Source organism: Rhizobium sp. 862_C5_N1_2, from assembly GCF_051811205.1.
Lineage (GTDB): Bacteria > Pseudomonadota > Alphaproteobacteria > Rhizobiales > Rhizobiaceae > Rhizobium > Rhizobium leguminosarum.
Window position 1 is genome coordinate 857394 of the sequence record NZ_JBPWPT010000002.1, and the last position, 57671, is coordinate 915064.

Sequence of the window (57671 nt, forward strand, 5' to 3'; positions counted from 1 at the left end):
CAGGCAGAAGACGGTATTCCGTGCGGGTGCCGTCGATGGCAATCGGCTCGCAGACCTGGCGGAAGAGATTGACGACGGGCGTCGCATTGAGCGCGAAGTCGCGGACCGAGATCGCACGTTCGAGCTTGGCGTCGCTTTCCCTGAGGTAGACGAAGAGCTCCAGCGTCTCCCCCCGCCAGGCATCGAGCCCTTCGACGTCGAGAAACAGAAATTTGCGCGGCAAAGCGAAAAACTCGGTCAGCAGCCGGTAGCCGGTGAAGCTCGGCGCCGGATAGGGCAGCATGGCCTCTTCAGGCTCGAAGCCGACCGGTTTGAGATTCCCCGCCGGCAGGAAGACCGGCGAACGGTCGTCCGCATGTTTGGCAAGTGCGATGCCGAGGGTGTGGTTGGCAAGCAGCTCATAGATCGCCACCGCCTGCTGCCAGGGGGACGGAATGTGCAGGCGCAGGCGGCTCATGCCGAGGCTGCCGACGGGCGTTCGGGCATCGAGACTGCGGATGGACAGCCTGAGGCAACCGGCAACGCCGGCATAGGGAGAAAGCGGCGCATTGATCGGCTGGCCGGAAAGGATAGCACCGGTGATTTCGATCGGCGCCATCTCGACATTCTGCGTGGTGCGGAAGCGGCAGGCTTCCCCTCGCACCGGCTCGGCCAGGACTTCGGTGTGGCGCGGCACGGTCTGGACCGAGGCGAGCGTATCGCTCGACCGGAACTTCACGATGCTCATCGAGGGGAGCGGCGAGAGATAATGGGGATAAAGGGTTTCGAGCAGGCCGTCGGTGAGTTCGGGAAACTCGTCGTCCAGCTTCTGGCGGACGCGGGCGGCCGAATAGGCGAAACTCTGGATCAGGCGCTCCACATGCGGGTCGTCGGCGACGTCGCCGGTCATGCGCAGGCGGCCGGCGATCTTCGGGAAGGCATCCGCAAAGCGCGCGGCGCGGCGGCGGAGTGCCAGCAATTCCTCATTGTAGCGATGAAGGAAACCTTCAGCCATGCGCCGCCTCCACGAGGAAGCGCTGGGTCGAGGGATCGATGGTCGACTCGAAGCTGATCGGCGGCATGCCTTCATGCAGGCGGAAGGTCGCCTGGATGCGCATGCGCAGCGCCCGTTCGGTCATCGTCCGGCTCTTGAGGATCGTCACCCGCACATCGGACAGCCGCGTTTCGAAAAGCGCAATCCGCCTCTCGATCGCTTGCGCCAGCTTCAGCTTGGCCTGGTCGGTCATCAGATTTGCCGAGACGATGCCGTCGACGCCGTAGCTCGCCAGGGCGTCCCTGAGTTCGGAAAGTGCCGCCGGTGGAGTCGTCGGGCAGCGCCGCGTGTTGAGCAGCGCTTCGAGATCGCGGCGGATCGCCTCCCTGACGTCGCGGACCTGATCGACGAAGCTCATCGGCGGATCGGCGCCGCGATCCGGAGCCTCGTCGATCAGCCTGTCGAGGATCGAGCGGGCAAGGACGCGGTCGCGCGACCGGTAGCGTTCGAGGGGATCAACCATGCGCAACCTGCCTGCCGGCAGCCGCTGCCGGCACGATCTCCAGACTTTGGGTGTCATGGAATGAAACCAGTTCGTCGCCGGCGAGGTAGCAGCGCTGGCCGCGGCCGGTGGTGATGCCGGTCGTCTCCTCGATCCATTCGGTCTCGCGGCCCAGCCTGAGCGTCTCATCCTTGCCGGTGCCATGATAGACCGCAGGCAGAAGCACCGACGCGGCAGCGCCGTCGATCAGGGAGAGCTCGGCGCGGCGGAAGGCCAGATCGCGCGGACGGGCAATCGGCTCTATCGAGAGAGCTGCGATCTTGGAAAAATCGATCCAGAGATAGCCGCCGCCGGTCATGATGACTTCGAGAGCATGCGGCGTGCGGTCGTCGAGATCGCGGAAATCGGAGACGGCCTTGCCGTTCCAGATCAGCCGGCGCTCACCCCTGAGGTTCTCGAGTGCATCGAGCGTGGTTCTCGCCTCATCCGCATCCCCGTCGTGATGGGCGATGCCGAGGCGGACGGCGAGCTTGTCGAGTTCGCTCGGCCCCTGTGGAAATTCCGGCAGGGCGCTGCTCTCGAACCAGGCGTCGCGCGCCGCCATCGCCCGAAGCTCGTTGCGCAGCAATGCGAATCCCATCGTCGCGTCGGGAGAGAGGGTGGCAGCAAGGCTGCACTGATTGTCCGCACGCTGGTAGTCACCGGCAAGCACGAGAAGATCGATATAGAGATGCCGCGCCTCCTGATCCGAAGGCTTGACCTTCAGATACGCCTTGACCTCCTCGATCGCGTCATCGAGGGCGTCGTCGCTGAGCGATTGGGCGATGCTGGCGGAAAGCGTCATGCGGACATCCTCTCGGGTATGGCAACGGGGCGGCTCAGGATCTGGCCGGTGGTCGCGGTCTCGGCGATGAGATGGAAGCTCGTGGCAACGTCATCGAGCTGGAAATGCGGCTGCAGCCGGACGGTGCAGGAGAAGCTGCCGGGCTTGCCCGGAATCTCGGCGACGCCGATGCCGGCCGAGCGCAGGGGAAAGCGTGTGCGTAGCGCGATGTCGGCATCGTCGTTGCCGAGTGTATAGGCGGTCAGCCAATCCGCCAGCTTCCGCTCGATCGAGATCGCATCCGAAAGCTGGCCGATTTCGTCGCGCATGATCACTTTGAGATAATGCGAGAAGCGCGACGCGCAGAGCACATATTGCAGCATCGCGGCGAGGCGGGCGTTCTGGCGCGCATGCTCGTTGGAATAGTGCGGCGGCGCATGCAGGGACTGATTGGAATTGAAAATCGCCGAAGCGGAGAGATAGGTCGTCGCGGCAGGGATGATACCGAGATCGCAGAGCTGCTGCTCCTGGCCGCTGGTAAGATGGATTTCCACTGGCGCCTGGGCGGATAGTCCGTTGCTTTCGGTGCCGAAATCATAGGGCGGCAGTTCCGCTGCACTTAGCAGGCCGCCGTCGACAGCGTCCTGCGTGACGCCGCGGATATCCGCGAACCAGCCGGAATCGATGAAATTTCGGATGACGACGGTCGCAAATGCGAAAGCGGCGTTGCCCCAGAGAAGCGAACTGCCGTCGGCGGAAATGCTTTCGCGGAAGGGAAAGCCATCGTGGCGATTGCGTGCATGAGGCGTCAGCGGCGCGCGCATCAGGATACGCGGCGCGACAAGTCCGAGGAAACGCGAATCCTCACGCGCGCGGAGACCGTTCCAGCGGATGCGGGCCGTCTCATTGGCAAGCCAGGAAAAGTCGTTGACCCGGTTCAGCTCGTGAAAGTCTTCAAGCCCGATCGCCAGCGGCGCAGCACCTGCGACGAAGGGGCAGAAGGCGGCGGCGGCCACCATGCCGATCTGCGACAGCGTGCTGACCGGATCACCGCCGGCCGGATCGGCCGGGGAAAGATAATAGTCGCCGACCAGCAGACCGAAGGGTTCGCCGCCCGGCATGCCGAACTCGCGGCTATAGATCAGTTCGAAGAGGTGGCTTTGGTCGAAGTCGCTGGCACGCTCCATGCTCCGCGTGAGCTCGCCCCAGCTTACGCCGAGAAGCTTGACCTTGACCTCGCCGCTGCGGCTTGCCTCGCGCACGAGCATGGCAAGGCCACGCCATCTCGCCTCCATCGCCTGAAAATCGGGATGGTGGAGGATGGCATTGACTTGCTTGTTCAGCGCTTCGTCGATCAGCGTAATCAGCTGATCCGCCCGGCGCCGCCATTTAGTGCTGGAACCCATCGTCAACCTGACACAGATGTTTCGAACGCAAGATCCAAGCTCGGCGGCAACCCGCCGCGCTTGGACCTGCTTTCATCAGTTCTTCGAGGGAATCCGGGCGACCATGCGCAGCGAGGTGGTCAATTCCTCCATCTGCAGCCACGGGCGCATCCAGGCCACGGCGTTGTAGGCGCCCGGCCTGCCGGGGATTTCCTGTACGGTGACTTTTGCCTCGCGCAGCGGATATTTCGCCCGCGACTCTTCGCCGGCGTCGTCATTGGCGTTGACATAGTTGGAGATCCAGCGATTGAGCCAGGCCTCGCAATCTTCCGCTTCCATGAAGGAGCCGATCTTGTCGCGGCCCATGACCTTGAGATAATGGGCGAAGCGCGAGGTCGCCATCATATAGGGCAGACGGGCTGAAACGGCCGCATTGGCAGTGGCTTCGGGCCGGTCGTAGAGTTTCGGCTTATGTGCCGTCTGCGCTCCGAAGAACACGGCATAGTCGGTATTCTTGTAGTGGCAGAGCGGCAGGAAGCCGAGTTTGCCGAGTTCGGCGTCGCGGCGATCGGTGATACCGACTTCCGTCGGGCATTTCAGATCCAGATCGCCGTCGTCGCTCGAGAAGATGTGCATCGGCAGCCCTTCGACCTTGCCGCCGTTTTCCGCCCCGCGAATGGCGGTGCACCAGCCGTTCTTGGCGAAGGCCTCGGTCAGACGCGTGCCCATCACATAGGCTGCGTTCATCCAGCAGTAAGAGCCGTGCGACAGCTCGCCGGTCTTGGAACCGCCGGTTTCGTCGAAGTTGAACTCCTCGATCGGGCTGGTCTTCGGGCCGTAGGGCATGCGGGCAAGCACACGCGGCATGGCGAGCGTTACGAAGCGGGAATCATCGCTCTCGCGCAGGCTGCGCCACTTGGCGTATTCAACCGTCTCGAAGATCTTCTCGAGATCGCGGGGTTTTGCCAGCTCCCGGAAATCCTCGAAGCCGAACATGCGCGGGCTGGCGGCGGAGATGAACGGGGCAAAAGCGGCAGCGGCGATCATCGAGACGCCCTGCAGAAGCTGGACGTCGTCGAAGGAATTGTCGAATTCGTAATCGCCGATCAGCGCGCCCATCGGTTCGCCGCCCGGCGTGCCGAATTCGTCTTCATAGACCGACTTGAACAGCCGCGACTGGTCGAATTCGACGGCCTTTGCCAGATCCTTGGCGACATCGCGCTTGGATGCATTGAGCACGCGGATCTTCAGGTTGGCGCTGGTCTCGGTGTTCTTGACGAGATAGTTCAGGCCGCGCCAGGCTCCTTCGAGCTTGGTGAACTCAGGCGATTGCATGATCGCCGCGAGCTGGCTGGATATTGCCTTGTCGATTTCGGCAATGGCATTGTTCAAGGTGATCGTCAGGTTGCGATCATAGGTGACGGTGCCCTTCAGGGCTTGATCGGTGAGCGTGCGCAGAAGGTCCTGCGCACGGTCGGGCTCGGTCTGGCGGGTTGCCGCAACCACCTTCGAGAGCAGGTTCTCATCAGGTGCGAAGCCTACTTCTTCCTTTGTTTGCAATTGCGTTTCAGCGGTCATCTATCGATCCTTTTTGCGAAAGCGGCGGCCCTCGAAGCATGAGGGGTTCCCTTCAAAAGGGGCCGCTGCCGGACAACGACTCTTCAGGAATTGAGCGCGCGGGCCGCTATCGGTCCGCGATCCCGGGCACTCAGTTCAACACGTCCTTCGCGTCTTCGGCTTTGTCTCCGCCAAGCTGGGCCACCAGCTGCGAGAGATCGGCCTTGTTCTGCAGGATGTCCTCGAGCAGACGCTCGAGCTCCTCGGAGCGGTCCGCCTTGCTCATCAGGTCGCGCAACTGGTTGCGCGCGTTGAGCAGGGCCTTCAGCGCAGGCACCTGATCGACGACCGCTCCGGGTTCGAAATCGGCCATGCTTTCGAATTTCAGCGAAACGGGAAGCTCGGTTTCGTTTTTCTCGAGGGTGTTCTCGACCGACAGGGTGAGGCCCGGCGTCATGCGGCGCATGACGTCGTCGAAGTTGTCGCGGTCGACCTGCACGAACTTGCGCTCGCCGAAAGGCTTGAGCTGTTGCGTGGGATTTCCGGAGAAATCGCCGAGCACGCCGACGACGAAGGGCAGTTCCTTCACCACCATCGCGCCTTCGGTTTCTACTTCGTATTTGATGTGGACCCGCGGCTTGCGAACCCGTTCCAGTTTTTCATGCACACTTGCCATCGAGATTCTCCTTCGTCTCATCGGCGGATTATCAATTGAGGATGCTGCGGCGTGCCGTTAGCCTCCCTTGTCGGCTACGGGCTGGATGCCGGCTGCCGTCAGCACCGCGTTGCGCGTCTGCTGTTCGGGCAGGAGCTCGGCAAGAAGCTCGAAAAAATCCATGCGGCCGCGACGCACCAGCGTTTCGATCGACATGGAGATCGGTGAATGGGGCTCCGTGCGGCGGAAATAGCGCGCAACGGCGATCAGAAGTTCGAAGGCCTCTTCCCGCGAACGAATCGTCTCGGCGCTGACAGGCCGCAGGCCGATGGCTTCGGACTCGTTGGTTTCGCTTGCCTGCAGTGGCTCGGACCCTTGCGAGGCAAGGGCTTGTGGAGCGGCAAGCGGCGCTTCGATCCCGGCGAGCATCCGGATTGCAGATGCCGCCTCCTGCAACACATTGCGTGTATTCGAACTCGGTGGCGCCTGGTCGCCGCAGTGTTCGTCAAGTATTTCGACCATGCGATCGAATGCGGCGATGCACCCGGTCAGCACGTCGAGATAGGCTGACATCTGAGCGACACCGGCTTCTGCCGCCGCCTGCTGCAATTCCTTGCGCCGTTCGGTTTCATTCGGCCGCTGCGAAAGCTGGAAATCCCAAAGCGAAAACTGGGCGAACTTTCCGCCCGGGATCAACGATGTCAAACGAATAGCCTGGATGAGCGTGCCTTCGCCGCCGACGCCGTTGAGACCCGCGAAGGGCGCAAACCGTTCCTCGAAATCGCCATCTCCGATCGAATGCAAAGTGTCGAAATGCTTGTCTAAAAGCGACACGGTTGCGACGTAAACATCATGCAATCCTGAGAACCCCCGCAGCCGCAACTGCGCCTCTGCGAGCCATGCCAATACTTCGATATCCTTGCTTCTGGAAGAAAGGATCTGCAATCCAAGATTGCTAACATCGTGCCAGGCAGGTGCAATCGCAATAGTCTCACCTGGGATAATACTACGTTCGGCTGTACGAGCGGCGTTTCTCGCGTCCTTAATTCTATAGTATATTTCGCGAGATACAGTATTAACCCGCACGTTTTCTCCGCATGGATGCCCTTGTTCAAGTGGATCTATAATTTCGCGGACATTCACGCCGTTAAATTCCTCAAAAAGCAGAGATTACTGCGAATAACGGTCATTTTGGGCGGCTCATATTGGCTTGTCAACCATCGATGGATGATGACGGATTTATGACGACTGTCGATATGCTCATTTTTCAAAATAGAGTCGTTTTTCTTCTGGACAAGGGTTTATGAGCGCCCTAGTTGTTTCTTCGCGTTAGGAGAGCGTACTGAATTTCGACGTAAAGACAGGACTGGTGGATGTCCCATATCGATCTCAATCGTCTGATAAGAACGCTTGAGCCCAATTTACGTGTCGGTCTTGAGACAGCGGCGTCGCTTGCCGTGCGGCATCAGCACGCCGTCGTCGATATCGCCCACTGGCTTCGCTCCCTTCTTGATATCGCAGGATTTTCTGCCATTTTCGAAGAGCTCAAGCTCTCCTCCGAAATGCTGAGGACGGAGCTCGACGCGGCGATCGCCGACATTCCGCGGGAGGATGGCGCCTCGCTAGCCCTCTCCCCGAACCTGCTTGCCCTTGGGAGGGAATCCTTTCTGGTTGCATCGCTGCAGTGCGGGCGGAATGTCGTGCTTTTGGCCGATCTGCTTGCCGCGCTGATCAACGAGCCGGCATTGCGGGCGGTGACGCGCGGCATTGCCCCGTCGATGCGCAATCTCGACAGAGCGACGCTCGACAAGCTGCTGGAGACAGCGGCGCCAGGCCCGTCGGGCGATCTTTCCGTGCCCGTCGCCGCGTCTGCGAACGTCACTGGGAACAATGAATTCCTGCGGCTCTACACCCACGACATGACCGCGGACGCCCGCGCCGGCCGAACCGACCCGGTCATCGGCCGCGATCGCGAATTGCGGCAGTTGATCGATATCCTGATGCGCCGGCGGCAGAACAATCCGATCCTCGTCGGCGAGGCAGGTGTCGGCAAGACCGCGGTGGCGGAAGCTCTGGCGCTGGAGATCGCCGCCGGTAACGTGCCGGCCCGATTGAAGGACGTGAAGCTGCTGCTCTTGGACCTGAGCCTGCTGCAGGCGGGCGCCGGCGTCAAAGGCGAGTTCGAACGACGGCTGCATGGCGTGGTCGATGCGGTGAAGACGTCGCCGGAGCCGATCATTCTGTTCATTGACGAAGCGCATGGGCTGATCGGCGCCGGCGGACAGGCAGGGCAGGGCGATGCCGCCAATATCCTGAAGCCCGCTTTGGCGCGCGGGGAACTGCGGACGATCGCGGCGACGACCTGGAGCGAATACAAACGCTTCATCGAAAAGGATGCTGCACTCACCCGTCGCTTTCAGACGGTACATGTCCGCGAGCCGGACGAAGAAGCCGCCATCCGCATGCTGCGCGGCGTGGCGGAAGGCCTGAAAACCCACCACAAGGTGCGCATCCGCGACGAGGCGATCGTCGCCGCCGTCCGGCTTTCGGCGAGATATCTGCCGGACCGGCAGCTTCCCGACAAGGCAATCAGCCTGATCGATACGGCAGCTGCTGCGGTGGCGCTGGCGCGCCAGACGACGCCGGAGGCGCTGAAGTTGCTCGCCGACGAGCGCGATCTTCTGGAAACCGAGTCGGGCTGGCTCGCACGTGAACCGGAGACGCCGGAAAAGCGCGCCCGGCTTGGCGAAATCGCCGCGAAGCAGCAGCAGATCCTCCTGGAGATCGAGACGCTCCGGTCGAAGTTCGACGAAGAAAACCGGCTCGTCCGGGAAGCCGACCGGCTGGAGGAGTTCTTCTCGCCCGACGACGCCGTCGTTCCGCTGGCGCCAGCCGACAAGACCGGCGACGGCACGAATGTGGCGCCTTTCCCGTCGCAGGCGATGACGGCGGAAAGCGCACGCGCCGCACTTGCGGTCACCGAACGGAGCCTGGCGGCAGCGGCGGACCAAACGCCGCTCCTGCCGCGCGTCGTCGACAAGGAAATCGTTGCCGCCGTCGTTGCCCGCTGGACGGGAATTCCCGTCGGCAAGCTGCTGTCGGACCAGATCGAGAGCGTGAAGACGCTCGATGCCCGCCTGAAGGAGAGGGTGCTTGGCCAGGACGCGGCGATCGAGCGGATCGCGTCGGCCATGCGGGCCGCCCGCGCCGGGCTTTCCGATCCCCGCCGGCCGCCGGCCGTCTTCCTGCTGGTCGGCATGTCCGGCACCGGCAAGACCGAAACCGCGCTTTCGCTCGCCGACATGCTCTATGGCGGCAGCCGGTACCTCACGACCATCAACATGTCCGAATTCAAGGAGGAGCATAAGATTTCCATGCTCCTCGGCTCGCCCCCCGGTTATGTCGGCTACGGCGAAGGCGGCGTGCTCACCGAAGCGGTGAGGCGCAGGCCCTATGGGGTGCTGCTGCTCGACGAGATCGACAAGGCGCATCCGGGTGTTCAGGAAATCTTCTATCAGGTGTTCGACAAGGGAACGCTGCGCGACGGCGAAGGCCGGGACATCGATTTCAAGAACACCACCATCGTCATGACGGCGAATACCGGCTCGGAGATGATCGCAGCACTTGCCGCCGATCCCGACACAATGCCGGAGGCAGAGGCGCTCGAAGCGCTGCTGGCGCCGGAATTGCAGAAGCATTTCAAGCCGGCCTTCCTTGGCCGCACGACCGTGCTGCCCTTCCTGCCGCTTGGTAACGAGACCCTTTCGGGCATTGTCGATATCCAGATCGGCCGTATCCGCGACCGGGTCGGGGCCACCTACGGGACCACGCTTTCACTATCACCGGAAGCCCGTGACGCGCTGATTTCGCGTGCACGCACGAGCGAGGTGGGCGCCCGCGCGATCGAGGTCATGATTGCCCGCGACCTCTTGCCTGTGCTTTCGACCTTTTTCCTCGACGCCGTTGGGCAGGGGAAGAAAATTACCGGGGTCACCATCGGTTACGACGGCCAGCGCTTCGGCCTCGATGCCGAAGAGGCCGCCCCACAGAAATTCGACACGCCGGGGGAAAACCGGTTGTCGGATGAAGTAACCCCGAGCCGCAAGCGCACTCGGGGAGCAGCGAGAAGAAAGGCAACTACGCCTTAGACGCAACTAGGCACTCAACCGCCAATAGGAGAGCTGACAGCATGCCGATTTATCTTCAGATCGACGGTATCCAGGGGGATGCGACCCACGAGCAGCATCGCAAGTGGATGGACATCGAAGCCATCCACTGGAACGTCGCCCGCAACATGAACACCTCCGCCGGTTCGGCGGCAAACCGTGAAGCTTCCGAGCCGACCGTTTCGGAAGTGATCCTCACCAAGGTCAGCGACTCCTCGTCGACCAAGCTCTTCCAGGAGGCCTGCTCGGGCCGCACTGGCAAGCGTTCCGTCATCCATCTCGTCACCACGGGTAATCCCGGCGACACCTACATCGAGTATTCCCTCGAGAACACGCTGATTGCCAGCTACTCGATCGATTCCAACGGCGACCGCCCGGTCGAGACGATCAAGCTGAACTTCACCAAGATGGAAGTGAAGTACACGCCTTACGACGACAAGCATTCGCCGCAGTCGCCGATGATCGCCTCTTACGATCTCGCGACCACCAAGGCCGCTTAAGGTTTCCCGACATCGGCAGTGCCAGCCCTGGCTGGCACTGCACCTCATATTTTCGGTTGCCTTTCTCATCTCGGGAAAGGGCAATCAAAAGCTGTTTTCGCAGATGAGTTGAGAGACATCCTTGCGCTTTAGACAATGGAGATGATCGTGTCGGCTGCAACTGATCGTTTGAACGATATTCTTGTAGAATTGCCCAAGTACAAATCCCAATGGGAGACGAATGTCGCCAATCCCTATGTGCGGGCTTACGATCTCGCCATCGACAATTACCAGAAAACCACAAAGGCCCAGGAAGCCCGTGACCGGATGCTGGCCGAGCTGTTCGTATTTTCTGCTTCGGTCCTGACGGGCAGCATCATGATGGCCGCCTTCGCGACGACCTCGGTGCGTGTGCTGGCGGGGCGCACGGCGCTGCGCGTGATCTGCAACAACAATCTCAACCGCACCTTCGACCTGATGCATGCCGCCGCCACCAGCAAGCCGGTGATGTTTGCGCTCGGTGGCGTGCTCGACGAGGCCAAAAAGCTCGCCAACAAGCAGGTGACCAGCGCTGCGGGAAAGCTGACGAGCAGCGCGCCGATCGCCTCTGCGCCGACCGCCCTCAATTTCATGACGCGGATCGCCGATTTCATCGACACCAACCACATCTGCGTGCATGATTTCGTCAGGGGTGTGCAGCACGACAATTCGATCAGCGAGGCCAGCAAATCCAGGCTCGCCGATCTGGTCGGCAAGACGCCGTTCTGCAATCCGCCGGAGAGCCGGCGCGTCGACGAAAACAGGCTGTCCCAGAAGATGGAGCTCCTGTTCTACATGAGCGCGGTTCTGGATTCCGACAAGCTCGTGACCTATGTGCCGGCCACCGGCGGCACCGTCGGCGGCATGGGCCGGGATATCGAATATAGCAAGAACGCCATTCCGCAGCTGCCTTCGGCAACGGACTATCCGAAAGCCACTTCGCCCCGCTTTATCGGTCGGCCGCTCCAGCCGTTCGAACCCGGTCAGCGTGTCGAATACGACAATATCGGATCGGTCGTGCGGGATCGCATCAATACGCTCAGCCGCCTTACCGGCAATTCATCCTTCTATCCCGAGCAGAATTTTGCCGAAAAGCTGCTGATCGACCCCACGGGCAGCGCGCAATTGGCGAAGGCGGAGCAGATCATCAACCGTCTTTCCACCGAAGCGCGGCCCAAGCAGCTCACCGACGTCAGGATGATCTGAGGGGTGTCGACGCTGTTGACGGATCTCCTGAAGCCGCACGGATTGATGGGGCGCATGCGCTGGCCGCTGGTTGCGGCCGGTCTCGTCTGCGCCATGGCCGCAAGTGCTGCCGGCATGGTTGGCGCGTCTGATACCACCGATCAATCTTTACTTCAGATCGAGCAGGTGGCGTCGCGCCTTTCCGGCACGCCAGCCGCTGTCGACAATGTCGCGAAGGCTGGGGTCGATCGGGGCATTTCGGCGACTTCGGATGCGCAGCCGCTGCTTGAAACGGCGGCGCGGTCTGCCTTCAAGGCCGACAGCATGCTTGCCGAAATATCGAAAGCCGTCGATGAGGCAGGCGACGATGCCGTCGATCCGAAAGCCTTAGCCAAAGCGGCAGCGGCTTTGGAAGAGGGGCAGGCGAAGGTCGCTCGCATGTATGAAGCGCAGGACCAAACAGCGGCGAAGGACATCGAAACGCGTCTTGCCGACCCGGACAACGGTCGGCGTATCGGTCAGCTTGCCGATCTGATGGCCGGCCCGGATCTTGCCGTGGAAACCGCTTTCACCGCCCAGCTCATGTATCTGTCCCTGGAGACCCTCTCCAGCTCCGATGCCGGGACACTGGCGTCCGCTCCGCAGGACAAGCTGCAATCCGAGATGAAGAGCGTGATCTCGTCGCTGCGTTCGAAAAGCGAGAACGAGAAACCGCTTCCGAAGGACATGGCACGGGCGAATGAAAAGGCGCGGCTTACCTTCGTGCTCGCCACCCTGTCTCCGGAAGATCTGTCGGTGCTGACGGATTTCTATGAGAGCCCGGGTGGAAAGGCCAAGCGCGACGCGCTCATCGAAAGTTACAAGCAGGTCTCCGATCAGGCCAATACTGAAATGCTGGGGCAGTATTTCCAGGCACTGGCGGATTACCTCAAAACCCATCCTCGGCCGCAACAGCAGTAATTCGGCTCCCAAGACGGAACGTGATGTTATGGACGATTTGCAATCCCTCGCCGCTGACTTCATCCAGGCGAACCGTATTCTGAAGATCGTCTCGCCGCTCGGCGAGGACCAGCTTCTGCCGGAGCGGGTGACGATCGAGGAAGGCATTTCCTCGCTGTTTGAAATCAGACTTTCGGCGCGCGCCAAGAAGCCATCCGTCAAGCCGGAGGAACTGATCGGCCGGCTGATGGATGTTTCGGTCGAGGTGCAGCAAGGCGACGGCGAGGGCGGCGTGCGCCGGCCGTTCAACGGCCTGGTGACCGAACTCAACGAGGGGCCGCCCATCACCCGCGGTCTCAGATCCTATTCCATGGTGCTGCGGCCGCAAATGTGGCTGCTGTCGCGCCGTTCCGACTGCCGCATCTGGATGGACAAGACCTCGGTCGATATCGTCGAGACGCTGTTTTCCGAGCACGGCATTCCGGCGCCCGATACCTCGGGCGTGATCACGCCACCGCCGCCGCAGCATTATTCGGTGCAGTGGAACGAAACGGACCTTGCCTATCTCACCCGCCGCTTCGAGGAGGACGGCCTGTTCTACTGGTTCTCCCATGAGGATGGCAAACACAAGCTGCATGTCGCCGACGGCGCAAGATCTTGGCTCGGCCCGTCGCCCTCGGCGCAGGGCGAAGGGCGGGTCCGCCTGGCGCAGGGCTCGGCCGACCGCAACCACATCACCGAGTGGAGCCGGCGCTATTCCTATGTGCCGGGCCAGCGCGCCGGCGCCGACTGGAATTTCGAAACGCCGCGCATGGTGCCCGGCACCATGACGCCGTCGCTGGTGCAGATGCCCGAGGCTACGAAGCGCGAGCTCTACGAATATCCGGCGCGCATTTCGTCGGTCGCCGAGGCGGAGCGGGCGGAAAAACTCAGGATGCAGGCCTCCGAAGCCGATCACGACCGGGTCTTCGGCGGCTCCACATCCCGCATCCTGGAGGCAGGACGCCGCTTCACCCCCTATGAAGTCGCCCATCCAGATCACGCCTATGAGGAACATGTGGTCGTCAAGGCGGTGCATACCGTCGTCGACCGTTCCTACGAAACCAACAGCAACGAGCCGGAATACACGAACACATTCGAGGCGGTGCCGTCGCGGGTACCGATGACGCCGCATCGCGAGACCAAGCGGCCGCGGATCGAGGGTACGCAAGTAGCGATCGTCGCCGGCCCTTCCGGCGAGGAGATCCATCCCGATCAGTACGGCCGCATCAAGCTGTGGTTCCCTTGGGACCGTAAGGCCAAGAAGGACGGCTCCGACACCTGCTGGGTGCGCGTGGCGCAGAGCTGGGCAGGTTCGACCTGGGGCGGACAGATCATCCCGCGCATCGGCATGGAGGTGATGGTTGCCTTCATCGACGGCGACCCCGACCGGCCGCTGGTCACCGGGGTAGTGCCTAATCCCGCCAATGCGGTGCCTTATACGCTGCCGGCGAATAAGACCAAGAGTACATTCCGAACTCAAACCCATAAGGGCACCGGCTTCAACGAGATGAGCTTCGAGGACGAGAACGGCCGGGAAGAAATCTACATGCATGCGCAGCGGGATCACCGCATTCATGTCGAAAATTCTCGTTCGAAGCGCGTCGATAACAACCAGTCGGAGTCGGTCGGCCATAACAAGACGATCGAGGTCGGTAACAACCACCACGAAGTGATCGGCGGCAATATGACGCTGATGGTCGGCCCAAACATCCTTCAGAAGGGAGTGACGGCCGCCATGGGTATTCTGCGCAGCAAGGTCGGCGACTTGCTCACCGATAAGCTTGGTGCGTTCACAGACAAGCTCGGCTTCCTGTCCGACACGGCCATGGGCGAGGGCAATCTCGTGATCGGGGTGGCCAAGAACAAGGCCGAGACGGTGATGGTATCTTCCACAGAAATCGTCGGCGCGGCGAAGTCGATGACGATCGGCGGCGGATTGCAAACGACGGTCGGGGGCATCCGCAACGATTCGACCGCCATCGGCCACTATCAGGAAGTGGGTATGGCCAAGTCCACGGTCGTGGGCAAGACCTACGAGATCGTGGTCGGCAAGACCAGTGTCAGGATGGAGGCGGACGGGACGGTTCACCTCAAGGGCGAAAATGTGACGATCGAGGCGGGACAGGAACTGGTCCTAAAGGCTTCGAAGGTCGATATCCGCAGGAACTGACGCGATGACCCTAGTGCCGTCGGGAGAGTGGATACCCATTGCTGAAGAGCGCCGAAGCGTTCGCGACGAGGTTCGCGAGCGCTTTCAGGCTCGCGTGGGTATCAAGCCTTTCAGTTCGATGGGTCAGTTGTCGCTCAGCCCCGAACAGCAATTGCCGCTGGTGCAGGGGTTACTCACCAAGGCCAATCCACAGGGATCGGCAGATATTACTGCATGTCTGGGAGCGCTGTCGCAGGCGCTCGGAGAGATCGGTCTCGGCGCCGGCGGCGTCATGGCTCCGATGGGGCACGCATCCTTGAACTTCCACAAGATGCTTCCTCAGGAACTCCTGAAGTGGCATTTCCTCGGAGAAGATGCCGATGGGTAGCGCGGCGGCTCAATATCCCGACTCGCAGCTTCCCGGGACACATCCGCATCCGGACACCGATCTGCAGAAATACACCTACGACCGACTGCTCGAATACTGGAGCATGGTCTATACGCTTGGCCTGCTGGGCGGCGTCCTGGGTACTGCGGAGGAGCAGAAGGCGGCACGAGAGGCGGTGCTTGCCGCCCTGGAGGGCGCGGTCAAGGAGGCCATGGGCCTCGTCGAAGCCGCCGGAGTTGCGATCGACGACTACACGCCGCCCGGTTTAGGCGCCGCCCATCTCGGTATGCAGCGCGGCGGCCTATGGGCAGCGCAGAAGGTCGGCACATTCTTCGGCTATGATCCGGGCTTTAAGGACGATATCGAAAATCTCGACCGCAGCATACGCGACAGCGTCGCCGTCGACGTGAACCAGACCTCGCAGGTCATGAAGGGCGGCAAGGCGACGGTCGAATGGCTCGGCAAAAGTACCGGGCTTTACGACTACAAGGCGGACACGACCGCCGAGGACAAGGTCATCGCGGCCACGCAAGGTACAGTCAGCGCGCGCCAGGCACAGGTCACCGCAGCGCTTTCCAAGGTGTGGAATGCGTTGAAAGAGAGCGCTCTGGCGCGCTATAAGCAGTTCCTTTCCGACTGGGAGAAGGGCGGCCCGAGTTACGCCTTCGGGACCCTTGGCATCGACGGCGCCTTCCTCGCGCTTGAATTGGCGATTTCGGCGGCGGCCGGCGCTCTGACGGCCGGCGCGGGCGCTATCGCCCTCAAGGTGGCGGTGTCGATCGGCGAGAAGGTCGGCAAAGCAGCGCGCAAGATCGTCATCATGCTGAAGCGGGCCGGGGGAAATGTCGGCAAGACTGCCCGCATTGAGCTTCCCGAAGCGAAGGTCGTGGAGCATGCCAAGTCCCATAAGGGTTTTGGCGACGACCAGGCGGGGCTGCCGAAGTCGACCCATGAAAATGTCAAGGATCCCGGCGGGCCAAAGCCGGGCCTCTGGAAGAAGAAGGAGGTCGGTGGGCGCACGGTCTACCAGAGAGACGATTTGATCGATCCAAACCTAGTCGATGAAAAGGGACGCACCAATTATCAGCGTATGAAGGCTGGACTCGCGCCCTATGGTTCGGATGGAAAACTGATCGAACTGCACCACATGGTTCAGCAGGAGACTCTGCGCGAGACAGGCAAGAAGGGTCCCTTAGCGGAGGTGCAAAGCACCTTCCATAGTGACAACTACAACACCATTCACATCTACCCGAAAGGCGACGCCGATTATATAAGTTGGCGGAAGCTGCATCCGCAGGACGAGATAGACTACAACAATTACCGGTCGAGATATTGGCGCGCCAGGGCTAGGGATTTCGGCAATGGACCACCTCCATAGGGGGCAGCGCCAGGCTCTTTGGGTAGGCCGTGGACAAAGGAGTAGATGATGAGCACCGCGATGTTTGATGATGCAATCCGCAGCCTGCGAGACAACGGGATCGACATTCTCGGGACCAGGAGCGCGACGGAAGAAGATTTGAAGCAGATCGAGACCCGGCTCGGCGTGTCGCTGCCGGTGTCGTATAAGAAGATGCTGTCCGAATATGGTGCGCTCGAATTCGACACGATTGAGATTTACGGTTGGCTCTCCCAAGGTATAGACGCGAAATTCATCACCAATGTCGTGTATGCCACGGAACGAGAGCGCGCCGATGGTCGGATCAGCGAGACGATGATCCCGTTTCTGACGGCGGGTTATGGTCCCTTCTTTGTGATGGATTGCGCCGAGATGAACGTAGACGGCGAGGCGCCGGTCTACGAGGTGTCTGCTGGCGGATACGCGATCGGCAAGGACAAAATTGCGGACAGCTTTGGCGAGTTCCTGCGCAACGAAGTGCGGCGCACTCTGGAAGCGCGCGCCCAAGGTGGTCCGGAATTCGATGAAGACGAGGAGGATTCGCCACCGTCACGTGAATTCATCAGCGAATACTGGAAGGATCGGGCAAAGGACTTCGAGTAAGTCCGACGCCTGACCGATAGCCCAGCTGGGGCCGGGAGGGGTATCGGCGGCCGAGTTTCTATGGCTAGTTATTTCGATCAACAGGGATTGCACGGAAATTTTATATGTCGTCTCACGTTTCCCTCAAGGGTCACAACCACCTTTGCCCGATGGTTGAACCGGGACCCAAGCCGCATGTCGGCGGGCCGATTTCGCAAACGCAGACTTTGGTGACCGTCGACGGCGTGCCGGTTGCCGTTGTCGGCGACAAATGCACCTGCATGGTCGGCGGCCCGGACACGATCAGCGGCGGCTCGTCGATTGTCTTCATCGAAGGCAAGGCCTTGGCGCGGATGGGGGATCCGACCGCGCATGGTGGGCGCATCGTCGAGGGCCTCGGCTGGCTCACTGCGGATTAACATTGGCAAATCGGTCTGTTCTTTTGGTCAGCCACGAGAAAGATGCCCATTTGCTATCCCTGGCTCAAGCAATATCCAGGGCTGGAGCACGACGCTGTGGGACTCTTCTGGGCAGAAACCGAGGAAGGTGGTTGGGAGAAGCCGCGCTCATCAAACTGGCTCACCGTTCTCGGCGAAGCGAACATTGAGTCGCCCGTCAGTTCTCAAACGGAGCAATCCTTCGCGCCGGGGCCTTGCCTGTCTTGAGCGATGCTGCGAGCGGGGGGCGGAGAGCTATCGCGCGGTCGCACGGCTCATCAAACCCATTCGCTTTGAAGGCTAGATGTGGGGTGATCAAGAGCCGTTTCCAACTGACGATAATTGATGTGCGCTTCGCCTTAGGTGCAATCCGTATGATTAAGCATTGCGCCCGCGAGGAAACGGGCGCAGTCCGGCAGATTGTCCCACCCAGGCAAATGCTTTTCGGGAACGAAAACGTGGCAGAAAAATCAAACTACAACATCTTCGAGATCAAATGGTTCGACGAGTTTCTCTCGGCCTACAAGATCGACAATATCATCAACCCGAGCGATGCTGAGATAGAGGCCTATCGCGGGAAGCTGCCGGATTTTCTTCTCCGTTTCTGGGCTGATCATGGCTGGTGCAGCTGGTCCGACGGTCAGTACTGGCTTTGCAATCCTTCCTTGCCGAAGCCGGTGCTGGACTATGTCTTCCGCGGTGATCCGGAGCTCAATCCCGAAAAGATGTATGCCTTTGGCTATACTGCCTTCGGTGAGATCGATATCTGGTATGGCGATGCCATGACTAGGTTGAACCTGCCGAGGGGAGAGGTGGGTGTCGACAATCGAGGATATAACGAGGAACACCAACGCCGGTGGACCGATGAAGTCATGTTGGGCCTGTGTTTCTCAGGTCGGTTTGCGCCGGCTACTCCGCCGTGGGAAGACGAAAACAAAAAGAACTTGATGCCACGCGCTTTGGAAATTCTGGGGCGGCTGAATGTAGGAGAAATATACGGATTCGTGCCGGCTTTGAGCCTGGGCGGGAGCAACGCCATACAGCATTTGCAGAAGATGCCTGTGGTTGAGCATCTTGTGTTCCTGGCGTCGCTGGAGCCGCCGACATTGTACGACTACACACCGCCTGCCGATGGGGAAGGCGGTTTCGGAACGGTGATTCCACGCCGGAAGATCGGGTCACGGTAGCACGGCGTCGTCCGGCCGGCGTGCACACGCAACGCACGATGGTTGCCCGATGATGCACGTTAATCTCGTTGTCAACTAGGAGCCAATATGGCCGCAACACCTCGGCGTCCCTTACAAGAAATACTGGATGAATTCGGACCGCTCAAAGACGGTACGACGGTTTCTGCTTCGCGGGCTGCGGGCTATCGCGGGAAGCTGCCTGACGCCATGGTTGATTTCTGGACTGAGCATGGGCGCGGGCAGTGGCGCGACGGTCTTTTCTGGATCTGCGATCCCGAGCCGATCATGCCTGTTCTGCATGCGCTGTTTGCAGGCGATCCGGAATTCGACGTCGCAAGAATGGTGCCCTTCATGCGTGATGCGTTCGGCGAGGTCAGCGTCTGGCATCCGAAGTTCAAGCTGATCACGCTCAAGATGAATCTCGGCACCGTCACGACCACCGACATTACCACCCACGTCATTGAGGGCGTACCCCCCTTCGACGATGATATGGCGGTAGCTGCCGCCGTGGACGCCAGCGTTTTCGATGGTCATGGCTGGGTGGATGCTACAACCGGCAAGCCCGTTATCGATGCGGTTCGGCGGCGGCTTGGGCCGATCAGTGCCGATCAGGTCTACACCATGGTCCCGCATTTCCGCCTCGGCGGCGATGGCACCGCCAAGGATTTTTCAATCGGCGGCTTCATCGAATATCTGGGCGTTCTGTCACAGATAGGATCCTTTACGCTCGAACGCTATATCGATCCGAAGCAGGGTGGCCGAGGACCCTTTGGACATCTCGAGGCTGTCCGTACGATCGGACATGACCGTCTGATCGATAGGGACACACCATGACGGACACCGACGCAAAGCTGCTGCGGACATTCATTGCCGACGAGAACGAAGCCTTTGCCGACCGGCGCCAGGGGAAATTTTGGCCGGCCAATCATCATCGTATCGGGCCTCTGGCGACCAAAGTTTCCGGGCTGCTCGATCCGAACGAGCAAATCGATTTCTATTTCCATTTCATGCGCATTGCCGGCGGCGCACCCTCCGTCGGAGATAAGGACATGCCGCTGCTGCTCGAGGCCTATCGGCGGATGCTGCCGTTTCTGGATCTTGGCGGCGTCATCCCGATGTCGCGGCGGCACAAATTGCTGTTCGTGTTCGGTTTTGACGATACCGGCGCCCTGCCGAGCGGCGAGACGATTTCGACCAAGGCGCTAAAGGTGCGGCTCAAGCTCATCGCGCAGGTCGGCAATTATACGACGATGCCTGCCCAGCGCGACAAGAAGGCAAAGTTTATTCCTTTCGCCGACGAGGCGGTGCGTATTCTCGAGGTTTTCCGGCATCTGGGCTATCGCCACGACCGACGTTATGGCGAAGACCTCTACGACGTCACCAATCTCAGCTTCTGGGGCATGGTGTTTATCTGCCTGCTCAACAAGGCGACCCGCGGCGAGCTTGTTGCCGATATGATTGAGGGCAAATATGATCTCATGCGGCGCGTCGAGCAGCTGGCGATGTTACACCGCTATGTCGAGACAGTTCTGCCGGATATCGAGCCTGACGAAGAGCGTTTCCGCTCGCTGGCGGGGCAGCTCAAGGACATCGAGCTTGGGCGCCGCAATGCCACCGAATCCGTCGCCCTGGCGCAAAGGCTGGGCCTGCCATTCGACGACGACGAGGACTGGGAAATCCATATTGCGGTCCCGCTGCGTGGCACCGAAGGCCATCCGTTGATCGCCAAGAACGTCGTGCGATTGCAGATCCGGCCGAAGCCGGACTGGGAGTGGGAACTGAACGCACGCATCGCCGAGCGCGGAGAGTTCTCGGAAAGCGAGAAAAAGACCTACCGGAACGATCTCGGTCTTCCCATTCTCGGATGCGGAAATCTTCATGCCTTTCCGACATGGCTGAGACAGGTGCGCGAGAAAAATGGCATGGATTTCGACACCGGCGCCGCCGACATTCGTGTGGGCCGCAGGCGGGTGGCAGCCAAGCTTATCGCCGAATGGCTGGAGAGCTGAACGCGGATCGATCGCGGTCGCCGCCCACGCCATATCGAAGCGCTGAAGCATCTTCCTAAGGGCGGTGCGAAATCTCTTCGCCGGTCTGAGCATAGGCCGTGCCACGACCGCAATGCGTCGTGGCACGGCAACGACTGTAAAACCTGCTCAGAAGGGATAGTGCTGGGCGGAATCCTCGACCGTGAGCCAGCGCAGGTCGGTGAATTCGGCGATTGCCGCCTTGCCGCCGAAGCGGCCGTAGCCGCTGCCCTTGACGCCGCCGAAGGGCATCTGCGCCTCATCGTGCACGGTCGGGCCGTTAATGTGGCAGATGCCGGATTCGATCCGCGCTGCAACCGTCATTGCCCGCTGGACATTCCGGCTGAAGACGGCGGAGGACAGGCCGTATTCGGTGTCGTTGGCGATGCGGATGGCTTCTTCCTCGCCGGCAACACGAATGATCGGTTTGACCGGGCCGAAGGATTCTTCCGCATAGACGCGCATCTCGGGCGTGACATGATCGAGCAGCGTCGCCTCGACCACGGTGCCCGAGCGCTTGCCACCGGCCACGAGCTTTGCACCCTTGGCCGTCGCATCGGCAATCAGCTCCTCCATTTTCTTCGCCGCATCGAGGCTGATCAGCGAACCGAGAACGACGTGGCCACGCGGATCGCCGGCCGGCAGCTGGCTGGCGCGGGCGGCCAGTTTGGCGACGAACTGATCGGCGATCGTCTCGTCGACGATGATCCGCTCGGTCGACATGCAGATCTGGCCCTGATGCATGAAGGCGCCGAAAATGGCGGCATTGACGGCACCGTCGATATCGGCGTCGTCGAGGATGACGAGCGGCGCCTTGCCGCCAAGTTCAAGAAGGGCAGGCTTCAGATGCTTGCCGCAGGTCTCGGCGATGATCTTGCCGACCTTGGTCGACCCGGTGAAGTTCACGCGCCTGACAGCCGGATGGGCAATCAGCGCGGTGACGATCTCAGGCGCATCCTCCAGTGCGTTGGTGAGGACGTTGATGACGCCGGCCGGCAGGCCCGCTTCGGTCAGCACTGTGGCAATCAGCCGGTGCGTGCCGGGGCATTGTTCCGATGCCTTGAGGACGACGGTGTTGCCGCAGGCGATCGGCATGGCGATGGCTCGGGTGGCGAGGATGACGGGTGCGTTCCAGGGGGCAATTGCCAGGCAGACGCCCGCGGCCTGGCGAACACCCATGGCGAGCGTGCCGGGTTTGTCGGAAGGGATGATTTCGCCTGTGATTTGCGTCGTCATGGCTCCGGCCTCGCGCAGGATGTTGGCGGCGAGCATGACATTGAAGCCGGCCCAGGGCGCGGTTGCGCCCGTCTCCTCGATCATCAACTGGGTAAACTCGCCCACTTTGGAATCCATGATGTCGGCAGCCTTCATCAGGATTGCGCGGCGCTGGCCGGGGCCGGTCTTCGACCAGGCGCCGAAGGCAGCGGAGGCGGCATTAACGGCTGCGGCAACGTCGTCCAGGTCTGCCGCTGCGGCGCGGCTTGCGAGCTTTTCGGTGAAGGGATCGAGACGATCAAAGGTCCGGCCGCCGGAGGCTGCGCGGTCGGCGCCATTTATGAGGAGGGAAATATTCATCGGAGGTCTCCTGGGAAAAGAACTAGAAGCCGAGGACTTCGGCGTTGATGGAAGCTTCGAGGCCGCCGTCGACGGCAATGTTGGCGCCGTTGATCCAGCGCGCGCCATCCGAGCAGAGGAAGATCACGGCCGGCGCGATATCGGCGGAGGTGCCGGCCCGGCCGACGCGGGTGATGTCGCTATCGACCCTGGCGTCGCCGAGCACGGCACGGAACTGCTTGAGGATCGGCGTTTCCACCGGCCCGGGGCTGACGGCATTGACGCGGATGCCACGGTTTTTGAACAGCGGCTGATGGGCGGCGCGCATGGTCCAGAGCAGCAGCAGCTCCTTGGAGAGCGGGTAGCCTTGCTCGTCCTTGAGGCCGTGCTCGGCGACAACCGCCGCCACCTCGGGAAAGCCGTCTATGCCGGCGAGCGACTTTGCCCGCTCGAGATTGGCGCGCCAGCCGTAGCCGGCGATCGAGGCGACGTTGACGATGGCGCCGCCTTCGCGCAGGCGGGGTGCCACGGCTTCGGACAGGGCGCGAAGCCCGTAGAAATTGACGGCGAGCGTCGAGACGACGCCGGTGCTGCCGGAAAGGCCGGCGACATTGGCGAGCGCGTCGAGACGGGCTGGAAGCTGCGCGACGATGTCGGCAACGCCTGATGCGGTGGACAGATCACCCTTGATGAAGGCGGCACTTCCACTGGCAGGCTCGCGGACATCGACGCCGATGACCTCGGCGCCCATCTGACCCGCCAATTCCGCCGTGCGGGCGCCGATGCCGGAAGCCACTCCGGTCACCAGGATTGTTTTACCAAAAAGCATGAACGTCACCTTTCGCAGGAGGGTCCGGAAATAAGCCGGCTCATTCTTCCCATTTGATTTTATGCGGACCGGGTAATTTCAGCCGGTAGCCGACGGGCAGAAGTTGAAAGTCGTAGCGGCGCTCGATTTCGCCCCAAAGGCCGCGCGGCAGATAGAGCGAAAAAATCACGGCGGTGGCGCCGAGGCCGATCAGGTACCAGACGCCGGCTGAACCGAAGAAGGTCTCGATCACGAAGAACAGGATGGCGCCGAGGATCGCGCCTTCGAACTTGCCGATCCCGCCGACCAGCACCATGAAGATCATGTAGGCTGTCCATTGGACGCTGAAATAGGTCTTCGGCTGGAAGGTCGTGGCGGTCGCCAGCCACAGGCCTCCGGCGACCGCGATGCCGAAGGCGGCGAGCACGAAGAGCAGCCTCTTGGTGGCGATCACGCGCACGCCGAGCGAGGTTGCCGCCTCCTCATTGTCGCGGATCGCCTGCATGGCGGCACCGGCGCGGCTGCGCATCAGGAGGAAGAGAGCGCCGAGCAGGGCGGCCATGGCTATCAAGGCGAGCCAGTAGATCGTTGCCCGCCGCGTGTTGCCGTCATAGACATTGAGCGAAATCAGCGAGGTTCCCGTTTCTCCCTGGATTAGCCAGTCGAGATTGACGAGCAGATGGGCGAGTTCGGCTATGACCCACATGCCGATCGCGAACTCGCCGCCCTTCAGGCGCAGCATGAACAGCGAAAGCGGGATCGACAGCGCGCCGGTCACGATCGCGGCGGCAAACAGCGAGACGAAGGGATTGAGCCCCGCATCGGCAAGCCGGATGGTGAAATAGGCGCCGAGGCCGAAGAACACCTGCTGGCCGACCGAAACCAGCCCGCCGAAACCGGCAAGCGCATTCCACATGGCGGCAAGGATCACGTAGATGAACAGGGCCGTCATCCGGTCGATCGCACCGGCGCCGAGCACGGCGGGGGCAAACATCAGCAGGGCGAGCACCGCGGCCATGCAGCCAAGCGCCACCCGCGACGATTTCGTCCAGCGCTCTATCGATATTCCGGTGGAGGCAAGGGTCGCGTTGGGGCTCATGTCGGGCTCCGGAGACGGGCGCGCAGTTTGAGAGAGGCGCCAAATTTATCGAGAACCGGCATGCCGAACCGGGACAGCCTGACGAAAAGCACCAGCAGGAACACGGCATGGCCACCGATCAGGAAGCCTTGCGGATGCAATTGCGCGCCGAGCGATTGGGCAAGACCGAGAACGATGCCGCCGGCAAGCGTCCCCCATAGTGATCCCGCTCCTCCAATGACGGCCGCCTCGAAGGCGAAGAGAAGCTGTGGGCCGCCGGCATAGGGGCTGAAGGTTGCCCGCATCCCGAGAAAAGCACCGGCGATGCCGACCGTGACCATGGTGATCGCGGTGGCGACGGCGTTGACCCGGCGGGCATCGATGCCGACCAGCCCGGCCGTATCGGGATCTTCGGCCGTGGCGCGGATGGCGCGACCAAGCGCAAAGCGGCTCAGGAAGAACTGCAGCCCGCCGAGAATGAGGATTGCCGTCACCATCATCAGGACGGCAAGCTTGCCGACGAAGATGTGGCCTGGCAGTTGCCAGGAAGCATAGGACAGGTTGCCGATGAACGGTGCGAGCGAGCGGGTGTCGGCGCCGAACTGCTCGAACAGCAGGTTGTCGATGACGATCGACAGGCCGAAGGTCGTCAGGATCGGCAGGAGCGTGCCGCCGCGGGCGCTGCGTTCCAGAATGAAGCGCTGCAACAGCCAGCCGATGGCCGCCATGACCGGCAGCACGATCAGCAGGCCGGCGAAGGGCGGAATGCCGAATTTGGCGGCCAGCAGCCACAGTCCGTAGGCGGCTGCAACCGCCAGGCTGCCATGCGCAAGATTGATGATCCGCATCACCGAGAACATGAAGGACAGTCCGCAGGCGATGACGGCGTAGTAGCCGCCGAGCAGGATGCCCTGGAGCAGGGTGTTGATCACGATGCGCTCCTTTCGCCGGTTGCCCGGTGCAATCCGAAATAGGCCTGGGTGACGTGCTCGCGCGTGACGGCCGCCGCCGGCCTGTCGAGGACGATGCGTCCTTCCAGCATGCAGATGACACGGCTCGCCACGCTCATGGCGCGGGCGAGATCCTGCTCGACGAGCACGATAGTCGTTCCCGACGTGAGCAATGCCTGCAGCTGGGCGTAGACGCGATCGACGACCAGAGGCGAAAGCCCGAGCGAGACCTCGTCCAGGAGAAGAATATCGGGATTGCTCATCAGCGCCCGGCCGATGGCGGTCGCCTGCTGTTCCCCGCCCGAGAGGTGTCCGGTTTTGGCGTGACGGCGGGGTTTCAGGTTCGGAAAGGCGTCGAGGACACGATCGATGCTCCATTCGCCCTTGCGTCCGGAGGTCTTTCCGAGAAGCAGGTTTTCCTCCACCGTCATCTGTGAAAACAGGCGCCGGCCTTCCGGCACCAAAGCGATGCCCTTGGCGATCCGCTTATGGGACGGGATGGCGGCCAGATCTTCGTCGTTGAGAAGGACGCGGCCGGAGGATGGAAGGTGGGCGCCGGCGATCGATCTGAGCAGCGTCGTCTTGCCCGCGCCGTTCGCGCCGACCAGCGCCAGCACCTCGCCCTTGCCAATATCGAAACTGACGCCTCGCACCGCCTGGAGCAGGCCGTGGCGAACGTCGAGGTCGCGGATGGAGAGAAGGCTCATGCGGGTGTCCCTCCGAGATAGGCCTTGACCACCTCCGCATTGCTCATGACCATTTTCGGTTCGCCATCGGCGATGATCCTGCCGGCATCCATGCAGATCAGTCGCTCCGCCACCTGCAGGAGGATGTGAACGATATGTTCGATCCAGACGATGCCGATGCCGCGGCGGCGCAATTCGAGGATGGTTTCGACGAGCTCGCTCGCCTCGCCATCGGTCAGGCCGCCGCCGATCTCGTCGAGCAGCAATAGCCTCGGCTGCGTGGCGAGCGCACGGGCAAGCTCCAGGCGTTTCCGATCCAGCAGGCCGAGCGTGTCGGCAGGGCGGTTGGCCACCCCGAGCATGCCGCAGAGCGAAAGTGAATCCACCACACGCTCATAGGCCTCGTCGCGGCTTGCGGCACTGCCGTGCGATGCGGCGACGAAGACATTTTCGAAGGTCGTCATGCCGCTGAAAGGCTTGGGAATCTGATGGGTCCGGACGAGCCCGGAGCGGCAGCGTTCCGCCGCCGTCCGGCTCGTGACGTCGGCGCCGTCGAAGGCAATGCTTCCCTCATTCGGCGGGAAGGCGCCGGCGAGCACGTTGAGCAGGGTCGTCTTGCCCGCGCCGTTCGGCCCGACAATGCCGACCGCCTCGCCATCGCCCATGGAAAAATCCAGATTCTCCAGCACCACAAGCGCGCCGAACCGCTTGTGGATCCCCTTGGCCGAGAGAAAGGCTCCCCCCGGCCGTTTTTGTGCTTCCTGTCGCTGCACTTGGTTATCCATTGTAAGCGGTGAGCTTGGCGCCGACCGGGACATTGGGGTCGGTGGCATTTTCGGTGACGACGTAGTCGAGCGCGAATTTCGAGCCCTCCGCCGCTTTCACCCATTGCGTGCCGATGATCGGTCCGGGAGAGACGTTGGCGACGGGGCCGCTGGTGAAATCGACCTTGCCGGCAATCGTGGTGGTCTTCAACGTGCTGATCGCCTTGGCGACGGCCTCCTTGCTTTTGACGTCCGTGCTGGCCTTCAGTGCATCGAAGCCGGCGTCGAGAAGCGCAAGGCTGGCGCCGAGCTGCTGCGTCCACTGCTTGCCGCTGGCCGTCTCATAGCCGTCGGCGAGTTCGGTTCCGGATACGCCTGTCAGCGTGGATTTGTAGGGGAAGGCCTTGTGCCAGTAGGCGGCGCTGCCGATGTTCAGCCCGAGGTCGCCGAGCGCCTCGATGTCGGAGGGAAACAGGCCCGTCTTGGCGATCTGGCAGATCTTGATCTGCTGGGTAAGGCCCTGCTGCGCGGCCTGGCGCCAGAAGGCGGCAAAATCAGGCGGTATCGGGAACGAATTGAAGATCTCCACGCCTTCCTGCCTGAAGAGAGCGATTTGCGCGGTAAAGTCGGTGGTTCCGGTTTCATAGGCTCCCGGATCGACGATGGTGAAGCCCGCCTTGGCAAGCGCCGGCGCCAGATGGGTGCGGATCGCATTGCCGTCGGCGTCGTTGGGATACATGACGCCGACCTTCTTGTTGGTCTCGATCAGGTTCCACTGCGAAACATAGGCCTTGTGGAACTCTTCGACGCCGAAGCCGAAATGATAGGTCCACTTGAAGGGCGACGGCGCGCCCGGCTTGGCGCCGCGGCCGAAATACCAGGCTTCCCAAGGCATGACCGTTGAGAGGCAGGGAATGCCGGCCGCTTCGCAGGCATCAGCCACCGGATTGATGGTTTCGGGTGTCGAGACGGCGAGCATCAGGTCGATCGCCTGGTTGTTGATCAGGTCCTTCGCCAACTGGCCGGCGCGCGAGGGATCGGACTGGGTATCCTGGTCGAGAATATCGACCTTCCAGGTCTTGCCGCCCGCCTGCAGGCCGTTCGCCAACGCCTTGCGCGCCAGGTCGAGCACATAGCCGTCCGTCTCGCCGAAGCCGCCGAGAGGGCCGGTGCGCGGGCTGATGAAGCCGACCTTCAGCGTGTCGCTGCTTTGAGCAAAGGCCGTGCGGCCTGATAGCACCAGCGCCGCACCGCCCGCCACGGTCGATGCGATGAAAGACCGGCGGCTCAGCGATGCCGCGTTGAATTTTCCGCTGCGGAAAATGCCGTTCATGAATTCATTCCTCCCTCTTGATGCGGGCCTCCCAGCCCGTTCCCAATGTTCATGTCGACCGATCTCAATTCAGATCGGGTAGTGCCGTTTTCCCGATGCCATGGTGATCCATCTGAGCTCGGTGAATTCATCGATCGCGGCCTTGCCGCCGAAGCGGCCGTAGCCACTTGATTTGACGCCGCCGAACGGCATTTGCGGCTCGTCGGAAACGGTGGCTTCGTTGATGTGGCAGATGCCGGATTCAAGCCGCATGGCGACGGCAAGTGCTGTATTGACGTCGGCGCTGAAAACGGCCGCCGAAAGCCCATATTCGTTGTCGTTGGCAACCGTCACAGCCTCGTCGACGCTGCCGACCCGGATGATCGCCGCGACCGGTCCAAAGCTCTCCTCGCGGTAGATGCGCATGGCGGGGGTCACGTGATCGATGACGGTCGCGTCCATCAGCGTGCCGTTGGCCTGGCCGCCGCAGACGAGGACCGCGCCCTTCTGCAGGGCATCATCGACGAGCGACCTGACACGCCTGATGGCTTCGGCGTTGATCAGCGTGCCGAGCGGCGTGTTGCCGTCCTTGGGGTTGCCGGCGACGAGGGTTGCGGCCTTTGTCCGGAATTTGCTGACGAAACCGTCGGCGATCTCGTCCATGAGGATGATCCGTTCGGTCGACATGCAGATCTGGCCCTGGTTCATGAAGGCGCCGAAGGCGGCAGCACGCACCGCCTCGTCGATATCGGCGTCGGCAAGGACGATGAACGGGGCCTTGCCGCCGAGTTCGAGCAGGCAGCGCTTGAGATGCCTTGCCGCGGATTCGGCGATGATCCTGCCGACACGGGTGGAGCCGGTGAAATTGATGCGGCGCACGGCCGGATGGGCGATCAGCGCGTCGACGACGGCGGCGGCATCGCTCGGCGCATTAGAAACGACATTGACGACGCCACGCGGGAAACCGGCGTCCCGCAGGATGTCGCCGATCAGGCCATGGGTCTTCGGGCAGAGTTCCGAGGCCTTCAGGATGACCGTATTGCCGCAGGCAAGCGGCATGGCAACGGCGCGGGTGCCGAGGATAATCGGTGCATTCCAGGGGGCAATGCCGACGCAGACGCCCGCCGGCTGGCGGACCGCCATGGCGAGGCTTCCCGGAATGCCTGAAGGAATGAGCTCGCCTGATATTTGCGTGGTCATCGCCGCCGCCTCGCGAAGAATATCCGCGCCAAGGCCGCAATTGATCGCCGCCCATTGTGCGGTGGCGCCGGTTTCTCCGGTCATGGCGGCAATGAGTTCGGACGTGCGGGCCTCGAGGATATCGGCTGCGGCATTCAGCAGCCTGCGCCGTTCGCCCGGACCGGTTTGCGACCAGTCCGGAAAAGCCGCCGCAGCCGCATTGGCTGCCCTTGTCATGTCGGCAACGGATCCTGCCGAGGCGACCGTTGCGACATCGCCGGTCAGCGGATCGATGCGTTCGAAGGTGGCCCCTTCGGAAGCATCCATCGCCTCGTTGTTGATCATCAGCTTTGCCGCGAACACTGTTCCACCCATTTGCCACGCATTGGCGCCACGTACTGGCGCCATATGCCGGTTTGCGTTGTTGCCATGGGAGAAAACGAGCGGACGCGGCGCCACGAGGGTCGCCTGAGCGTTCCTGCATCTGTTGAAGAGCCTCCTCCCAAAGGCTGATGAGAAAAGGTTACGCCGATCTGGCGCGGATGGAATGCGATTTATTGGGTTAATATTGTAATTATCCGGTGATATGAGCATTGTTTGGCACAGGGAATGGAGGAGAAGCTTGGCAACGGACGGGGGGATTCATCACTATGCCAGGGGCGAGTGGCACGGACCGTCGCTGTCGCACCGGCGTATCCGTTTTCAAAAAGGACTCTATGCCGATTTCCACCATTTCCTTCTGCTTGGCGAGGGGAGTGGAGAGCTTCATTTCGACAATGGCGAACATCGGCCGCTGCACGGACCGCTGCTTGCCTTCCTGCCGCCGCAGGCGCGATGCGACCTGTCGATATCAGCCGGAACCGCGGCCCATCTGGTCGGCGCCTCGCCGCAGATCATGGTCGATGCGATCGGCGACAAGGTGGAATCCTATTCGCTGCGCATCTTCACCGAGCAGCGCAAGCTGGTCGAGGCATTGGATCCCTCGGCGGTGGCCGAAATCAGTCCGCTGATCTCCGGCTTCGTGCGGGAACTCGGCGATCCCACCCGCTCCTCCTGGATGGTCGCATCCGCCTATATCAGGCTCATTCTGATGGCGCTGTGGCGCGGTTCCGATGGCGAGAGAAGCGAGCAGCGCGGGCAGGGCGAAACCGGATCGATCCTGCAGAGATACCGGCAGCTGGTCGAGGCCGGTTTCCGCCGGCACCGGTCGATCAGCGATTATGCCGCGGAGCTGGGCGTCACGGCCGACCGGCTACATTCCATCTGCCAAAGGGCGCTCGGCCGCTCGCCGATCCAGCTCTTGCACGAGCGCGTGGTGCAGGAGGCAAAGCTGAGATTGGAGCGTTCGGCCCGCAATATTCAAGAAATCTCCGACAGCCTCGGCTTTCGCGACCCAACCTATTTCAGCCATTTCTTCAAACGCAAGACCGGCCTTTCTCCCGCCGGCTACCGCGAGATCGCCCGCGCGTCGGCCGGCTCGGAAAACAGCATGCTGTCCTCGGGTTACGCCGATTGGCCTTAGGCTCGGGCTCAATGGTCAAGGCTAGAATTTGCCAGTCTTGGATCGGAGATCATGCTGATGCGGAACTCCAAGCCGGCGTAGGTCTGCAATGCGCCAAGAAGCGGTCGTTGGCCCGGCGTGAAGGAATGACGGATTTGGGGCCGGAAGGTGGAGATCGCCTGGATATTACCTCTTACGATTTGTTGACTCACCTGCGGTTGAACAATAACTTGCTAATCTGGTCATTAGGCTTGTCCTCACATGACGGACCAATCTATTCAGCGTCGCCTTGCCGCCATCGTCGTTGCCGATGTGGTGGGATATACACGCCTGATGGAGGCTGATGAAGTCGCAACGCTGGCGAACCTCAGGGAACTCCGTTCTGGCGTTATCGAGCCGGCTGTGATGCGCCACAACGGCCGCATCTTCAAGGTTGTGGGCGACGGCTTCCTGATCGAATTCAGTAGCGCGGTGGAAGCGGTCGCAGCAGCGTTGGAAATGCAACGGGCCACTACCGCTGTTGAGACCTCCGACCGTCGCCTGCTTTTGCGTGTCGGCGTCAATCTGGGTGATGTCATTGACGACGGTTCAGACGTCCTCGGCGACGGGGTCAATGTCGCGGCGCGCCTCGAGACGCAGGCCGCGCCGGGAGGTATCTGCATTTCAGCCAGCGTTCACGGCGAGATCGTTGGCAAGATCGGCGACCGGTTCTTCGATGCAGGCGAACGCTACCTGAAGAACCTGACTCGCCCAGTCCACGTGTGGCATTGGCCGGATGCGCTGCAGAGCATATTGCCGCTGCCCGAAATGCCCTCGATCGCTGTATTGCCGTTCACGAATATGAGTGGGAATGAAGCGGACGCGCCTTTCGTCGACGGCTTGACCGAAGACCTGATCACTGACCTTTCCCGAACGGCTGGCCTGTTCGTCATCGCGCGCAATTCCGTGTACGGCTACAAGGGCAAGCCGGTCAACGTACGGCTGGTCGCCCAGGAACTCGGCGTCCGCTACGTCCTGGAGGGGAGCGCCAGACGCGCAATGGGCCGTGTCCGCATCAATGCCCAATTGGTCGACGCGCTTGGTGGCCGGCACTTGTGGGCCGAGAGGTTTGACAGGACGGTGGAAGATGTTTTCGAATTACAGGATGAAGTTAACGCCAAGATTGTTGAAGCCCTCGTCGGCCGACTGACCATCCCGCCGCAGCGCAATCGGCCGAAGAACTTTGAGGCGTACGACCTGTGTGTGCGCGCCCGCCTCCTGACGGAAGAGTCGCCGCAAACTGAGCGTGAGGCCTATATGCTGCTCCAACGCGCGGTCAAGCTCGAGCCATCATATGCCGAGGCGCTTGGTCTGCTCGCCTATAATCGTTGGCTTGCCTGGACTCATTTCGGCGAGCCCGAAGATCCCAACCGTCGGATGGCGATGACGTTCGCGCAGAAGGCGGTTGACCTGGATCCCAACGATGCCGGCTGCCGTTACGTTCTAGGGACCATTTTGGCTTATGAGCGGCGATGGGAGGAATCGGAGGCCGCCTTCGCCAAGGCCCTGGAGCTGGACCCCAACCACGCCGACACCTGGGCCGCCATGTCGGACATGTCCGTGCTGGACGGCAGGGTTGCCGACGGACTAGCGCAAATCGAAAAAGCTCTGCGGCTCAATCCCTATCCAGCGTGCTGGTATCTTTGTCATCTTGGGCAAGCGCAATACGCCGCGCGTGACTATGAGGCGGCAGCCGCTACACTCCGCAGGGAAGACACGTATCGTACCAACTCACGCAAATTCCTGGCCGCTACGCTTGCACAGTTGGGCCACTATGAGGAGGCGCGGCGAGAAGCAGAATTGTTCCTGATCGCCCACCCTCATTTCACGATTGGCCATTGGCTCAGCTCCCAGCCGCTGCGCGATGCATCTGTACGAGACCACTTTGTCGACGGCTTCCGAAAGGCCGGCCTGCCGGAGATGTGACAGCGGGTGAGGACAATCGCGACGCGTTCGAGAACTTGATCGACGGATATGCGCTGCGCGAGAACGGCGGCCTGGATCGCAGTGCCAAGCTTCCTCAGACGCTCCACAAAACGCGTCAATCAGCCCGAGTCTTACATGACTTTTCCGCTGGACCGCCTTGCATCGTGGTGGCGATGAGCCCGTAGCCCAGAATGAAGACAGGATGCTTTGCGAAACGATTAAGCAGCTTCGCCGAGACATGAAGGCGACGACGCCTGCTTCCGCTATCGGCAGGGGAAAGATGCCGTTACCTTGAAACTAGACAATGTCTGCTTTCCGGCAGGTGCAAGGTCTGTTTCAACGGCAAAATTAGGCGCAAAGCAGCCGTGTTCTTCGACAACGAAAAAAGTCCGCCTAGGGCCGACCGTTACCGGAAACTGCTGAAGTTAATTTGACCAAGAAGACCAAACTCACGACAGCGCAAAAATCCTCACCTCCCGCCCGATGCCCTGAAGTTCTTCCATCCGGGAGACCGATGAGATGCCGCTATCACGCAGGATCTCTGAAACCTGGGCATCCCCGACGATCGCCTCCGTCGTCATGATCACATTGGGATCGGCAAGGCCCTGGACGCGGGAGGCGATATTGACGGTCTGGCCGAAGTAGTCCTGCCGGTCGTTCAGGTTGACTGCGAGGCATGGTCCCTCGTGGATGCCGATCTTCAGGAGGAGATCGTCGCTGCCGTGTTCGGCATTTAACCGAAGCATCGCCTCCCGCATTCTGAGTGCCGCCGCCACCGCACGGTCCGGGCTCGGGAAGGTCGCCATCACCGCATCGCCTATGGTCTTGACGACCGCTCCGGCCTCGGTCGCGACGATCTCGTGAAGAACCCGGAAATGGGCGCGCACCAGATCGAAAGCGGCAAGATCTCCGACGCGCTCATAGAGAGCGGTCGAGCCCCTCAAGTCAGTGAAGAGGAAAGTCAGGCTGGTGATCTTGAGGCGCTGGTCGACGTCGAGTGTGTCGGTCCGATAGATGTCGCGGAAGCTCTGGTTCGTCAGCAGACGCTTGGCCGTCAGGAAAGCCCGCCTGCGGCCCAGGAGGTCGTGCAGCTCGTCTCCTGCGATGCAGACGTTCGGCACCACTCTGCGATCGGTGTGGTTCTCGAGGGTGAGCCGCAGTGAGCCCGGGCGCAGGGTCAGCGTTTCGTTCAGCGCATGCGTCCGACTGATGATCATCGAGAGGGTTTGACGTTCGTCGGTGGGCTCACCCTGCACGTCGATGAACTGCGCCGAGTGTGTCACCGGATCGAAGATGATGACGAACTGCGCCGGCAGTTGCAGGGAGACGAAGGCCTTCTCGCCCGGAGCCAACTCGATCATCTCCAGCTGGATGCGCGAAAACCTCGCTTCGAGATCGTCAGGCAGGTCGACCCCGGAGCTGAAGAAGATCTGGCGATAGTACTCGAGCGGCGGCAACCGATCGGGGTCGTGGGCGGCAATCCTGCGCACGCGCGGGCTGACCGTGAACGTGACCTCGACCATCTCGTCGAGGGTCGGCTCGTATCCGGCCGCGCAGAGCGCGCAATGGTACGTCTCGTGGACGACGGTTTTGAGGGTTGCGCCGCTGTCGAGGACGCCGCCGCATCCTGGGCAAAGGACATTCCAGGTCATCTCGAACGCGCCTATGCGGGCTGCATGGAGAAATGCGGCGATGGTTTTCTCTTCATCGAGATGGTGTTTATCGGCGAAAGCGAGCGCATTGATGCGATTGAGCTCGCGATCCGAGCCATGCATGACGACCTTCTCGATGCACTCAACCGTCTGCGGGTCAGCCGCCTGTCGCAGGGAGGCAAAAAGGACGTCCACTTCGCTCATCAGACAAGTCTCCGTGTGCAGAACCCACGGCGGACGACGCCAGGGCCGGGATCATAACACGGGAACTTCCCAATAGAAATCTATAGGCCTGGATGCTGCTTGTTTCCTCAGCGAAGCGGGTTCATTTCCCCTTGTATATGCGCTTCAGCGCCACCAGCAGCGCATCCAGTTCGTCGCGCGAAAACAGGTCGATGAAACGCTGCTCGTGCTTGTCGATCAGCGCACGCGCCCGCGCGAGCATCGCGCGTCCGGCCTTCGTCAGATGAAGTTCCTGGCGCCGGCGGTCGGCCGCGGAAGGGCGGCGTTCGATCAGGTCGCGGGCAGCCAGCCGGTTGACGAGAGCCATCATCGTCGCCCGGTCGGTGCCGAGCGTGTTGGCAAGGTCGATCTGCGATGCGCCCGGATTGCCGGCGACGAGTTCCATCACCGCCAGCTGCTTCTGCGTCAGCGCCAGCTCCTCCATGGTTTCGGCGAAGTCGCGATAGATTGCGACATGCGCCATGCGCAGATGAAACCCCAAGAGATCGCCCAGCCGGCCGACGTCGAGGCCTGGCGTCGCGGGCGCATCTTCGCCCTCGAAATCGTCCTGCGGTGATTTTATCGCCATCGTTCGTTCTCGCCTCGTCCAGGCGCCATAACCATCAAAATCAGCAGGTTAGTCAATATCCGTAGTGCGGATTTCCCCGCGCCATTCGATCGATCGGATTTGCCTCAAACAGCCTCTTGCATCGCGGGAAAAAGATATTAGTATGTGTTACATACAAATTTGGTGCCTGTCATGGGGAGCGATGGGCATGGGAGGAGAAAATGGCGTATTCCTTTTCCGGGATGGCTTCGTCGGCGGATTGCGGACTGGTGACGGATGATCCGATCCTTTACCGCGCCCGCGTCGCACCGGACCGTCCGGCTCTGTTCGAAATCGCCACCGGCCGGCAGCTCACCTATGCCGAGCTCGATGCGCGGATCGCCTGCTGCGCCGGCTTCCTGAGCGATGTGCTCGGAGTGCGCCGCGATGGGGCGCGTGTCGCCATGCTGGCGCGCAACTCGATGGATTCGATCGTGCTTGCCTTTGCCTGCCAGCGTGCCGGCGCCATCTACGTGCCACTCAACTGGCGCCTCAACGCCGCCGAGCTTCGGCCGATCCTTGCCGATTGCGCGCCGGCTCTGCTCGTTCATGACGAGGAGTTCGCGGCAACGGTGGCCAGCGTTGCGAACGCCGATCCCGAGATGGCGGTGATATCGACGGCAGACGGTTCGGCCGGTCTCGCCGCGGTGATCGAGGCGAGCCTTCCGGCCGCTCCCGTGCCCGCCGATGCCGATGGACCCTGCGTCCTTCTTTACACCTCGGGCACGACGGGACAGCCGAAAGGCGTCGTCATCACCCGCCGCAACGCCTTTTTCGCCGCCATCAATTTTTCCGTGGTCGGCGAGATCGGGCCGAGATCCGTCGCCCTATGCGACCTGCCTTTCTTCCACACGATCGGTCTGATCGCCGTCGCACGAACCACATTGATGCTGGGCGGTACGCTCGTCGTCTCCGATCGCTTCACGCCGGCGCGCACACTCGCAGCCCTTGCCGACCGGCAGCGTGCCATCACCCATTATTTTGCCGTGCCGCAGATCGCGCTCGCCTTGCGCAACGACCCTGCCTATAGCGCCGCGGCCCTTGCGGGCCTGCATGCGCTCTTCGTCGGCGGTGCACCGCTGACGCAGGCGCTGATCGAAAGCTATCTCGACGACGGCGTTGCGCTGGTCAACGGTTATGGCATGAGCGAGGCGGGAACGGTGCTGCATATACCGATCGACCGGCGCGCCGTGCAGGACAATCCCGGCTGCGTTGGTCTTCCCGCGCCATTGCTCGACATTCGCATCGTCGGCGAGGACGGCCGGGAGGTTGACGAAGGCGAGATCGGCGAACTCTGGCTGCGCGGGCCGGCGGTGACGCCGGGCTACTGGAACAAGCCTCAGGAAACCGCTGCCGCCTTCACCGACGGCTGGTACCGCACCGGCGATCTCGGCCGACGCGAAGCGAACGGCTTCTATCGCATCGTCGACCGGCTGAAGGACATGTACATCAGCGGCGGCGAGAATGTTTACCCCGCCGAGGTCGAAGCAGTACTCGCAAGTCATCCCGATATTCTCGATGTGGCGGTCGTCGGCATCCCCGACATCCGGTGGGGCGAATGCGGCCTCGCCTATGTCGTGCTGCGGCCGGGTGCCGTGGCAACGGGCGATGAGATCGCCGGCCATTGCGCAGCAAGGCTCGCCGCCTTCAAGCGTCCGGCGCGCATCCTCTTCGTCGAGGCCATTCCCCGAACCGCCTCCGGCAAGGTGCAGAAACATGTCCTGCGCCAGTTCCATTCCGACGAAACCCTTCAACGACAGGCCCTGTGAAGCGGCCCCGGCATTTACGCCGAAACCCATGGAGTAAATCATGACTGACATGCAATCGCCGGTTCTGGTCGAGTTCGATAGTGGTATCGCTTTCGTGACCCTCAATCGTCCGGAAAAGCGCAATGCGATGAATCCGGCCCTGAATATCAGGATGCTCGAGGTGCTCGACGAGCTCGAGGGCGACGAGCGCTGCGGCGTCCTCGTTCTGCGCGGCGCCGGCGAATCCTGGTCCGCCGGCATGGATCTGAAAGAATATTTCCGCGACAATGACGACAAGCCGCGTGACGTCACGCTGAAGGCGCGGCGCCAGTCCGGCAACTGGTGGGGCCGGCTGATGTATTTCGAAAAGCCGACGATCGCCATGGTCAACGGCTGGTGCTTCGGCGGCGCCTTCACGCCGCTCGTTTCCTGCGATCTCGCCATCGCCGCCGAGGAGGCAAATTTCGGCCTCTCCGAGATCAACTGGGGCATTCTGCCGGGCGGCAACGTCACCCGTGCGGTCGCCGAAGTGATGCGCCATCGCGACGCTCTCTATTACATCATGACCGGCGAACTGTTCGGCGGGCGCAAGGCCGCCGAAATGGGTCTCGTCAACGAGGCGGTGCCGCTGGCGGAGTTGGAAATCCGGGTCCGCAAGATCTGCGCCAGCCTGCTCGAAAAGAACCCGGTGACGCTGAAGGCCGCCAAGGACACCTACAAGCGGGTGCGCAACCTGCCATGGGATCTCGCCGACGATTACATCTACGCCAAGCTCGAGCAGATGCTGTTTCTCGACAAGACCAAGGGGCGCGACGAGGGGCTGAAGCAGTTCCTCGACGACAAGACCTATCAGCCGGGGCTCGGCGCCTACAAGCGCGGCCGCTGAGGACGGGCCTGGCATGCCGGGCCGTTCACGAGCCGATCATCGGGAGGAGGAAAGCAATGAAAATTCATGCCGCGGTGGCGCGTGCACCCCATATGCCGTTTTCGCTGGAAAGGCTCGATCTGGAGGAGCCGCGCGAGGGTGAAATCCTGGTTCGCGTCGTGGCAACAGGGGTTTGCCACACCGATATCGTCATGCGTGACCAGCACCTGCCGGTGCCGCAGCCGGTCGTGCTCGGTCATGAAGGTGCGGGCATCGTCGAGCGCGTCGGGCCGGGCGTTGCCAAGGTCAAGCCCGGTGATCACGTGGTCATGACCTTCAATTCCTGCGGTCATTGCCCGAGCTGCAACGATCACGAGGAGACCTATTGCCACGAATTTTTCCCGCGCAATTTCTTCGGTGCGCGCGCTGACGGTTCGAGCGGGCTCTCATGCGAGGGAGAACGGGTTCACGGCAATATTTTCGGACAATCCTCCTTCGCCAGCCACGCGCTGTGCCATGAACGCAATATCGTGAAAGTGCCTGAGGATGCGGACCTGGCACTGCTCGGGCCACTCGCCTGCGGCATCCAGACCGGCGCCGGCGCGGTGATGAACGCGCTTGATGTCGAGCCGGGGAAAGTGCTCGCGGTTTTCGGCATGGGCTCAGTCGGTCTTGCCGCGGTGATGGCGGCGCGGATCGTCGGTGCTTCACGGATCATCGCCGTCGATGTCAACGAGACGCGGCTGGCGCTTGCAGCGGAGCTCGGCGCGACCGATATCGTCAACGGCAGGGCGAGCGACGCGGTTGCCGCAATCATGGCGCTGACCGGCGCCGGCGTCGATTATTCGATCGATGCCTCCGGCGTGCCTGCGGTCATCGATCAGTGCGTACGTGTGCTGGCGCCGCGCGGCACCTGCGGTATCGTCGGGGCCTCACCCCATGGCGCGACGCTGACGCTCGACCTCACCCATATCCTGTCCGGCGGGCGCCGGGTCCGCGGCATCGTCGAGGGCGATTCCAATCCCGACGTGCTGATCCCGTTGTTGATTGACCTGCATCGGCAGGGCCGCTTCCCCTTCGACCGGCTCATCACCTTCTATGATTTCGCCGACATCAACCAGGCGGTGGAGGATTCGGAAAAGGGCATCGTGCTGAAACCGGTCGTGCGCCAGCCGGCCGTCTGACACCGTTCGAGGGAGGAAACAATGAACACCGTCACCCCAATCGCCACCGATACCAGTCCCGATGCGATGAAGGCGCTGCTTGACCGGCAAAGGGCGTCTTTCCTGAGGGAAGGGCCGCCAAGCATTGAGACCCGCATCGATCGCATCGACCGCGTCATCGCCCTTCTCGTCGACCATAAGGATGCGATTGCCGCGGCCCTGTCAGACGATTTCGGCAGCCGCAGCGTCGAGGCGAGCCTGCTTCTCGACGTCTTTACCTGCGTCGGTTCGCTCAAATATGCCAAGGCCCATCTGGCCGAATGGCTGAAGCCCGAGCAGCACGAGGCATTGTTCCCGGACGCGGTGGCCGAAGTGGTCTATCAGCCGAAGGGGGTTGTCGGGATCCTGAGCCCCTGGAATTTCCCCTATCAGCTCGCCCTTGCGCCGCTCGCCGGCATTCTTGCCGCCGGTAACCGCGCCATGATCAAGCCGTCGGAGGTGACGCCGGCTTCATCAGCCTTGATGGCGGAACTCATCGCCGGCTCTTTCGACGAAACGGAAATATCAGTCGTTCAGGGCGGACCGGCGACGGGCACGGCCTTTACATCACTTGCCTTCGACCATCTGATCTTCACCGGCGGAACTGCGATCGCCCATCATGTCATGCGCGCGGCGGCGGAAAACCTGACACCGCTGACGCTTGAGCTCGGCGGCAAGTCGCCCGTCATCGTCGGCCGCTCGGCCGACCTCGCAGACGCGGCGCGGCGCGTCATGACCGTCAAGACCCTTAACGCCGGCCAGATCTGCCTTGCGCCGGACCATGTCTATGTGCCCGAGGAAAGCGTCGAGGCCTTTGCCGGACACGCGGTCGCGGCAGTCGGCGCGATGTATCCGACGCTGAAGGAAAATCCTGATTACACCTCGATCGTCAATGCCCGCCATCTCGCCCGCGTCCAGGGCCTGATCGACGATGCCAGGGCCAAGGGCGCTGGGATTGTCGAGATCAACCCGGCGGCAGAGAATTTCTCCCAGCAATCGGCCCACCGTATACCTCCGACCCTGATCCTCGGTCCCACGGAAGACATGCGCGTGCTGCAGGAGGAAATCTTCGGACCCGTGCTGCCGGTCCTTCCCTATCGCGATATCGCCGACGTCATCGACCGTATCAATGCCAGGCCGCGCCCGCTCGCTCTCTATTACTTCAGCCAGGATCAGCAAGAGGAACGCCGCGTCCTTGGCAATACGACCTCCGGCGGGGTGACGGTCAATGACTGCATGAGCCACGTCACGGCGGAAGGCCTGCCCTTCGGCGGCGTCGGCCATTCGGGCATGGGTGCCTATCACGGCAAATTCGGTTTCCTCGCCTTCTCGCATCCGCGCGCCGTCTATCACCAGAGCAGAATGGTCGAAGCGGAATACATGATGCGGCCGCCCTATGGCGAGGCGATGCGTGACTTCTTGGCGGCGGCGATCTGCAAGTAAAAGAGAAGTGGCAGGCGATGCCGTCGGCAGCCTCGGCTGCTGACGGCATGACGCGCGGCGCTGTGGGTTCGCGACTGCTTTCACCTCAAGGAATGGCCCGATTGCGCAGACTTATCCGGATAACGCTATATTGCGTCACTAGGCTACGTGTCCTGATGCAGAGGATGCCGTTGTTAAACATGCCTTATGCATCAGGTGCTAGCCGTTGAACCGCAGGGCGTTGCGGACATGATGTCCCCTGCCGTCCTGGAGCATGACCTTTAATTCCGGTTTCGCCTATTTCTCATGTGATCAAATCTGGCAGCAGGCCCTGCTTGCCCATACCGCATCGTCGCGGCAGTCGCCGCTTTCCTGTCGCCGTATTGCTGCCGACTGGGCTGGAGACGCATAAGCAAACGAGTATAGCCTGATAGGTCTCCAATTTAACGAAGCTCAAACCAGTGTTGCCCTATGATTGGTTCTGTACATGTATTGGAAGGTGGATCCAACGCAGTGAATGGCATCTGGACGCAATTCGGTGGCAACCTGTCATTCGTGTGCCTGGCGATTTCGCTCTGGGCGCATTTCTCGATCCAATTTCAGCGTCGTTCGGCCATACAGGAAAAAATCGCCTTCGGAATCATAGCCGGCGGCGCCTCCATCGGGTCCATATTGCTGGCCGTCGAAGTCAATCCCGGCATCTATATCGACATGCGCTTTTCGCCGCTTGCTTTGGCGGGCATGTTTGGTGGACCGATCGCGGCGGCCTTTGCGGCGTCGCTGGCGATGGCCTTCCGCTTCTGTGTCGGCGGCACGGCAATGGTCGATGGTCTGATCGCAATTGCTGTCGCGACCGGCATCGGCCTGGCTGCCAATTTCTGGATCCGCAAGAGATCTCCCGGGTTCATGGACATTGCACTGCTGAGCCTCGCGCTCGGCGCCGCACTTGTTGTTTTGATGGCGGTGCTTCCCACTCTGGTGCACGCCCGTGTATTGGCCATCATCGGTCTACCCATGACCGTTTTGAACTGCCTGGCGACCGTGCTCTGTGGTTTCGTGCTGTTGAAGACACAGCAATGGGACCTGGAGCGAAGCATATTGGTGACCGCGTTTTCGCAGTCGCCCGACTATCTCTACGTGAAGGACCGAAACAGCCGGTTCATCACCGTCAATGAAAATATGATCCGCCTCTATCGTTTCAAGACGACGGCAGAGATGACCGGATTGTCGGATTTCAATCTTCTGTCACGGCCGCTCGCCGAAGAATTGTATTATCTCGAACAGCAGGTCATGGACACTGGCGTGCCTCTGATCGACTCCACCGAGCGCATCGAAGGCAGATACCTGCTCGCCTCCAAGGTGCCGCTGAGGGATAGACAGGGGCGGGTGATCGGCCTTGCCGGGGTAACGCGTGATGTGACGGAGCGTGCTGCTCTGGAGCGGGAACTGCGCGAAAGCAAGAACCTGCTGTCGCATGCGATGGCCGGCATGTCCGATGGTATCGCGATGTACGACAGCAAGGGTTTTCTTGTTTTCTGTAACGAGCAGTATCGCACCGCGTTTCCGCTATCCGGGGACGCCCGAGTGGTTGGCGCGCATATCAGCGACATTCTTCGCCGCGTCGCCGAAACAGGCGAGCGGGCCGGTATTCCGGACAATGACCGCGAAGAGTGGATCAAGGCCGCCAGTGCTACCTTGCACAGCAACAAGGACGAAGAGGTTCAGCTTCACAACGGCGACTGGCGCAGCATCCGGACAAGGCTTGCGGAAGACGGCACGGCGATGGCCGTTGTCTCGGACATCACCGCGACGAAGCAGGCGGAAATCGCGCTCAGGCTGTCGGCGGAGCAGCTGAAGAATCTGGCCGAGACCGATGGGCTCACTGGCATGGTCAATCGCCGGGCCTTCGACGAAGCTTTCGCCCGTGAGACCGCAGGCAGCGCCAGGAAAAACACGCCGTTCAGCCTTCTGATGGTCGATATCGACCGCTTCAAGGCATATAACGATACCTATGGTCATCCCGCCGGAGACCAATGCCTGCGTGTCGTCAGCAAGTGTCTGCGCCAGTCGGTAAGCCGGCCGGCAGACATCGTCGCGCGCTACGGCGGAGAGGAATTCGTGGTTCTGCTCCCCGCAACCAGTGCGAAAGGGGCAATGATCGTTGCCGAGCAATTCGCGCGTCTCCTCAGCCAGGAGAATATCGTTCATTCCGGCAGTGAATTCGGACGGGTGACAGCCAGTATCGGCATCTCCTGCGCGACGGGAGCCACCTTGAGGGTCAACCCTAACCGCCTCCTGACCGAGGCCGATGCCGCCCTCTACGACGCAAAGACCCAAGGTCGCAATCGCATCCTGGCACATTCGCCCGACGAACGGCATGCCATGAAGGACGTCGGTTAGATCCTTGATAGGTTTTTCCTATCGAGCCATCGCTCGTGCGCCCTTGATGTTTTCCTCGCTTCGACAATACAGGGCGCATGGACACAAAATTCATTGGTAAGAAATCGGCGGCAGCCGGCGGCTGGGGCGCTTTGAAGAGCTGCGGGAAGCGTTTGCTTCAAAGCGGCATGCCCATTTCAGGCGCGCGGACGATGCTGAAGGCGAACCAGCCGGATGGATTCGATTGCCCGGGCTGCGCCTGGGGTGATCCGGAGCACGGATCGTCATTCGAGTTCTGCGAGAACGGCGTGAAGGCCGTCGCCTGGGAGGCGACGGAAAAGCGGGCAACGCCCGCCTTCTTCGCTGACAATACGGTATCTGAGCTTCGCCAGTTGACGGACTATGAACTGGAACTCAACGGGCGCCTCACCCATCCGATGCGCTACGATGCGGCGAGCGACCGTTATCTGCCGGTCGCGTGGGAAGATGCCTTTGCCGAGATCGGCAGCATTCTGAGGGGGTTCGATAGCCCCAACCGGGCGGAATTCTACACGTCGGGCCGGGCGAGCAACGAGGCCGCCTTCCTGTACCAGCTGTTCGTGCGCATCTACGGCACCAACAATTTTCCCGACTGCTCCAACATGTGCCACGAGGCGAGCGGCATCGCCATGCGTCAGGCGGTCGGTGTGGGCAAGGGCACCGTGCTGCTGGAGGATTTCGAAGAGGCCGACGCGATCTTCGTGATCGGGCAGAACCCGGGCACCAACCATCCACGGATGCTCGGCGACTTGCGCCGGGCGGCGATCCGCGGCGCGCGCGTCGTCGTCTTCAATCCCATCCGTGAACGCGGCCTGGAGCGCTTCTCCGACCCGCAAGACAAGATCGAGATGCTGCGCGGCGGTTCGACTGACATCGCCAGCCTTTATCTCCAGCCGCAACTCGGCGGCGACATGGCCGCGGTGCGCGGGATGGCGAAGGCCGTGCTGACTGCGGAAGATGCAGCGGTCGCCGCCGGTCTGCCCTCGGTTCTCGACCATGCATTTCTCGCCGAACACTGCGCGGGTTTTGCGCAATACCGGGCAGCGGTCGAGGCGACGAGTTGGGCTGACATCGAGGACCAATCGGGACTGAGCCGGCAGGAGATCGAACGGGCGGCCGATGTCTATATCAACGCCGAGCGGGTCATCTGCACCTGGGCGATGGGCGTGACCCAGCATCTGCATTCCGTGGCGACGATCCGCGAGATCGCCAACTTCATGTTCCTGCGCGGCAACATCGGCCGGCCGGGTGCCGGCCTTTGCCCGGTTCGCGGCCATTCCAACGTGCAGGGCGATCGCACCGTCGGCATCAACGAAAAGCCATCGGAGGATTTCCTCGATGCGCTGGAAAAGCACTTCCGCTTCAGTGCTCCCCGCGAACATGGCCACAATGTCCTTGCCGCGATCGGAGCGATGCTCGACGGCTCGGCTGATGCCTTCATCGGGCTTGGCGGCAATTTCGCCCGTGCCACGCCTGACAGCGCACTCGTTGAAAAGGCGCTGCGGCGGCTGAAGCTGACGGTGCACATCGCGACCAAACCCAATCATTCGCATCTCATGCCCGGCGAGACGGCCTTCATCCTGCCGTGCCTCGGGCGCACCGAGATGGATCTGAACGCAGCGGGCAACTCCCAACTCGTGAGCGTCGAGGATTCGATGAGCATGGTGCATGGTTCTGCCGGTATCAATCGCCCGGCCTCGCCGCATCTCCTCTCGGAAGTCGCCATCATTGCCGGCATTGCACAGGCGACGGTCGGCCCCGCCGTGGTCGACTGGGCAGAGCTCGCCGACGACCACGACCGCATCCGCGATCACATCGAGGCGACCATTCCCGGCTTCGAAAACTACAATGCGCGCCTGCGCAAGCCGCGCGGTTTTCACCTGCGCAACACGGCCGCTCATCGGGAGTGGCATACGCCGGCAGGCAAGGCATCATTTTCTTCGGAGGCGCTTCCGGAGGAGACGGTGCATCAGCGGGCGCGAAAGGGCGAGGGGCGTTTCGCCCTGCAGACGTTCCGATCGCACGATCAATACAATACGACGGTCTATGGTCTCGATGACCGATATCGCGGCGTCTATGGGGAGCGGCAGGTCATCTTCATTCACCCAGCCGACCTGACGGCGATGAATGCCAAGGCCGGCGACCGGGTCGACGTGATCGGCGAGCATGATGACGGTATCGAGCGCATCGCAGAGGATTTCCGCTTTGTGCCCTATGATATTCCGAGGGGAAGTATAGCGGGTTATTATCCCGAGCTGAACGTGCTCGTGCCGCTTGGCAGCGCGGGTAGGGAAAGCGATACGCCCACCTCGAAATCGATCATGGTGTCCTTCCGGCGACGAAAAGCCGCGTGAGCGAAGAAGCGTCGGAGGCCGATCGCTTTCTCGCCCTCGTCGCTGCGGCGCAAGGCAGGGATAACAGGCTGACACCCATCCAGGCCGGTCTCCTTGTCGCCGCGGATTTGGGGATTGCCCGTGACAGTCGCACCTTTGCGCGCATGCTGGGGATCGCGCATTCTCTCGTGCTCAGGGAGCTCAACGCCCTGGCGGAACGCGAAGGGATGCTGCAGATCGTGAAGCGGGATCTAAGGACAATGAGAGTGCATTACACATTGCCGCCGCGAGACGAGACGTAAACCCCCATGCGTTATCGCCGCATCACGCGCTTCCTGGTATCGGAAGGGTATTCTCCGTATGTCGTCTTATAGACTGCGGAAAACCGGCCGAAATGAAAGAAGCCCCATTTGAGGCAGATGGCCTTCATGGTCTCTTTGCTCTCGGGATCGAGCAGATCCTGGCGCGCGGCACGCAGCCGAAGCGTCAGCAGATAGGCAGCGGGAGAGGTTCCTCTGAAGGCACGAAAACCGGTTTCGAGCGCCCGGCTGGATACGCCGGCCGCTTCGGCCACCTTCGGCATTGTGATCGGCTGATCGATATTGGCGTGCATGAATTCGATCGCCCGGCGCACATGTCGCGGGGCGATCAGGGCGGGGCCATTCTCCAGGAAATGCGACAGCCGGTGCGGCACCAGGCGCACAACCAGATCGGCGAGCGCCTGCGTCATATGCGCCATGGCGATCGGCGACTGCAGCAAGGGGCCATCGTCGCGCATGCCTGAGATGATCGTTTCCGTGAGATTGTTGATCAACCGGCCTTCCGGTTTGGACAGATCCAGTTCGGGCAGCAGGTCAAGGGAGCCGCTGAACGGCATCTCGAACGTCTGGCCGATCGTTTGCAGGATGAGAGGCCAGTTGATCAGCAACTCGTCGATGACGTTCGATCGCCCATGCATGATGACGCTATTGGGCTCGAAATTGTTATAAAGAAGCAATTTTCCTTGCCCGGCCTCGGCGACGCGGGACCCATAGGTTACCCCCATGCCGCCGCTGCGCGGCACGACGATCGACAGGTATTCGGCCGTATCGACGGTCGGCTCGATATTGAACTGAAACTCCGCCTCATGATAACCGGTGAGCAGGACGGCGTTGTCACATACCGAGAAATCCAATCCCCAATGGAAGTCCTGGGCGCGGCCGACAGGCTCGGCATCAAATGCGCCAAAAGCCCCCCCGAGCGTTTCGACCATGTTGTCGAAGGACGAACCGCTAAATCGGAATGAGAATGGCGCAGTGCTATTTTCCGTCATGCTGCTCCCATTGTTCGATGTGGCTGTTTCGACATGCTTTTCTCCAGCGCTCGCAGGTGCCAGCGTGACGCGCGGCCGGCGAGAGTGTCGGATTGGTGCACGTACCTCTGCCAGCCTTGCCAGTCGTCATGGATGGTCGTCCTGCGCTGCGGCGCTTCATCAGAGCCTGTAGACGGCATGGATGAGCGGCCTAGGACGTATATTAGACGATTGTTGAATAGAGTGCAGCAGCTTGCAACGGAGCAGGTGGATCTCCGCGTCATACCGGCATCGAGATCAGCGGCTTGTGCCAGCTGATGCAGGCCGAATTCGGGTATGGTAGACGTCAAAAAGACCAACCCGTTGAATGCATTAGTTCCCATCCAGATCAGGAACTGACAGAACCCGCGGCCATTGGCAAGACGTCACGCTGCCGGCGATGACGACAACCCGCTGATAAAACGATTACGCTGAAGGAGCGATTTTACAGCTGTAGCCGCCACGCCACAGGTTCAACCGCGGCGATCTTGCCGCGATGCGCATCATCTGCAGCTTATAGAGAGCGCCCCAATTCGCGAGCTGCGCAGTCGCCTGCCGAAGGTTCTTAGTGGACCGCTTAAAGATGGCCTTCGGCAGGCAGACAGGCATGCAAGCATACGCACGGGATGGAGTGCGTATGTATGATCCCTTTCATCCTTTGGGGGTAACGGATGGAAGGGCTTGGTTTTGGGACCGTCAACCATCATGGCCTTGGTCGAGATTGATCTTACTGTTCCTTAGCTATGGAGCAATTGTCAGGCCCCGATATTGTCGGCCAACCGGCTTTTCGTGACGCAGTCTGGACTGACCTTGCGCAAAATGTATAGGCAAGCGCTTCGTGGAAGCCGCGTGTTCCGCGTCATGGCCTGCGCAGAGTGGATAGAGATCTTCAATTTCTCATTTAGCACGAACGATGGGAACTTCGGCATGCTGCCGCTGGGCACGATGCATTCGATTCTTTGAGCTGAGTAATGATTTTCTCACCGAAGGCACAAGCGACGGATCGTTTCTAACACGCCTATATCGACGTCAAGACTATCGGTTTCCGTGACGCTGGCGGGCATTGCTCTGTCTCCGGGGATACGGACTCCCTTGGAGCGCAGCCGTTCCAATTGGGCTTCGGCGCGCTCCGGGAAACCTGTATCCACGGCCGCGGGGAATAGCGCGATCACGGTCATTCCCGCATTCACCGGGTGCTCGCCCGAGAAAAAGTGGCCCGCATCGAGCGACCAGGCGGCCCCGGAAAGACCCGCGGAAAGCATCTCGACGATAAGAGCGATGTTGGCGCCCTTATAGCCGCCGAAGGGCAGGAGGGCGCCGAGCATCGCCTTGACAGGATCGGTGGTGATTGCGCCGGTCTCGTCGATGGCTATGCCGTGCGCAATCGGCGACTGTTCCCTTGCCGCCTCGGCAAGAGTTATGAAGGCCGTCGCACTCGTCGCCTGGTCGATGACGAGGGGCGGCAAGGGTTCCGGCAAAGGCGCGCCGAAAGCGAGCGGATTTGTGCAGTAGACGCGCTCCCCGCCTTCGGCGGCGGCCATCAAGGCCGGTCCGTTGGCGGCGGCGATGGCTATCAACCCGTCCTCAGCGAGGCGCCGGACGTAATATCCCAGTTCCCCGGCGGTATAGCTGTTTCTTTGCGTGAAGACTGAAATGCCGAAGGTTTTCACGCGCTTGACGAAGTCGTCGTAAATCAGGTCAAACCCGAGCTGCGCTATGCCGCCGTCCGCATCGGCGTAAATCAGGGCCGGCAGCACGTGGTCGAAGCGGGGCTTGGCGTCTCCGTTGATCCGCCCGTCGCGCAGGCTGGTGAGATAATCGACGAAATGCGGAAAACCCAGCTCGGTACGACCGAAGCAGGCGGCCGAAAGCGTTGCATCGACGAGCGCCTTCGCCATGGCCGGGCTGCTGCCGCAGGCGAGGCAGGCTTCGAGCGCCAATTGGCGGAGCTCGTCGATCGGCATTCTCATCCTCTGCTTTGCCATCACAGCTCCAATGCGGCTCGTCTACCCTCATAGAAGGCATAGGTGCCTGTGCGAACACAGTTCCTCACCCAGCCAGTTGGCCGCTGCAGAGATGGCGGCATGTTGATTGCGACGCACTTCAGAGGGCGACTGAAAGGGCGCTATCGCGTCGGGGAGCCACCTCCTGCGAGTTCACCATTGCACCCGCGAGCTGGCGGAAGGTGACAAGCCCCAAAGCTTCTCCTGATGGTGAAAGCACCCTGGCATCGTCGTCTGGCGCCGATGCCAACATCCGCACAGCCTCTTCGACGGTCGTGCCTGATGCAATTGTCAATCCGCCGGGCGCAGCACCGGAATGCAAGGGTGTCATGACGGCATCGACCTGGATGACCCGGCCTCGATTGACCTCCTTGACGAAGTTGGCGATGTAGGCGTCGGCCGGACGCAGAACGATGTCCTGGCTGGTGCCCTGCTGGATGACTTCGCCATCGCGCAGAATCGCAATCTGATCGCCCAGGCGAAGGGCTTCATCGAGATCGTGGGTGATGAAGACGATGGTTTTCTTGATCTCCCTCTGAATATCGAGAAGGACCGTCTGCATATCCGTGCGGATCAAAGGATCGAGCGCCGAATAGGCCTCGTCCATCAGCAGAACGGGAGCATCGTTCGAGAGGGCTCGGGCCAGCCCGACGCGCTGCTGCATGCCGCCCGATAACTGATTGGGGTATTTGCTCTCGAAACCTTTCAGGCCGACCCGCTCCAGCCAGCGCATGGCGACGTCGGCGGCTTTCGAGCGCTCCATGCCCTGCACTTCGAGGCCGAAGATGGTATTGTCGAGAACATTCCGATGCGGCAGAAGCGCGAACTTCTGAAACACCATTGCCGTCTGGTGCCGGCGAAACGTCCGCAATTCGGTCTCGTTCATTTTCACGACATCGACGCCGTCGACAAGCACTTCGCCAGCGGTCGGATCGATCAGACGATTGATGTGGCGGATGAGCGTCGACTTGCCCGAACCCGAAAGGCCCATGATGACCTGGATGCGGCCCGAGGGTATCTCGACATTGATATCTTTCAGGCCCAGCACGTGGCCGTGCTTTTCGTTGAGCTCGGTCTTCGACAATCCCTTTTTGACGGCATCGACATGAGCGGCAGGGTTGGGACCGAAGATCTTGTAAAGGTGGCGGATCTTGATGCCGCCGAAACGTTGATCAGCCATGGACGATCTCCCGATGCTTCTGGAGCCTCTTGCCATACGCCTGGCTGACCCGGTCGAAGATGATGGCGATGCCGACGATGGCAAGGCCGTTGAAAATACCCAGGGTGAAGTACTGGTTGGCGATGGCCTTCAGAACCGGCTGGCCCAGGCCCTGGACGCCGATCATCGAGGCGACGACCACCATGGCGAGAGCCATCATGATGGTCTGGTTGATGCCGGCCATGATGGTGGGAAGCGCCAGCGGCAGCTGGACCTTGAACAGTTTCTGCGAACTCGACGTTCCGAAGGCGTCGGCCGCCTCGAGCACGTCCTTGTCGACCAGGCGGATGCCGAGGTCGGTCAGCCTTATCATCGGCGGTATCGCATAGATGACCACTGCGATCAGTCCCGGCACCTTGCCGATGCCGAGCAGCATGACGACAGGGATGAGATAGACGAAGCTCGGCATCGTCTGCATGACGTCGAGGATCGGATTGATGATGCGCTGCAGCCGGTCGGAACGCGCCATCAAGATCCCCATCGGGATACCGATGGCGATGGAGAGCACGGTACAGACGAAGATCATCGAGACCGTCCGCATCGTATCGTCCCACATGTCGAAATAGCCGATCAGCAGCAGCGTGACGAGACAGCCGAAGACGATCTTCAGGCTGCGGCTCGCAAACCATGCGATGACAAGGATGATTGCAGTAATGATCGGCCACGGCGTCTGCGTCATGAAGCGGTCGGCGGCGATGAGGAAATGCTGCAGCGGGGAGAAGAGGCTTTCGATTGCGTCGCCATAGGTGCGGGTGAATGTGCGAAAGCCGTCATCGATCGCCTTCTTCAGATTGCGAAGGGCGTCGTCATCCATATGCGGGAATTTGTAAAACCATTCCATTCGGTTCCCCTTTTTCTTCAAAGAGCCGCGGCAGTCTTTTTGATTTTATCGGCAGCGAGAGGCGGTGCGCTTTAGGCGCACCGCAATAGTCGGTCTTAAAGAGCAGCTTCGATCTTCGCAGCTGCCTCAGGCGAGACCCACTTGGTCCACAGGTCCTTGTTTTCTTTCAGGAAGTGCTTGGCACCATCCTCGCCGGTTGCCTGGTTGTCGGTCATCCACGCCATCAGCTTGTTGACCGTCTCATTGCTCCAGGAGCGCTTCGTCAGGTAGTCCATGACCTCAGGCCCGACCTTTTCCGAAAAAGGCTTGGCAACCAGGGTCACCACGTGATCGACCGGCCATGCATTCGGCTTCGGATCGGGGCAATCGGCGACGGTATTGCAGCGCTTCCATTCGGCGGCGTCGTTCGGCACGCCGGCTTCGAGCTTGACCATCTGATACTTGCCGAGCAGCGCGGTTGGCGCCCAGTAATAGCCGGCCCAGCCTTCCTTGCGTTCGTAGGCCTTGGCGATCGAACCGTCGAGGCCTGCAGCTGAACCGGTATCGACGAGGGTGAAGCCCGCCTTCTCGGCTTCGAAGGCCTTGTAGAGCTGCGTGGTCACCACGGTGCCGCCCCAGCCCTGCGGCCCGTTGTAGATGGCGCCCTTCTTCGAATCCTCAGGGTCGGGGAAGAGTTCCGGATGCTTCAGCACATCACCGATGGTCTTGATATCGGGATGGGCGTCGGCCAGATATTTGGGAATCCACCAGCCCTGTACGCCGCCATCGGGCAGCGGAGAGCCGACCTGGACGATCCGGCCTTCATCCGTCCCCTTCTTGACGACATCCGGCAGCAGGTCGATCCAGGCTTCGGGCGCGATGTCCGGCTGGCCCTTTTCGGCCATCGAGGTAATCGTCGGGACGGTATCGCCGACGGTGATTTCGGCGGCGCAGCCATAACCTTCGTTCAGGATGAGCTTGTCGAGGTTAGAGAGAACCTCCGCACTCTGCCAGTTCATGCTGGCAATGGTCACAGTGCCGCATTCGGCGGCGCTGGCGAAAGACGCCCCGCCCATCAGGCCAAACGTCAGACATGTCGATGCGAGTAGTTTTTTCATTCTCGTTCCCTCTGTTTAGCGGCCAGTTTTGCTGAGCGGGGCGCCGCAGGACCCGCTCCAACGGTTGTCAGGAAGCGTCTCCCATACTCACCGATTTCTTGAATGCTGCCGATAGTCCCTCCGCAACCGAAGCGTCGAACCCGGCCGCGCGCATGCCTTCGATGGCCGCCGCCGTGGTTCCGCGATAGCCGACAAAGGTTTGAACAACCTCATCGGGACATTCGTCGCGGCGCTCCAGCAGGCGACCGGCGCCTGTCATCACCGTGTTGACGGCGCGCCGCGCAATCTCCGCCGGCAGGCCATGGGCGACGGCATCGCTCATCATGGCGGCGGCGAGCAATGCCGGGAAAGCCGGTCCGGACCCGGACAGGCCGGTGAGGTAATCGATGTCGCTTTCCCTTGCCACCTCGTCCTCAGATCCGCATGCCTGAAAAATCGCGCGGACGAGCGCCCGGTCGTCTTCGGTGACATCGCTCGCGCCAATCCAGGGTGTATAGGACTTGGCCACTTCGGCGGCGGCATTCGGCAGGGCGCGGACGACGCGACCGGTGTTGTGGCGGTCCGAAAGTGCGTCCAGGCGGATGCCCGCCATGACTGAGATGACGAGCTTGCCGCCGGCATCGACATCAAGAGCATGCCAGTCATCAGGGCGGACGGAAAGAATGATCACGTCCGAACGGTCGGCAAGCGCCTGATTGTCGGTGGTCAAGAAAGAATTCGGGAAGCGGCGCGGCTCTTCGCTGCGATAGGAGAGGGAGAGTTTTTGAGGTTCGACCAGGCCGGCATCGAGGATCGAGCCGGCGATTGCTCCGCCAAGCCAACCGCCGCCACCAATTATACCGATCCTCAAGGAAACGCTCATCTCGGCTTTCCCTAACCCGGCCTATAGCCATGCCGGGAGAAGAAGCGATCGAGCTCCCTCTGCTGCGGCACTTCGCCGGTGTAGATCGCGATATATTCGGGAATCCGTTTCATGCGGACGGCGAGTTCCTCCTTAGCTTGCATGGAGATATATCCGATCTGCACGAGGTAAGTTGTTCGCGCTCGGACATCTGATGTCGCTTCTGGTAGCCCGAACCGGATAAACATGCGCTTGAGGGCTTCCAGCCGGAGCTGATCGGCTTGCCGGACCTCGGCGAGAATCTCGTCGGACTGCAGCGCCCAGCTGCGCACGGCAAATTCGAACCTGGCGTCGAACAGATCATTGTTGAGCCAGCAGTCGAAGACATTGAGCATCGCCTCGGCGAGCGATTCCGCGTAGGCTTCGGATTGCTTGACGATGTTGCCGGTATTTTTGTCGCGCCACCGCGCCACGAGCCCGGCCAACAGCTCCTCCCGATCCTTGAAGAACCAGTAGAAGCTCGTGCGCGAGAGATTGAGCCTCTTCGCCAGCGGCAGAATTTTCACCGAATCCACGCCGGAATCCAGCAGCGAGTGGTAAGCTGCTTCCAGCCATCCCTCTTGTGATCCCCGCCAGCCAGTGTCGTTCAGAGCCTGATCCATAGGCTATCTCCTATCAAATTATACGGCAGCGCACAAGGAAAATGTACATTAGTGTCGAAAATGACGACCCACATGTTTTCAACATTGACACATATGTACATTGTGCCTAGCGTCGGCTCTGACGTTTTTAATCCGGAACCACGGCCCATGTCGAACGATCCCCTTCTGCAGCCCTACCAGCTCAAGCATTTGAAACTGCGCAACCGTATCATCGTCACCTCCCACGAGCCGGCCTATCCGGAAGACGGCATGCCGAAGGAGAGGTATCGCGCCTATACGGTGGAGCGGGCAAAGGGCGGCGTGGCCTTGACGATGACGGCCGGCTCGGCCGCGGTTTCCAGGGACAGCCCGCCGGTCTTCAACAACCTGCTCGCCTACAAGGACGAGATCGTGCCCTGGATCAGGGAGATGACCGACGCCGTGCATGAAGAGGGAGCGGCGATCATGATCCAGCTCACCCATCTCGGCCGGCGCACACGCTGGGACAAGGGCGACTGGCTGCCTGTGGTGGCGCCATCGCATCAGCGCGAAGCGTCCCACCGCGCCTTCCCGAAGAAGGTGGAAGATTGGGACATCGAGCGCATCATCAAGGATTTCGCCGACGCTGCCGAACGCATGAAGGCGGGTGGCATGGACGGTGTCGAACTGGAGGCCTACGGCCATCTGATCGACCAGTTCACCTCGCCGCTCACCAACGAGCTCGACGGCCCCTATGGCGGATCGCTCGATAACCGTTTGCGCTTCTGTTTCGACGTCTTCAGGGCAATCCGGCAAAGAGTGGGGAACGACTTCATTCTGGGCGTGCGCTATACCGCCGACGAATGTCTTCCCGGCGGTACCGGCAAAGCCGAAGGCTTGGAAATCTCCCGGCGCCTGAAGGAAAGCGGCCTCATCGATTACCTGAACGTCATTCGCGGCCACATCGATACCGATGCGGGCCTCACCGACGTGATCCCGATCCAGGGCATGGCGAATTCGCCGCATCTCGATTTCGCCGGCGAAATTCGCGCCGCAACCAACTTTCCGACCTTCCATGCGGCGAAAATCCCTGACGTCGCCACCGCGCGCTACGCGATCGCCTCCGGCAAGGTCGACATGGTCGGCATGACCCGCGCCCACATGACCGACCCGCATATCGTCCGCAAGATCATCGAAAAGCGGGAAGACGATATTCGTCCCTGTGTCGGCGCCAATTACTGTCTCGATCGTATCTACCAGGGCGGGGCGGCCTTCTGCATCCACAATGCCGCCACCGGCCGCGAACTGACCATGCCGCATATCGTGGCGAAGGCCGACGCCAAGAAAAAGGTCGTCATCGTCGGCGCCGGCCCGGCCGGTCTGGAAGCGGCGCGCGTCGCCGGAGAACGCGGCCACCAGGTCGTCGTTTTCGAAGCGGCGAACAATCCCGGCGGTCAGATCCGGCTCACCGCTCAAAGCGAGCGCCGCAAGGAAATGATCAGCATCATCGACTGGCGCATGAGCCAGTGCGACAAATACGACGTCACCTTCCACTTCAACACCTGGGCGGAAGCGGACACCATCGAGGCCGAGAATCCCGATGTCGTCATCATCGCAACCGGCGGCCTGCCGCATACCGAGGTCCTGGCGAGCGGCAACGACCTGGTGGTTTCGTCATGGGACATCATCTCCGGCGACGTGAAGCCTGGAACCAACGTGCTGATCTTCGACGACGCCGGCGATCATGCCGGCCTGCAGGCGGCGGAGTTTCTCGCCAAGGCAGGCGCCAAGGTCGAGATCATGACGCCGGACCGGTCCTTCGCGCCCGAGGTCATGGCCATGAATCTCGTGCCCTATATGCGGTCTCTGCAGAAGCATGACGTGACCTTCACCGTCACCTACCGTCTGGAAGCCGTCGAAAAGAGCGGCAACCAGCTCGTCGCCCATGTCGGCAGCGATTACGGCGGGATTGCCAAGCAGCAGAGCTTCGACCAGATCGTCGTCAATCATGGGACCATTCCGCTCGATGAACTCTATTTCGAACTGAAACCCAGCTCGAGCAATCTCGGCGAAATGTCGCACGATCAGCTTCTTTCCGGAGAACCTCAGTCCGTGATCCGCAATCCTGATGGCAAGTTCCAGCTGTTCCGGATCGGCGATGCCGTTGCCGCACGCAACACGCATGCCGCCGTCTATGATGGGTTGCGCATCGCGAAAGATATCTGATTGCAAGAGTGGGCCCCTTGTCGGCCGATCGTCTCGGGAGGTGATGAGATGAGTTTACGGAATGAAAGCCTCCAGATTTTCCTGGACGCGGCTTTCGTGGCTTTCGACCAGTTCGCGAATACCCCGGAGGCTCGCCGCTCGATTCGTCAGATTTCTGCGGCGCTGGAGCGCCGGGGAACGGCGCGTGCGGGGGAGGGAGGTCGATTGCCTGTGTGCGCTCTCCTTGATGTGGCGCTTTCCGTCGATACGTCCTATCCTTCGCTGACGCGTTTGATCGAGGGGTTCAAAGGCATCGAGCCAATGCTTGAATGGCATCGGCGCACCAAGTATGACCACACGGCCAGCGACAATTTTGTCGATGGGCATGCCAATGCGATGATTATCGGCCTGGGAGGATTGGAGGAGCGGAGCGACCTGTGGATCGGCGTGACGTTGATGGCGCCTCACGTGCGCTATCCCGATCACGACCATGCGCCTGAGGAAGTCTATCTCGTGCTTTCCGAGGGAGAGTTCCAGCAGGGGGAAGGGGACTGGTTTTCGCCAGGTATCGGCGGATCCTTCTATAATGTCCCTGGCATCAAACATGCCATGAGGTCGCTTGACACGCCGTTCTTCGCCTTCTGGGCATTGCTTGCCGAACGGCCGAACTGACGGCCAGCAGTTTAGAAATAAAGGGGGGTTGCCCATGAAGATACTCGTCCCAGTCAAACGGGTTGTCGACTACAACGTGAAGATCCGGGTGAAGCCGGATGGCACGGGTGTCGAGCTTGCCAATGTGAAGATGTCGATGAACCCGTTCGACGAGATCTCGGTGGAAGAGGCGTTGCGGCTGAAGGAAGCCGGCAAGGCCGAGGAAGTGGTCGTCGTTTCGATCGGTCCAGCCAAGGCCGAGGAGACGCTGCGCACCGCACTTGCCATGGGCGCCGACCGGGCGATCCTGGTCGAGACCGACGATCAAGTCGAGCCGCTCACTGTCGCCAAGATCCTCAAGGCTGTGGCCGATGCCGAACAGCCCGGGCTGATCATCGTCGGCAAGCAGGCGATCGATGACGACAGCAACCAGACCGGCCAGATGCTGGCAGCACTGATGGGAACGGCCCAGGCCACTTTCGCCTCGAAGATCGACATCGGTGACGGCAAGGCGCAGGTGACCCGCGAGGTCGATGGCGGCCTGCAGACGATCGAGATCAAGCTGCCGGCGGTCGTCACCACGGATCTGCGCTTGAACGAACCGCGTTATGCCTCGCTGCCGAATATCATGAAGGCGAAGAAGAAGCCGCTCGACAAGAAGACGCCTGATGATTTCGGCGTGTCGACCACGCCGCGCCTCAAGGTCTTGAAGACCGAGGAGCCGTCGGGCCGCAAGGCCGGCGTCAAGGTCAAGTCGGTCGCCGAACTCATCGACAAGCTCAAAAACGAAGCCGGCGTGCTGTAATCAGGTTGGAACAGGAACCATCATCATGACCATTCTTCTTCTGGCTGACCACGACAATGCAAGCCTGTCCGACCAGACCGCCAAGACGCTGACGGCCGCAACCAAGATTGGCGGCGACGTGCATGTGCTGGTCGCCGGCAAGGCTGCCAAACCCGCTGCCGATGCGGCTGCCAAGCTTGCCGGCGTCTCCAAGGTGCTGCTCGCCGAAAGCGACGAACTCGCCAATAATCTGGCCGAGCCGCTGGCCGACCTGATCGTCTCGCTGGCGGGAAGCTACGACACGATCATCTCGGCCGCCACCTCGGTCGGCAAGAACGTGCTGCCGCGGGTGGCAGCCCTGCTCGATGTCGCCCAGGTCTCCGAGATCATCGAGGTGATCTCTGCTGACACCTTCAAACGGCCGATCTATGCCGGCAATGCCATCCAGACGGTGCAGGCGACCGATGCCAAAAAGGTAATCACCGTGCGCACCGCATCCTTTGCCTCTGCACCGGAAGGTGGCTCGGCCACCGTCGAGGCGATCCCGGCGGTTTCCGATCCGGGGCTGTCGACCTTCGTCAGGGACGCGCTGTCGGCCTCCGACCGTCCGGAACTGACCTCGGCCAAGATCATCATCTCCGGCGGCCGGGCACTCGGCTCTGCCGAGAAGTTCAGGGAAGTCATCCTGCCGCTTGCCGACAAGCTCGGTGCTGCCGTCGGTGCCAGCCGTGCGGCCGTCGATGCCGGTTATGCGCCGAACGACTGGCAGGTCGGCCAGACCGGCAAGGTGGTGGCGCCGCAGCTCTATATCGCCTGCGGCATTTCAGGCGCCATCCAGCATCTGGCCGGCATGAAGGATTCGAAGGTCATCGTCGCCATCAACAAGGACGAGGAGGCGCCGAT

The 57671-nt window shown here is 61.4% G+C and carries 49 protein-coding genes (2 of these 49 cut by a window edge); 25 read left to right on the forward strand and 24 right to left on the reverse strand.

Features of this window, described 5'->3' with window-relative positions:
• The 7 genes from tssF to tssA all read right to left on the reverse strand — a co-directional run.
• Positions 1-994 carry the 5' portion of a type VI secretion system baseplate subunit TssF gene (tssF, locus tag ACD590_RS28370; protein ID WP_439003907.1) on the reverse strand. Its footprint begins 788 nt before the window's first position, so the window shows 994 of its 1782 coding nt (coding positions 1-994); its start codon is at positions 992-994; its stop codon lies off the left edge, out of view.
• Positions 987-1496 (reverse strand): type VI secretion system baseplate subunit TssE, encoded by a 510-nt coding sequence (gene tssE / locus ACD590_RS28375; RefSeq protein ID WP_439003908.1) that lies wholly within the window; start codon positions 1494-1496, stop codon positions 987-989. Before tssE ends, tssF begins: the two co-directional genes overlap by 8 nt.
• Positions 1489-2319, reverse strand: coding sequence for a type VI secretion system accessory protein TagJ (locus ACD590_RS28380; RefSeq protein WP_439003909.1), 831 nt, complete (start codon positions 2317-2319; stop codon positions 1489-1491). Before ACD590_RS28380 ends, tssE begins: the two co-directional genes overlap by 8 nt.
• Entirely contained in the window at positions 2316-3704 is a 1389-nt protein-coding gene (gene tssC, locus ACD590_RS28385) for a type VI secretion system contractile sheath large subunit (RefSeq protein WP_439003910.1), read from the reverse strand. Before tssC (ACD590_RS28385) ends, ACD590_RS28380 begins: the two co-directional genes overlap by 4 nt.
• Before the next feature lie 75 nt (positions 3705-3779).
• Positions 3780-5261 (reverse strand): type VI secretion system contractile sheath large subunit, encoded by a 1482-nt coding sequence (gene tssC, locus ACD590_RS28390; protein WP_047622915.1) that lies wholly within the window; start codon positions 5259-5261, stop codon positions 3780-3782.
• A 130-nt stretch (positions 5262-5391) separates the two neighbouring features.
• On the reverse strand, positions 5392-5916 hold the full coding sequence (gene tssB / locus ACD590_RS28395; protein WP_439003911.1) for a type VI secretion system contractile sheath small subunit: 525 nt from the start codon (positions 5914-5916) through the stop codon (positions 5392-5394).
• 57 nt (positions 5917-5973) lie between these two features.
• The gene (gene tssA, locus ACD590_RS28400; RefSeq protein WP_439003912.1) at positions 5974-7038 is read right to left on the reverse strand and encodes a type VI secretion system protein TssA; all 1065 of its coding nucleotides are present in this window, start codon (positions 7036-7038) and stop codon (positions 5974-5976) included.
• Between the two features lie 230 nt (positions 7039-7268).
• Between tssA and tssH the strand changes: the two genes are divergently transcribed.
• From tssH to ACD590_RS28460, 12 genes are all read left to right on the forward strand, one after another.
• Positions 7269-10043 (forward strand): type VI secretion system ATPase TssH, encoded by a 2775-nt coding sequence (gene tssH / locus ACD590_RS28405; protein WP_439003913.1) that lies wholly within the window; start codon positions 7269-7271, stop codon positions 10041-10043.
• A gap of 41 nt (positions 10044-10084) precedes the next feature.
• Positions 10085-10561, forward strand: a complete 477-nt coding sequence (locus ACD590_RS28410) for an Hcp family type VI secretion system effector (protein WP_003575677.1) — start codon at positions 10085-10087, stop codon at positions 10559-10561.
• A gap of 141 nt (positions 10562-10702) precedes the next feature.
• On the forward strand, positions 10703-11785 hold the full coding sequence (locus ACD590_RS28415; RefSeq protein ID WP_439003914.1) for a hypothetical protein: 1083 nt from the start codon (positions 10703-10705) through the stop codon (positions 11783-11785).
• 3 nt (positions 11786-11788) lie between these two features.
• Entirely contained in the window at positions 11789-12724 is a 936-nt protein-coding gene (locus ACD590_RS28420; protein WP_439003915.1) for a hypothetical protein, read from the forward strand.
• A 28-nt stretch (positions 12725-12752) separates the two neighbouring features.
• On the forward strand, positions 12753-14915 hold the full coding sequence (gene tssI / locus ACD590_RS28425) for a type VI secretion system tip protein TssI/VgrG (protein ID WP_439003916.1): 2163 nt from the start codon (positions 12753-12755) through the stop codon (positions 14913-14915).
• Between the two features lie 4 nt (positions 14916-14919).
• The gene (locus tag ACD590_RS28430; protein WP_210069543.1) at positions 14920-15282 is read left to right on the forward strand and encodes a hypothetical protein; all 363 of its coding nucleotides are present in this window, start codon (positions 14920-14922) and stop codon (positions 15280-15282) included.
• On the forward strand, positions 15275-16660 hold the full coding sequence (locus tag ACD590_RS28435) for an HNH/ENDO VII family nuclease (protein ID WP_210069542.1): 1386 nt from the start codon (positions 15275-15277) through the stop codon (positions 16658-16660). The genes ACD590_RS28430 and ACD590_RS28435 overlap by 8 nt, the downstream gene beginning before the upstream one ends.
• Before the next feature lie 48 nt (positions 16661-16708).
• Entirely contained in the window at positions 16709-17281 is a 573-nt protein-coding gene (locus ACD590_RS28440) for an SMI1/KNR4 family protein (protein WP_439021022.1), read from the forward strand.
• 104 nt (positions 17282-17385) lie between these two features.
• Entirely contained in the window at positions 17386-17679 is a 294-nt protein-coding gene (locus ACD590_RS28445) for a PAAR domain-containing protein (RefSeq protein WP_026158225.1), read from the forward strand.
• A gap of 329 nt (positions 17680-18008) precedes the next feature.
• Positions 18009-18884, forward strand: coding sequence for a GAD-like domain-containing protein (locus tag ACD590_RS28450; protein WP_439003918.1), 876 nt, complete (start codon positions 18009-18011; stop codon positions 18882-18884).
• 87 nt (positions 18885-18971) lie between these two features.
• On the forward strand, positions 18972-19718 hold the full coding sequence (locus ACD590_RS28455; RefSeq protein WP_247263897.1) for a GAD-like domain-containing protein: 747 nt from the start codon (positions 18972-18974) through the stop codon (positions 19716-19718).
• Complete coding sequence (locus ACD590_RS28460; RefSeq protein ID WP_439003919.1) at positions 19715-20893, forward strand: hypothetical protein; 1179 nt, start codon at positions 19715-19717, stop codon at positions 20891-20893. The genes ACD590_RS28455 and ACD590_RS28460 overlap by 4 nt, the downstream gene beginning before the upstream one ends.
• 147 nt (positions 20894-21040) lie before the next feature.
• Here the strand turns inward: ACD590_RS28460 and ACD590_RS28465 are convergent, their stop codons facing one another.
• The 8 genes from ACD590_RS28465 to ACD590_RS28500 all read right to left on the reverse strand — a co-directional run bounded on the left by ACD590_RS28465 (position 21041) and on the right by ACD590_RS28500 (position 29617).
• Entirely contained in the window at positions 21041-22486 is a 1446-nt protein-coding gene (locus ACD590_RS28465; protein WP_439003920.1) for an aldehyde dehydrogenase, read from the reverse strand.
• A 22-nt stretch (positions 22487-22508) separates the two neighbouring features.
• The gene (locus ACD590_RS28470) at positions 22509-23294 is read right to left on the reverse strand and encodes a coniferyl-alcohol dehydrogenase (protein ID WP_439003921.1); all 786 of its coding nucleotides are present in this window, start codon (positions 23292-23294) and stop codon (positions 22509-22511) included.
• Positions 23295-23334: 40 nt separating this feature from the next.
• Complete coding sequence (locus ACD590_RS28475) at positions 23335-24372, reverse strand: branched-chain amino acid ABC transporter permease (RefSeq protein WP_439003922.1); 1038 nt, start codon at positions 24370-24372, stop codon at positions 23335-23337.
• A complete protein-coding gene (locus ACD590_RS28480) occupies positions 24369-25283 on the reverse strand; it encodes a branched-chain amino acid ABC transporter permease (protein ID WP_439003923.1) in 915 nt (304 codons plus the stop codon). The genes ACD590_RS28475 and ACD590_RS28480 overlap by 4 nt, the downstream gene beginning before the upstream one ends.
• On the reverse strand, positions 25280-26008 hold the full coding sequence (locus ACD590_RS28485; RefSeq protein ID WP_210069534.1) for an ABC transporter ATP-binding protein: 729 nt from the start codon (positions 26006-26008) through the stop codon (positions 25280-25282). The genes ACD590_RS28480 and ACD590_RS28485 overlap by 4 nt, the downstream gene beginning before the upstream one ends.
• Entirely contained in the window at positions 26005-26760 is a 756-nt protein-coding gene (locus ACD590_RS28490) for an ABC transporter ATP-binding protein (protein ID WP_439003924.1), read from the reverse strand. The genes ACD590_RS28485 and ACD590_RS28490 overlap by 4 nt, the downstream gene beginning before the upstream one ends.
• Positions 26761-26764: 4 nt before the next feature.
• Entirely contained in the window at positions 26765-28084 is a 1320-nt protein-coding gene (locus tag ACD590_RS28495; protein ID WP_439003926.1) for an ABC transporter substrate-binding protein, read from the reverse strand.
• A gap of 69 nt (positions 28085-28153) precedes the next feature.
• Positions 28154-29617, reverse strand: a complete 1464-nt coding sequence (locus tag ACD590_RS28500; RefSeq protein ID WP_439004065.1) for an aldehyde dehydrogenase — start codon at positions 29615-29617, stop codon at positions 28154-28156.
• 247 nt (positions 29618-29864) lie between these two features.
• Between ACD590_RS28500 and ACD590_RS28505 the strand changes: the two genes are divergently transcribed.
• Together ACD590_RS28505 and ACD590_RS28510 are read left to right on the forward strand one after the other, a co-directional pair.
• Positions 29865-30764, forward strand: a complete 900-nt coding sequence (locus ACD590_RS28505) for a helix-turn-helix transcriptional regulator (RefSeq protein ID WP_157213529.1) — start codon at positions 29865-29867, stop codon at positions 30762-30764.
• A gap of 240 nt (positions 30765-31004) precedes the next feature.
• Positions 31005-32708: an adenylate/guanylate cyclase domain-containing protein gene (locus ACD590_RS28510; protein ID WP_439003927.1), complete on the forward strand. Its 1704-nt coding sequence runs from the start codon at positions 31005-31007 to the stop codon at positions 32706-32708.
• Between the two features lie 449 nt (positions 32709-33157).
• Here ACD590_RS28510 and ACD590_RS28515 read toward each other — a convergent pair whose 3' ends face one another.
• Positions 33158-34564, reverse strand: a complete 1407-nt coding sequence (locus tag ACD590_RS28515) for an adenylate/guanylate cyclase domain-containing protein (protein WP_439003928.1) — start codon at positions 34562-34564, stop codon at positions 33158-33160.
• Positions 34565-34685: 121 nt separating this feature from the next.
• Complete coding sequence (locus ACD590_RS28520) at positions 34686-35171, reverse strand: MarR family winged helix-turn-helix transcriptional regulator (RefSeq protein ID WP_047622933.1); 486 nt, start codon at positions 35169-35171, stop codon at positions 34686-34688.
• A gap of 200 nt (positions 35172-35371) precedes the next feature.
• On the opposite strand from ACD590_RS28520, the gene ACD590_RS28525 reads away from it, so the two are divergent.
• From ACD590_RS28525 to ACD590_RS28555, 7 genes are all read left to right on the forward strand, one after another.
• Positions 35372-36958: an AMP-binding protein gene (locus tag ACD590_RS28525; RefSeq protein ID WP_439003929.1), complete on the forward strand. Its 1587-nt coding sequence runs from the start codon at positions 35372-35374 to the stop codon at positions 36956-36958.
• Between the two features lie 40 nt (positions 36959-36998).
• Positions 36999-37823, forward strand: coding sequence for a p-hydroxycinnamoyl CoA hydratase/lyase (locus tag ACD590_RS28530; RefSeq protein ID WP_112907415.1), 825 nt, complete (start codon positions 36999-37001; stop codon positions 37821-37823).
• Positions 37824-37879: 56 nt separating this feature from the next.
• Positions 37880-38986 carry an NAD(P)-dependent alcohol dehydrogenase gene (locus ACD590_RS28535; protein ID WP_439003930.1) on the forward strand — a complete coding sequence of 369 codons (1107 nt, stop codon included), beginning with the start codon at positions 37880-37882 and terminating at the stop codon, positions 38984-38986.
• Between the two features lie 21 nt (positions 38987-39007).
• Positions 39008-40447 carry a coniferyl aldehyde dehydrogenase gene (locus ACD590_RS28540; RefSeq protein WP_439003931.1) on the forward strand — a complete coding sequence of 480 codons (1440 nt, stop codon included), beginning with the start codon at positions 39008-39010 and terminating at the stop codon, positions 40445-40447.
• Positions 40448-40897: 450 nt separating this feature from the next.
• Positions 40898-42826 carry a diguanylate cyclase gene (locus ACD590_RS28545; RefSeq protein ID WP_026230757.1) on the forward strand — a complete coding sequence of 643 codons (1929 nt, stop codon included), beginning with the start codon at positions 40898-40900 and terminating at the stop codon, positions 42824-42826.
• A 77-nt stretch (positions 42827-42903) separates the two neighbouring features.
• On the forward strand, positions 42904-45198 hold the full coding sequence (locus ACD590_RS28550) for an FdhF/YdeP family oxidoreductase (protein WP_439003932.1): 2295 nt from the start codon (positions 42904-42906) through the stop codon (positions 45196-45198).
• Entirely contained in the window at positions 45195-45479 is a 285-nt protein-coding gene (locus ACD590_RS28555; protein ID WP_018246047.1) for a hypothetical protein, read from the forward strand. The genes ACD590_RS28550 and ACD590_RS28555 overlap by 4 nt, the downstream gene beginning before the upstream one ends.
• Before the next feature lie 11 nt (positions 45480-45490).
• On the opposite strand, the gene ACD590_RS28560 is transcribed toward ACD590_RS28555, so the two are convergent.
• From ACD590_RS28560 to ACD590_RS28590, 7 genes are all read right to left on the reverse strand, one after another.
• Positions 45491-46489 carry an AraC family transcriptional regulator gene (locus ACD590_RS28560; protein WP_047622940.1) on the reverse strand — a complete coding sequence of 333 codons (999 nt, stop codon included), beginning with the start codon at positions 46487-46489 and terminating at the stop codon, positions 45491-45493.
• A gap of 998 nt (positions 46490-47487) precedes the next feature.
• Positions 47488-48492 carry an Ldh family oxidoreductase gene (locus ACD590_RS28565; RefSeq protein WP_018246044.1) on the reverse strand — a complete coding sequence of 335 codons (1005 nt, stop codon included), beginning with the start codon at positions 48490-48492 and terminating at the stop codon, positions 47488-47490.
• Positions 48493-48610: 118 nt separating this feature from the next.
• On the reverse strand, positions 48611-49690 hold the full coding sequence (locus tag ACD590_RS28570) for a quaternary amine ABC transporter ATP-binding protein (RefSeq protein ID WP_018246043.1): 1080 nt from the start codon (positions 49688-49690) through the stop codon (positions 48611-48613).
• Positions 49683-50570 (reverse strand): ABC transporter permease, encoded by an 888-nt coding sequence (locus ACD590_RS28575; RefSeq protein WP_018246042.1) that lies wholly within the window; start codon positions 50568-50570, stop codon positions 49683-49685. The genes ACD590_RS28570 and ACD590_RS28575 overlap by 8 nt, the downstream gene beginning before the upstream one ends.
• A gap of 95 nt (positions 50571-50665) precedes the next feature.
• Entirely contained in the window at positions 50666-51667 is a 1002-nt protein-coding gene (locus tag ACD590_RS28580) for an ABC transporter substrate-binding protein (protein WP_018246041.1), read from the reverse strand.
• Between the two features lie 67 nt (positions 51668-51734).
• On the reverse strand, positions 51735-52529 hold the full coding sequence (locus ACD590_RS28585) for a pyrroline-5-carboxylate reductase family protein (protein WP_439003933.1): 795 nt from the start codon (positions 52527-52529) through the stop codon (positions 51735-51737).
• A gap of 11 nt (positions 52530-52540) precedes the next feature.
• Positions 52541-53170 carry a TetR/AcrR family transcriptional regulator gene (locus ACD590_RS28590; protein WP_018246039.1) on the reverse strand — a complete coding sequence of 210 codons (630 nt, stop codon included), beginning with the start codon at positions 53168-53170 and terminating at the stop codon, positions 52541-52543.
• A gap of 147 nt (positions 53171-53317) precedes the next feature.
• On the opposite strand from ACD590_RS28590, the gene ACD590_RS28595 reads away from it, so the two are divergent.
• The 4 genes in view from ACD590_RS28595 to ACD590_RS28610 are tightly spaced (at most 48 nt apart) and all read left to right on the forward strand, a layout consistent with a single transcriptional unit that may run on beyond the window.
• Positions 53318-55354, forward strand: a complete 2037-nt coding sequence (locus tag ACD590_RS28595) for an FAD-dependent oxidoreductase (RefSeq protein ID WP_439003934.1) — start codon at positions 53318-53320, stop codon at positions 55352-55354.
• Positions 55355-55402: 48 nt separating this feature from the next.
• A complete protein-coding gene (locus tag ACD590_RS28600; RefSeq protein WP_439003935.1) occupies positions 55403-56005 on the forward strand; it encodes a dimethylsulfoniopropionate lyase in 603 nt (200 codons plus the stop codon).
• Between the two features lie 34 nt (positions 56006-56039).
• Positions 56040-56789, forward strand: coding sequence for an electron transfer flavoprotein subunit beta/FixA family protein (locus ACD590_RS28605; RefSeq protein ID WP_439003936.1), 750 nt, complete (start codon positions 56040-56042; stop codon positions 56787-56789).
• A 25-nt stretch (positions 56790-56814) separates the two neighbouring features.
• Positions 56815-57671, forward strand: partial view of an electron transfer flavoprotein subunit alpha/FixB family protein gene (locus ACD590_RS28610; protein WP_018243778.1) — the 5' portion only. It continues 73 nt past the right edge of the window; only the first 857 of its 930 coding nucleotides appear in the window; its start codon is at positions 56815-56817; its stop codon lies beyond the right edge, outside the window.

Excerpts from the sequence above, each read along its gene's own strand:
- tssE (WP_439003908.1), bottom strand. The coding sequence starts at position 1,496 with ATGGTTGATCCCCTCGAACGCTACCGGTCGCGCGACCGCGTCCTTGCC.
- ACD590_RS28380 (WP_439003909.1), bottom strand. The coding sequence starts at position 2,319 with ATGACGCTTTCCGCCAGCATCGCCCAATCGCTCAGCGACGACGCCCTC.
- tssC (WP_439003910.1), bottom strand. The coding sequence starts at position 3,704 with ATGGGTTCCAGCACTAAATGGCGGCGCCGGGCGGATCAGCTGATTACG.
- tssC (WP_047622915.1), bottom strand. The coding sequence starts at position 5,261 with ATGACCGCTGAAACGCAATTGCAAACAAAGGAAGAAGTAGGCTTCGCA.
- tssB (WP_439003911.1), bottom strand. The coding sequence starts at position 5,916 with ATGGCAAGTGTGCATGAAAAACTGGAACGGGTTCGCAAGCCGCGGGTC.
- tssH (WP_439003913.1), top strand. The coding sequence starts at position 7,269 with ATGTCCCATATCGATCTCAATCGTCTGATAAGAACGCTTGAGCCCAAT.
- ACD590_RS28410 (WP_003575677.1), top strand. The coding sequence starts at position 10,085 with ATGCCGATTTATCTTCAGATCGACGGTATCCAGGGGGATGCGACCCAC.
- ACD590_RS28415 (WP_439003914.1), top strand. The coding sequence starts at position 10,703 with ATGATCGTGTCGGCTGCAACTGATCGTTTGAACGATATTCTTGTAGAA.
- tssI (WP_439003916.1), top strand. The coding sequence starts at position 12,753 with ATGGACGATTTGCAATCCCTCGCCGCTGACTTCATCCAGGCGAACCGT.
- ACD590_RS28430 (WP_210069543.1), top strand. The coding sequence starts at position 14,920 with ATGACCCTAGTGCCGTCGGGAGAGTGGATACCCATTGCTGAAGAGCGC.
- ACD590_RS28435 (WP_210069542.1), top strand. The coding sequence starts at position 15,275 with ATGGGTAGCGCGGCGGCTCAATATCCCGACTCGCAGCTTCCCGGGACA.
- ACD590_RS28440 (WP_439021022.1), top strand. The coding sequence starts at position 16,709 with ATGAGCACCGCGATGTTTGATGATGCAATCCGCAGCCTGCGAGACAAC.
- ACD590_RS28445 (WP_026158225.1), top strand. The coding sequence starts at position 17,386 with ATGTCGTCTCACGTTTCCCTCAAGGGTCACAACCACCTTTGCCCGATG.
- ACD590_RS28455 (WP_247263897.1), top strand. The coding sequence starts at position 18,972 with ATGGCCGCAACACCTCGGCGTCCCTTACAAGAAATACTGGATGAATTC.
- ACD590_RS28460 (WP_439003919.1), top strand. The coding sequence starts at position 19,715 with ATGACGGACACCGACGCAAAGCTGCTGCGGACATTCATTGCCGACGAG.
- ACD590_RS28465 (WP_439003920.1), bottom strand. The coding sequence starts at position 22,486 with ATGAATATTTCCCTCCTCATAAATGGCGCCGACCGCGCAGCCTCCGGC.
- ACD590_RS28470 (WP_439003921.1), bottom strand. The coding sequence starts at position 23,294 with ATGCTTTTTGGTAAAACAATCCTGGTGACCGGAGTGGCTTCCGGCATC.
- ACD590_RS28475 (WP_439003922.1), bottom strand. The coding sequence starts at position 24,372 with ATGAGCCCCAACGCGACCCTTGCCTCCACCGGAATATCGATAGAGCGC.
- ACD590_RS28485 (WP_210069534.1), bottom strand. The coding sequence starts at position 26,008 with ATGAGCCTTCTCTCCATCCGCGACCTCGACGTTCGCCACGGCCTGCTC.
- ACD590_RS28495 (WP_439003926.1), bottom strand. The coding sequence starts at position 28,084 with ATGAACGGCATTTTCCGCAGCGGAAAATTCAACGCGGCATCGCTGAGC.
- ACD590_RS28500 (WP_439004065.1), bottom strand. The coding sequence starts at position 29,617 with ATGGGTGGAACAGTGTTCGCGGCAAAGCTGATGATCAACAACGAGGCG.
- ACD590_RS28510 (WP_439003927.1), top strand. The coding sequence starts at position 31,005 with ATGACGGACCAATCTATTCAGCGTCGCCTTGCCGCCATCGTCGTTGCC.
- ACD590_RS28515 (WP_439003928.1), bottom strand. The coding sequence starts at position 34,564 with ATGAGCGAAGTGGACGTCCTTTTTGCCTCCCTGCGACAGGCGGCTGAC.
- ACD590_RS28520 (WP_047622933.1), bottom strand. The coding sequence starts at position 35,171 with ATGGCGATAAAATCACCGCAGGACGATTTCGAGGGCGAAGATGCGCCC.
- ACD590_RS28525 (WP_439003929.1), top strand. The coding sequence starts at position 35,372 with ATGGCGTATTCCTTTTCCGGGATGGCTTCGTCGGCGGATTGCGGACTG.
- ACD590_RS28530 (WP_112907415.1), top strand. The coding sequence starts at position 36,999 with ATGACTGACATGCAATCGCCGGTTCTGGTCGAGTTCGATAGTGGTATC.
- ACD590_RS28535 (WP_439003930.1), top strand. The coding sequence starts at position 37,880 with ATGAAAATTCATGCCGCGGTGGCGCGTGCACCCCATATGCCGTTTTCG.
- ACD590_RS28540 (WP_439003931.1), top strand. The coding sequence starts at position 39,008 with ATGAACACCGTCACCCCAATCGCCACCGATACCAGTCCCGATGCGATG.
- ACD590_RS28545 (WP_026230757.1), top strand. The coding sequence starts at position 40,898 with ATGATTGGTTCTGTACATGTATTGGAAGGTGGATCCAACGCAGTGAAT.
- ACD590_RS28550 (WP_439003932.1), top strand. The coding sequence starts at position 42,904 with ATGGACACAAAATTCATTGGTAAGAAATCGGCGGCAGCCGGCGGCTGG.
- ACD590_RS28560 (WP_047622940.1), bottom strand. The coding sequence starts at position 46,489 with ATGACGGAAAATAGCACTGCGCCATTCTCATTCCGATTTAGCGGTTCG.
- ACD590_RS28565 (WP_018246044.1), bottom strand. The coding sequence starts at position 48,492 with ATGGCAAAGCAGAGGATGAGAATGCCGATCGACGAGCTCCGCCAATTG.
- ACD590_RS28570 (WP_018246043.1), bottom strand. The coding sequence starts at position 49,690 with ATGGCTGATCAACGTTTCGGCGGCATCAAGATCCGCCACCTTTACAAG.
- ACD590_RS28575 (WP_018246042.1), bottom strand. The coding sequence starts at position 50,570 with ATGGAATGGTTTTACAAATTCCCGCATATGGATGACGACGCCCTTCGC.
- ACD590_RS28580 (WP_018246041.1), bottom strand. The coding sequence starts at position 51,667 with ATGAAAAAACTACTCGCATCGACATGTCTGACGTTTGGCCTGATGGGC.
- ACD590_RS28585 (WP_439003933.1), bottom strand. The coding sequence starts at position 52,529 with ATGAGCGTTTCCTTGAGGATCGGTATAATTGGTGGCGGCGGTTGGCTT.
- ACD590_RS28590 (WP_018246039.1), bottom strand. The coding sequence starts at position 53,170 with ATGGATCAGGCTCTGAACGACACTGGCTGGCGGGGATCACAAGAGGGA.
- ACD590_RS28595 (WP_439003934.1), top strand. The coding sequence starts at position 53,318 with ATGTCGAACGATCCCCTTCTGCAGCCCTACCAGCTCAAGCATTTGAAA.
- ACD590_RS28600 (WP_439003935.1), top strand. The coding sequence starts at position 55,403 with ATGAGTTTACGGAATGAAAGCCTCCAGATTTTCCTGGACGCGGCTTTC.
- ACD590_RS28605 (WP_439003936.1), top strand. The coding sequence starts at position 56,040 with ATGAAGATACTCGTCCCAGTCAAACGGGTTGTCGACTACAACGTGAAG.